General features: G+C 34.4%; 51 protein-coding genes and 5 pseudogenes (1 of these 56 running past the window's edge). 40 read left to right on the top strand and 16 right to left on the bottom strand.

The genetic code is table 11. The annotated features are described in order from the left end of the window. Positions 1-1,557: the 3' portion of an alpha-galactosidase gene (locus ECA1_RS13220; protein WP_002343072.1), read on the top strand. The gene continues 627 nt to the left of window position 1, outside the view; 1,557 of the gene's 2,184 nt are visible here — the last part of the coding sequence; the start codon falls outside the window, past its left edge; it ends in the stop codon at positions 1,555-1,557. Positions 1,558-1,622: 65 nt separating this feature from the next. Here the strand turns inward: ECA1_RS13220 and ECA1_RS13215 are convergent, their stop codons facing one another. After that, positions 1,623-2,303: an IS6-like element ISS1N family transposase gene (locus ECA1_RS13215; RefSeq protein ID WP_060792731.1), complete on the bottom strand. Its 681-nt coding sequence runs from the start codon at positions 2,301-2,303 to the stop codon at positions 1,623-1,625. Positions 2,304-2,353: 50 nt separating this feature from the next. On the opposite strand from ECA1_RS13215, the gene ECA1_RS13210 reads away from it, so the two are divergent. The 9 genes and pseudogenes from ECA1_RS13210 to ECA1_RS13170 all read left to right on the top strand — a co-directional run bounded on the left by ECA1_RS13210 (position 2,354) and on the right by ECA1_RS13170 (position 12,964). After that, positions 2,354-2,656: a hypothetical protein gene (locus ECA1_RS13210; protein ID WP_060792730.1), complete on the top strand. Its 303-nt coding sequence runs from the start codon at positions 2,354-2,356 to the stop codon at positions 2,654-2,656. A 445-nt stretch (positions 2,657-3,101) separates the two neighbouring features. Continuing rightward, positions 3,102-3,499, top strand: a pseudogene (locus ECA1_RS13205) (recombinase family protein); the annotation flags it as partial. Continuing rightward, positions 3,465-4,703: pseudogene (locus ECA1_RS13200) on the top strand (DNA topoisomerase); the annotation flags it as partial. The pseudogenes ECA1_RS13205 and ECA1_RS13200, both read left to right, overlap by 35 nt. A 147-nt stretch (positions 4,704-4,850) precedes the next feature. After that, on the top strand, positions 4,851-6,641 hold the full coding sequence (locus ECA1_RS13195; RefSeq protein ID WP_010731439.1) for a sigma-54-dependent Fis family transcriptional regulator: 1,791 nt from the start codon (positions 4,851-4,853) through the stop codon (positions 6,639-6,641). Positions 6,642-6,996: 355 nt separating this feature from the next. Further along, positions 6,997-8,349 carry a dihydrolipoyl dehydrogenase gene (lpdA, locus tag ECA1_RS13190; RefSeq protein WP_060792729.1) on the top strand — a complete coding sequence of 451 codons (1,353 nt, stop codon included), beginning with the start codon at positions 6,997-6,999 and terminating at the stop codon, positions 8,347-8,349. Positions 8,350-8,365: 16 nt separating this feature from the next. Further along, complete coding sequence (locus tag ECA1_RS13185) at positions 8,366-9,334, top strand: thiamine pyrophosphate-dependent dehydrogenase E1 component subunit alpha (RefSeq protein WP_010731441.1); 969 nt, start codon at positions 8,366-8,368, stop codon at positions 9,332-9,334. 24 nt (positions 9,335-9,358) lie between these two features. Continuing rightward, positions 9,359-10,390, top strand: coding sequence for an alpha-ketoacid dehydrogenase subunit beta (locus ECA1_RS13180; RefSeq protein WP_002405048.1), 1,032 nt, complete (start codon positions 9,359-9,361; stop codon positions 10,388-10,390). A gap of 17 nt (positions 10,391-10,407) precedes the next feature. Further along, a complete protein-coding gene (locus ECA1_RS13175) occupies positions 10,408-11,613 on the top strand; it encodes a dihydrolipoamide acetyltransferase family protein (protein ID WP_060792728.1) in 1,206 nt (401 codons plus the stop codon). Between the two features lie 301 nt (positions 11,614-11,914). Beyond that, on the top strand, positions 11,915-12,964 hold the full coding sequence (locus ECA1_RS13170; RefSeq protein WP_025188186.1) for a 2,3-butanediol dehydrogenase: 1,050 nt from the start codon (positions 11,915-11,917) through the stop codon (positions 12,962-12,964). Between the two features lie 265 nt (positions 12,965-13,229). Here the strand turns inward: ECA1_RS13170 and ECA1_RS13165 are convergent, their stop codons facing one another. Further along, a complete protein-coding gene (locus tag ECA1_RS13165) occupies positions 13,230-14,525 on the bottom strand; it encodes an ISL3-like element ISEfa5 family transposase (protein WP_002326809.1) in 1,296 nt (431 codons plus the stop codon). Between the two features lie 194 nt (positions 14,526-14,719). On the opposite strand from ECA1_RS13165, the gene ECA1_RS13160 reads away from it, so the two are divergent. The 7 genes from ECA1_RS13160 (at position 14,720) to ECA1_RS13135 (ending at position 22,132) form a co-directional block, all read left to right on the top strand. Beyond that, a complete protein-coding gene (locus ECA1_RS13160) occupies positions 14,720-15,403 on the top strand; it encodes an IS6-like element IS1216 family transposase (RefSeq protein WP_002329884.1) in 684 nt (227 codons plus the stop codon). 379 nt (positions 15,404-15,782) lie between these two features. After that, a complete protein-coding gene (locus ECA1_RS17490; protein WP_155642947.1) occupies positions 15,783-15,950 on the top strand; it encodes a hypothetical protein in 168 nt (55 codons plus the stop codon). Between the two features lie 91 nt (positions 15,951-16,041). Beyond that, entirely contained in the window at positions 16,042-16,377 is a 336-nt protein-coding gene (locus tag ECA1_RS13155) for a hypothetical protein (protein ID WP_236596034.1), read from the top strand. After that, positions 16,374-16,943 (top strand): hypothetical protein, encoded by a 570-nt coding sequence (locus ECA1_RS13150; protein ID WP_060792727.1) that lies wholly within the window; start codon positions 16,374-16,376, stop codon positions 16,941-16,943. The genes ECA1_RS13155 and ECA1_RS13150 overlap by 4 nt, the downstream gene beginning before the upstream one ends. 6 nt (positions 16,944-16,949) lie before the next feature. Further along, the gene (locus tag ECA1_RS13145; RefSeq protein ID WP_060792726.1) at positions 16,950-18,698 is read left to right on the top strand and encodes a BglG family transcription antiterminator; all 1,749 of its coding nucleotides are present in this window, start codon (positions 16,950-16,952) and stop codon (positions 18,696-18,698) included. A 176-nt stretch (positions 18,699-18,874) separates the two neighbouring features. Further along, positions 18,875-20,647: a beta-glucoside-specific PTS transporter subunit IIABC gene (locus ECA1_RS13140; RefSeq protein ID WP_060792725.1), complete on the top strand. Its 1,773-nt coding sequence runs from the start codon at positions 18,875-18,877 to the stop codon at positions 20,645-20,647. 27 nt (positions 20,648-20,674) lie between these two features. Continuing rightward, positions 20,675-22,132: a glycoside hydrolase family 1 protein gene (locus ECA1_RS13135; RefSeq protein ID WP_060792724.1), complete on the top strand. Its 1,458-nt coding sequence runs from the start codon at positions 20,675-20,677 to the stop codon at positions 22,130-22,132. A gap of 216 nt (positions 22,133-22,348) precedes the next feature. On the opposite strand, the gene ECA1_RS13130 is transcribed toward ECA1_RS13135, so the two are convergent. Further along, positions 22,349-22,837 (bottom strand): Rrf2 family transcriptional regulator, encoded by a 489-nt coding sequence (locus ECA1_RS13130; protein ID WP_060792723.1) that lies wholly within the window; start codon positions 22,835-22,837, stop codon positions 22,349-22,351. Between the two features lie 115 nt (positions 22,838-22,952). On the opposite strand from ECA1_RS13130, the gene ECA1_RS13125 reads away from it, so the two are divergent. The 6 genes and pseudogenes from ECA1_RS13125 to ECA1_RS13100 form a co-directional block, all read left to right on the top strand. Continuing rightward, positions 22,953-23,798 carry an SDR family oxidoreductase gene (locus ECA1_RS13125; protein WP_060792722.1) on the top strand — a complete coding sequence of 282 codons (846 nt, stop codon included), beginning with the start codon at positions 22,953-22,955 and terminating at the stop codon, positions 23,796-23,798. 60 nt (positions 23,799-23,858) lie between these two features. Next, entirely contained in the window at positions 23,859-24,668 is an 810-nt protein-coding gene (locus ECA1_RS13120; RefSeq protein ID WP_060792721.1) for a protein-ADP-ribose hydrolase, read from the top strand. Continuing rightward, a complete protein-coding gene (locus ECA1_RS13115) occupies positions 24,622-25,467 on the top strand; it encodes an SIR2 family NAD-dependent protein deacylase (protein ID WP_081091748.1) in 846 nt (281 codons plus the stop codon). Before ECA1_RS13120 ends, ECA1_RS13115 begins: the two co-directional genes overlap by 47 nt. Before the next feature lie 10 nt (positions 25,468-25,477). Beyond that, positions 25,478-25,927: a pyridoxamine 5'-phosphate oxidase family protein gene (locus ECA1_RS13110; RefSeq protein ID WP_060792719.1), complete on the top strand. Its 450-nt coding sequence runs from the start codon at positions 25,478-25,480 to the stop codon at positions 25,925-25,927. A 24-nt stretch (positions 25,928-25,951) separates the two neighbouring features. Then, positions 25,952-26,530 (top strand): NUDIX domain-containing protein, encoded by a 579-nt coding sequence (locus ECA1_RS13105; protein WP_060792718.1) that lies wholly within the window; start codon positions 25,952-25,954, stop codon positions 26,528-26,530. Between the two features lie 194 nt (positions 26,531-26,724). Continuing rightward, positions 26,725-27,363: pseudogene (locus ECA1_RS13100) on the top strand (glycoside hydrolase family 1 protein); the annotation flags it as partial. A gap of 76 nt (positions 27,364-27,439) precedes the next feature. Here ECA1_RS13100 and ECA1_RS13095 read toward each other — a convergent pair. After that, positions 27,440-27,799 (bottom strand): winged helix-turn-helix transcriptional regulator, encoded by a 360-nt coding sequence (locus ECA1_RS13095; RefSeq protein WP_060792717.1) that lies wholly within the window; start codon positions 27,797-27,799, stop codon positions 27,440-27,442. 107 nt (positions 27,800-27,906) lie between these two features. Here ECA1_RS13095 and ECA1_RS13090 point away from each other — a divergent pair, with 107 nt between their 5' ends. Then, positions 27,907-28,422 (top strand): NAD(P)H-dependent oxidoreductase, encoded by a 516-nt coding sequence (locus ECA1_RS13090; RefSeq protein ID WP_060792716.1) that lies wholly within the window; start codon positions 27,907-27,909, stop codon positions 28,420-28,422. 91 nt (positions 28,423-28,513) lie between these two features. Further along, the gene (locus ECA1_RS13085; RefSeq protein WP_060792715.1) at positions 28,514-29,101 is read left to right on the top strand and encodes a DUF1349 domain-containing protein; all 588 of its coding nucleotides are present in this window, start codon (positions 28,514-28,516) and stop codon (positions 29,099-29,101) included. A 255-nt stretch (positions 29,102-29,356) separates the two neighbouring features. Here ECA1_RS13085 and ECA1_RS13080 read toward each other — a convergent pair whose 3' ends face one another. Then, positions 29,357-30,601, bottom strand: a complete 1,245-nt coding sequence (locus tag ECA1_RS13080) for an MFS transporter (RefSeq protein ID WP_060792714.1) — start codon at positions 30,599-30,601, stop codon at positions 29,357-29,359. A gap of 51 nt (positions 30,602-30,652) precedes the next feature. Further along, positions 30,653-31,252, bottom strand: a complete 600-nt coding sequence (locus tag ECA1_RS13075) for a DUF1349 domain-containing protein (RefSeq protein ID WP_060792713.1) — start codon at positions 31,250-31,252, stop codon at positions 30,653-30,655. Positions 31,253-31,374: 122 nt separating this feature from the next. Between ECA1_RS13075 and ECA1_RS13070 the strand changes: the two genes are divergently transcribed. The 5 genes from ECA1_RS13070 (at position 31,375) to ECA1_RS13050 (ending at position 38,225) form a co-directional block, all read left to right on the top strand. Continuing rightward, on the top strand, positions 31,375-32,292 hold the full coding sequence (locus ECA1_RS13070) for an AraC family transcriptional regulator (RefSeq protein ID WP_010722388.1): 918 nt from the start codon (positions 31,375-31,377) through the stop codon (positions 32,290-32,292). 1,244 nt (positions 32,293-33,536) lie between these two features. Further along, positions 33,537-34,136: a tyrosine-type recombinase/integrase gene (locus tag ECA1_RS13065; RefSeq protein ID WP_060792712.1), complete on the top strand. Its 600-nt coding sequence runs from the start codon at positions 33,537-33,539 to the stop codon at positions 34,134-34,136. Between the two features lie 48 nt (positions 34,137-34,184). Further along, on the top strand, positions 34,185-34,877 hold the full coding sequence (locus ECA1_RS13060) for a Fic family protein (RefSeq protein WP_060792711.1): 693 nt from the start codon (positions 34,185-34,187) through the stop codon (positions 34,875-34,877). Between the two features lie 28 nt (positions 34,878-34,905). After that, positions 34,906-36,663, top strand: a complete 1,758-nt coding sequence (locus ECA1_RS13055; RefSeq protein ID WP_060792710.1) for an ATP-dependent nuclease — start codon at positions 34,906-34,908, stop codon at positions 36,661-36,663. Next, positions 36,660-38,225 carry a UvrD-helicase domain-containing protein gene (locus ECA1_RS13050; protein WP_060792709.1) on the top strand — a complete coding sequence of 522 codons (1,566 nt, stop codon included), beginning with the start codon at positions 36,660-36,662 and terminating at the stop codon, positions 38,223-38,225. Before ECA1_RS13055 ends, ECA1_RS13050 begins: the two co-directional genes overlap by 4 nt. Before the next feature lie 280 nt (positions 38,226-38,505). On the opposite strand, the gene ECA1_RS13045 is transcribed toward ECA1_RS13050, so the two are convergent. The 3 genes from ECA1_RS13045 to ECA1_RS13035 form a co-directional block, all read right to left on the bottom strand. Then, positions 38,506-39,120 carry a recombinase family protein gene (locus ECA1_RS13045; protein ID WP_002345745.1) on the bottom strand — a complete coding sequence of 205 codons (615 nt, stop codon included), beginning with the start codon at positions 39,118-39,120 and terminating at the stop codon, positions 38,506-38,508. 268 nt (positions 39,121-39,388) lie between these two features. Next, positions 39,389-39,985, bottom strand: coding sequence for a DUF3885 domain-containing protein (locus ECA1_RS13040; RefSeq protein WP_060792708.1), 597 nt, complete (start codon positions 39,983-39,985; stop codon positions 39,389-39,391). A 37-nt stretch (positions 39,986-40,022) separates the two neighbouring features. After that, on the bottom strand, positions 40,023-40,877 hold the full coding sequence (locus ECA1_RS13035) for a hypothetical protein (protein WP_060792707.1): 855 nt from the start codon (positions 40,875-40,877) through the stop codon (positions 40,023-40,025). 724 nt (positions 40,878-41,601) lie between these two features. On the opposite strand from ECA1_RS13035, the gene ECA1_RS13030 reads away from it, so the two are divergent. The 5 genes from ECA1_RS13030 (at position 41,602) to ECA1_RS13010 (ending at position 45,301) form a co-directional block, all read left to right on the top strand. Then, a complete protein-coding gene (locus ECA1_RS13030; protein WP_060792706.1) occupies positions 41,602-41,886 on the top strand; it encodes a hypothetical protein in 285 nt (94 codons plus the stop codon). A 296-nt stretch (positions 41,887-42,182) separates the two neighbouring features. Next, entirely contained in the window at positions 42,183-43,475 is a 1,293-nt protein-coding gene (locus tag ECA1_RS13025; RefSeq protein ID WP_060792705.1) for a putative phage abortive infection protein, read from the top strand. A gap of 6 nt (positions 43,476-43,481) precedes the next feature. Further along, a complete protein-coding gene (locus tag ECA1_RS13020) occupies positions 43,482-44,603 on the top strand; it encodes a hypothetical protein (protein ID WP_060792704.1) in 1,122 nt (373 codons plus the stop codon). An 83-nt stretch (positions 44,604-44,686) separates the two neighbouring features. Further along, a complete protein-coding gene (locus tag ECA1_RS13015) occupies positions 44,687-45,025 on the top strand; it encodes a hypothetical protein (RefSeq protein ID WP_060792703.1) in 339 nt (112 codons plus the stop codon). 54 nt (positions 45,026-45,079) lie between these two features. Then, complete coding sequence (locus ECA1_RS13010) at positions 45,080-45,301, top strand: hypothetical protein (RefSeq protein ID WP_060792702.1); 222 nt, start codon at positions 45,080-45,082, stop codon at positions 45,299-45,301. A 14-nt stretch (positions 45,302-45,315) separates the two neighbouring features. Here ECA1_RS13010 and ECA1_RS13005 read toward each other — a convergent pair. From ECA1_RS13005 to ECA1_RS12985, 5 genes and pseudogenes are all read right to left on the bottom strand, one after another. Then, positions 45,316-45,906 (bottom strand): annotated as a pseudogene (locus ECA1_RS13005) (SOS response-associated peptidase). 91 nt (positions 45,907-45,997) lie between these two features. Continuing rightward, positions 45,998-46,504 (bottom strand): annotated as a pseudogene (locus ECA1_RS13000) (hypothetical protein). Then, positions 46,488-47,867: a Y-family DNA polymerase gene (locus ECA1_RS12995; RefSeq protein ID WP_115224871.1), complete on the bottom strand. Its 1,380-nt coding sequence runs from the start codon at positions 47,865-47,867 to the stop codon at positions 46,488-46,490. The pseudogene ECA1_RS13000 and the gene ECA1_RS12995 overlap by 17 nt, the downstream one beginning before the upstream one ends. Positions 47,868-48,213: 346 nt before the next feature. Beyond that, positions 48,214-48,585 carry a hypothetical protein gene (locus ECA1_RS12990; RefSeq protein WP_016612373.1) on the bottom strand — a complete coding sequence of 124 codons (372 nt, stop codon included), beginning with the start codon at positions 48,583-48,585 and terminating at the stop codon, positions 48,214-48,216. Position 48,586: 1 nt separating this feature from the next. Beyond that, complete coding sequence (locus tag ECA1_RS12985; RefSeq protein WP_029485251.1) at positions 48,587-49,498, bottom strand: ParA family protein; 912 nt, start codon at positions 49,496-49,498, stop codon at positions 48,587-48,589. Positions 49,499-50,050: 552 nt separating this feature from the next. Between ECA1_RS12985 and ECA1_RS12980 the strand changes: the two genes are divergently transcribed. The 4 genes from ECA1_RS12980 (at position 50,051) to ECA1_RS12960 (ending at position 54,024) form a co-directional block, all read left to right on the top strand. After that, positions 50,051-51,550 carry a primase C-terminal domain-containing protein gene (locus ECA1_RS12980; RefSeq protein ID WP_060792701.1) on the top strand — a complete coding sequence of 500 codons (1,500 nt, stop codon included), beginning with the start codon at positions 50,051-50,053 and terminating at the stop codon, positions 51,548-51,550. Between the two features lie 137 nt (positions 51,551-51,687). Then, on the top strand, positions 51,688-51,975 hold the full coding sequence (locus ECA1_RS12975) for a hypothetical protein (protein ID WP_060792700.1): 288 nt from the start codon (positions 51,688-51,690) through the stop codon (positions 51,973-51,975). A 3-nt stretch (positions 51,976-51,978) separates the two neighbouring features. Beyond that, on the top strand, positions 51,979-52,293 hold the full coding sequence (locus ECA1_RS12970) for a hypothetical protein (RefSeq protein WP_060792699.1): 315 nt from the start codon (positions 51,979-51,981) through the stop codon (positions 52,291-52,293). 1,296 nt (positions 52,294-53,589) lie between these two features. Next, positions 53,590-54,024, top strand: a complete 435-nt coding sequence (locus tag ECA1_RS12960; protein WP_002337532.1) for a hypothetical protein — start codon at positions 53,590-53,592, stop codon at positions 54,022-54,024. A gap of 1,236 nt (positions 54,025-55,260) precedes the next feature. On the opposite strand, the gene ECA1_RS17485 is transcribed toward ECA1_RS12960, so the two are convergent. After that, positions 55,261-55,347: a type I toxin-antitoxin system Fst family toxin gene (locus tag ECA1_RS17485; RefSeq protein ID WP_115224856.1), complete on the bottom strand. Its 87-nt coding sequence runs from the start codon at positions 55,345-55,347 to the stop codon at positions 55,261-55,263. A 121-nt stretch (positions 55,348-55,468) separates the two neighbouring features. On the opposite strand from ECA1_RS17485, the gene ECA1_RS12955 reads away from it, so the two are divergent. Next, positions 55,469-55,702 (top strand): hypothetical protein, encoded by a 234-nt coding sequence (locus ECA1_RS12955; protein WP_060792698.1) that lies wholly within the window; start codon positions 55,469-55,471, stop codon positions 55,700-55,702. A gap of 529 nt (positions 55,703-56,231) precedes the next feature. Here ECA1_RS12955 and ECA1_RS12950 read toward each other — a convergent pair. After that, positions 56,232-57,188: a S41 family peptidase gene (locus ECA1_RS12950; protein WP_060792697.1), complete on the bottom strand. Its 957-nt coding sequence runs from the start codon at positions 57,186-57,188 to the stop codon at positions 56,232-56,234. Positions 57,189-57,671: the final 483 nt, after the last annotated feature.

The following is a 57,671-nucleotide window of genomic DNA, read 5'->3' as shown; positions in this document are numbered from 1 at the left end:
ATTCATACAGGGATAAAAGTATTAGATAGTAAACGCGGATCAAGCAGCCATCAACAAAATCCGTTTGTTGCTTTAGTAGATGCCAAAACAGATGAATTTCAAGGAGAGGCATATGGATTTAATTTAGTTTATAGCGGTAATCACGAAACGGTGATTCAAAAAGATCCATTTGACCAAACACGGGTCATTATGGGAATTAATTCATTTAATTTTGGTTGGCAACTAAAAACTGGCGACTCATTTCAAACGCCAGAAGTCGTGATGGTTTATAGTAATGAAGGTCTGAATACGTTATCACAGACGTATCATGAATTGTATAATCACCGTTTAATTCGTGGAAACTATCGTTTACAAGAACGTCCCACGTTAATCAACAACTGGGAAGCAACGTATTTTGATTTTAACGAAGAAAAAATCATGAATATTGTCGATGATGCGAAGAACTTGGGCATTGAAATGTTTGTTTTAGATGATGGTTGGTTTGGCGGTCGTGAAAATGACTTCACTTCATTAGGTGATTGGGTTGAAACAGAAGGCAAACTTGCTTGTGGTTTGGAAAATTTAGCCAAGCAAGTGCATGATAACGGGATGAAATTTGGGATTTGGTTTGAACCGGAAATGATTTCTGAAGATAGTGAACTATTTCGAGCACATCCAGATTGGGCATTGGGTATTCCAGGTCGTGACCGCTCAATTAGTCGAAATCAATATGTTCTTGATTTTTCAAGACAAGATGTTCGTGATAATATCTATCAACAAATGACGGCGATTTTTGATCGTGTACCGATTGATTATGTGAAGTGGGATATGAATCGAAATATGACAGAAGTCTATTCTGTCTTGTTGGACTCAACGATGCAAGGTGAAGTGGCTCATCGTTATATGTTAGGGTTATATGAATTTTTAGAAAAGTTAACAACGAATTATCCAACTATTTTATTTGAAAGTTGTTCGGGTGGAGGCGGTCGTTTTGATGCAGGTTTCTTGTATTACATGCCACAAACTTGGACGAGCGACAATACCGATGCCGTGGCTCGTCTGAAAATTCAATATGGAACCAGCTTAGTGTATCCAATTTCAAGTATGGGTGCGCATGTTTCAGCAGTCCCAAATCATCAAACAGGAAGAGAAACGAGTTTAACTATTCGTGGCAATGCTGCGATGGCTGGTGTTTTTGGTTATGAGCTAGATCTAACGCAATTAACTTCTGAAGAAAAAGCAGAAATTAAAGAACAAGTTGCCTTTTATAAAAAGCATCGCCAACTTTTGCAATATGGAACTTTTTATCGCTTGGAAAGTCCGTTTGAAGGCAATGATACTGCATGGATGTTTGTCTCAAAAGACCAAACAGAAGCCATGGTCTTTTATTTCCGAGTATTAGCAGAAGCTGCGCATCCATTAGTCACATTGAAATTAGCAGGATTAGCAGAAGAAGCAACTTATCAAATGGAAGATGTAACATTTGCTGGCGATGAATTGATGAATCTCGGTTTTTATATTGACTCAGAACTACATGGTGATTATGCGACACAACGCTTTTATTTGAAACAGATATAGTAGCTTGAATTGGTTCTGTTGCGAAGTTTGAAAATCAAACGCGCCCTCTCTGAACTCCAAATATCTTAGGCTGTTATTCCCATTAATACCTTGATTTCAGTAGACACCGAAAAGCCGAAGAGCGTTCCATTTCTTCGGTTCTTTTTATATATTCCTCGAATGGTCTCCATGCCCTTAATCGTGGAAGAGGCTGTACGGAGACTTTGATAAAATTTATTCCGTCGTTTAATAGGTCGATGGTCTTGTTCTATTAAATTGTTAAGATACTTCACAGTTCGGTGCTCTGTCTTAGTATATAAACCCACACTCTGTAACTTTCTAAAGGCGGAGCCAAGAGAAGGTGCTTTATCGGTCACAATTGCTTTCGGCTCACCAAACTGTTTATGGAGTCGTTTTAAGAAAGCATAGGCTGCTTGCGTATCCCGTTTCTTTCGTAACCAGATATCTAAGGTTAAGCCGTCCGCATCAATTGCACGATAAAGATAATGCCAACGTCCCTTAATTTTGATATAGGTTTCGTCCATTTTCCATGAATAGAAGGATTGTCTATTTTTCTTCTTCCAAGGATAATAGAGGACTTTGCTGTACTCTTGCACCCAACGATAAATCGTAGTATGACAAACATTTATTCCACGATCATATAACAATTCCTGAACTTCACGATAGCTTAGATTGTAACGCAGGTAGTAACCAACAGCGACAATAATGACGTCTTTTTTGAATTGTTTGCCTTTAAAATGATTCATTACTCTGTCCTCTCTGTTTTTTTTCTCAATTTTACACTAAAATAGATTTTTTGGAAAACTTTGCAACAGAACCTTTTATAATTATAGTTTGGTTCATCTTTGAATTAGTTGCTAATATCGCCGATATATATGCAAGTGATAAAATAAACAGTAGTCTCTTTACAGAGATAGGGAAAAGACTTTCCAAATTTAGAATTATGATTGCAATAGGTAATGTTTTAGGGCAATTTATAGTAAGTCGTATTTGGGATCAATTCGGAATGAGTATGAGTTTTTATTTTTCAAGTATTATTTTAATTCTATTATCTTTTGTTATTTTGCTAAAAAATGAAAAGCATTTTGAGAAAAACTGAAATAAAAACTTGCCCCCTGCTGAAAAAGCGAAGGGGGTTTTTTATTTTATTTTGTGGCAATAAATTTGCCACAAACAGCACTTAAAAAATGAGCGAAAACGGGCGAAGTCCAAGCGATATTTTTTTACTCGGAAATCGAAGATTGACGAACGATCTTGACCTTGCTTTTAGCCGTCACTTGTGAATTTCAAAAATTCGCCTTGTGAAGGCTTATTTGTTGCACGATACAACTTGTGAAATCCGGCTGGTTCACAATCTATACCTGTCATTTTTCTAGATAAATGGCATAAATTTTCAGCGCTAAGTGACAAAAGCAACTAATTTTTCATGATAGATTTTTAAATATCTCAATCTATCTCCAAAATTAGTTGCTTTTGTAGCTATAGTTGACTATGAATATGACACATAATTAGAAAAAACTGTGCCAATTAAATATAAAAATGACAAATTGATGAATCAAATTCAAATTAAGGGGGCAACCCTGGAAGTCTTAAATTTACCCTCAATGAATGGTATTGAAGATGAAAATTTAAGGCGTTTGATTAATAGCCTTGTCATTGAATTGTACAAGTATCAAGCAGAATCAGAACGAAAAAAAATTAAGGAACGTCAGGCACAGGAAATCGAAATTGCTAAGAAAAAAGGCAAATTCAAAGGTCGGCAACTGAAATTTAAAAAAATGATCCACGTTTAAAGCATGCTTTCGATTTGTTTTTGAATGGTTTATCTGATAAAGAAGTTGAAGAACAAACTGGAATCAATCGCCGAACGTTTAGAAGGTATCGAGCAAGATATAACGTGACAGTAGATCAAAGAAAAAACAAAGAAAAGAGGGATAGTTAATGAGTACGGTTATTTTGAGATCAAAGACCCACTATTTACAGATGAAACGTTTATCACCTTTGGTTTTGGGCATTTAGTGGAATTAGCAGAACCAGGTCATTATGACGAAAAGTGGCAAAATTGGAAACTTGAATCTTTGCCGATTTTTCCTGATCGATACGATTTTGAAGTTGCAAAAGATAAGGGAAAGCAGTTTAAAATTGTTGCAGAACTTCTCAAAAAGGCAAATACAATTATTGTTGCAACAGATAGCGACAGAGAAGGTGAAAATATCGCCTGGTCGATTATCCATAAAGCAAATGCCTTTTCAAAAGATAAAACATTTAAAAGACTATGGATCAATAGCTTAGAAAAAGATGTGATCCGAAGCGGTTTTCAAAATTTGCAACCAGGAATGAATTACTATCCCTTTTATCAAGAAGCGCAAACACGCCAAATTGCCGATTGGTTGATCGGCATGAACGCAAGCCCTTTGTATACGTTAAATTTACAACAGAAAGGCGTACAAGGTACATTTTCACTAGGACGTGTTCAAACGCCCACCTTATACCTTATTTTTCAGCGCCAGGAAGCCATAGAGAATTTTAAAAAAGAACCTTTTTTCGAGGTGGAAGCTAGTATAAAAGTAAACCAAGGGTCATTTAAGGGCGTTCTAAGCCCCACACAGCGTTTTAAAACCCAAGAGGAGCTTTTAGCTTTTGTTTCTTCTAAACAAGCTAAAATAGGCAATCAAGAGGGGATAATTGCTGATGTTCAAACCAAAGAGAAAAAAACGAATAGTCCGAGTCTGTTTTCTTTAAGTAGTTTGCAATCAAAAGTCAATCAGCTTTATAAAGCGACAGCGAGCCAAACTTTAAAAGCTATGCAAGGACTGTATGAAGCAAAATTATTGAGTTATCCAAGAACAGATACACCATTTATTACAGAGAACGAATTTGCTTATTTAAAAGCGGATTTTGGCAAATATAGCGGTTTTTTAGGACTTGATCTTGAAATGGTTCAAACAGAGCCTAGAAAGCGTTATGTGGACGGTAGTAAGGTACAGGAACACCACGCCATTATCCCAACAAAACAAGTACCTACCGAATCTGCATTAGCGAAAATGGACGATTTGCAACGAAAAATTTATGCTTTAGTCGTTAAAACGACCGTTGCCATGTTTTTACCTGATTACTTGTATGAAGAAACCAAGATACAAACGAAGGGGGAAAAACAGACTTTAGACTGAAATAAAAAAAAAAAAGCTTAGTGAATCCATCTCGATTGACAGAATTTAAGGGCAGATAGACTTCCTTTTTTTATTTCACAATCTTGTTGTATAATAGTGTAAAGGATTAAAGGAGATGATTAGATGGAAAAACAAATTTGGAAGCAGTTTGTACAAGGAGAAACGAGAGTCCTAACGCAGCTTCCATCAAAAATAGCTAATTCATGGCAATTCTGTTTACAAAACCATGTGGATCCTTTTTTAGTCAAACCACCAAAAATTTTAACTGCAAGTGACTTAACAACGAAGCAGCAAGAGAATCAAGAACTCATCCAACTTGTTAAAGCGGAATTAAGTAGCATTGAAAAACAGTTTCACTTAACAAATCAACTATTTATTCTAACCGATAATGAAGCAAATATCATTTGGCGAACGGGAAATTATCAAGCAAGAGATTTTGCCAATGAGATTGCCTTTCGTGAAGGAAGTAATTGGTCAGAGTTAGAAGTCGGTACGAATGCTATCGGTCTGGCCTTGCGATCAAAAGAAGATGAGTGTCTTGCTTTGGAAGAACATTACTCGGCAGCATCAAGAAAATGGAGTTGTGCGGCATCACCAATTCTTGATGAAAACAATGAAATTCTCGGAGTCCTAGATATATCAACGTATCAAAACTCGACGGCGAAGGATTCATTTTTACTATTGACGATGCTGACGCAAAAAATATCCAATCAGCTGATGAAACGGCACATTCAACGACGAAATGACTTATTAGAGTACGCAAAGTCTTTTTTAGAAGAAGTTCTTTTTTGTGATGCGCATTTTCGCATTATTCAAGTACCGCCTAGTATGGCAGATCAGTTTCATATAGGGCAGGATATGCGTAAAATCATTAGTCCAGCAATGATTTATGATCAAGAAAGTATTATGCGTAATCGCCAACTAATCGGTTACAAATACAAATTGTATCAAGTGAAAAATGAAAAGGGTAACACACCGACCTATCCAGGTGTAGCTTCTAGAAGTAAGAGTTACCAACAGTTTTTGAATCAGGTTATTAAGGTCTCTACAACGAGTGTGCCAATTCATATTTTTGGCGAGTCAGGTAGTGGAAAGGAAATAATATCGCAGACCATTCACCAAAATAGTCCACAAAAAAATGGCCCTTTGATTGCTATTAATTGTGGGGCTATTAGTGAGAATTTATTGGAAAGTGAGCTTTTTGGCTATGCACCAGGCGCGTTTACTGGCGCCAATGCGAAAGGGTTTGAAGGAAAATTATCACAAGCCAATGGCGGCAGCTTATTTTTAGATGAGATTGATAGTATGCCGGAAAAGATGCAACAATCTTTGCTTCGTGTATTAGAAGACAAGATGGTGACCCCTATTAGTGGAAAACCGGTCATGACTGATTTTCGCTTAATTACGGCAAGTAACAAGGATTTACGGAAGTTGGCCCTAGAAGGCAAGTTCCGAGAAGATCTATTTTATCGCTTATTTGTATGTACGGTCCGCATTCCGCCTCTTAGAGAACGCTTAGAGGATATTGCTCCACTGGTTGACCGATTTATGGTGAGCAATCATTGGGAAATTGATTGGAAGTGGAAGATTGAAAAAGTTGCCAAAGGATATCCTTGGTACGGTAACATCCGGGAGTTCAATAATTTTCTATCGCGAGTGGCGATATTTTACTCTGATTCAGAACCGTCAGAGGATGAATTGAACGCCTTAATTCAAACAGGTAGCATTTACCTAAATCAGGGTTCAACCAATTCCTACGAACCTATCTTTACTAGCAAAATAAAATCAGAAAAACATCGGATTGAAGAAGCGTTAGAAGCGAGCCATTTCAATATGACAAAAACAGCAGAAACATTAAATATCTCACGAGCAACACTGTATCGCAAACTAAAAAAATACGAGTTGTCTTGGTAAATTTTTGTGAAAAAAAGCAAATTGAGAAGAAATTTGTTTTTTTAGCAAAAAAATAGTTTGAAGCAAAAAAAAAAAGAGAAGGAAACTTCTCTTTTTTTTGTGTCTCAGAAACTCGCTAATGAGACAAACTGTATCACATCTTTGTTGCGATTGTGTCTCAAAAAGGTAAGCGATTCCAAAGTGTGTGTTTCAAGATTAAAAATATGGCCGGAGTGATTTGTTGTATAACATCGTAAATCAGTCGTATAGCAAGGATTTGTGAAAGGAGAGATGTTCTCTCTTGTTTCACAAAAAAGTTGGCATGCAACTTGCTTATTACTAGACTGAAAGCGTAATCAATAAGGAGGGACAATTCATGACAAACTATGACTTAATTGTCATTGGCGCTGGACCGGGCGGCTATGTTGCGGCGATTAAAGCTGCACAACTCGGCAAAAAAGTAGCTGTGGTCGAAAAGAATAAAATAGGAGGTACCTGTCTAAATGTGGGCTGTATACCTTCGAAAAGCTATCTGCAACATGCGCATTGGCTCTTATCATTGGAAGAAGGAAAAAAACATGGTGTAGATACTACGCTCAATGCCATAGACTTTTCAAAAATGGTCGATCGAAAAAATGGCGTCGTTCAAACACTGCAATCGGGCATTCAGCATTTGTTTTCGAGTAATAAAATTGATTACATCGAAGGTGAGGCTGCGTTAGTTTCTAAGACGTGCGTCGAGGTAGCTGAGAAAGCATTGCATGCTGAAAAGATTTTATTGGCGACAGGGGGAAAACCTTTTGTGCCACCGATTAATGGGATTGAACACGCACATTATAATACGACCGATACGTTCTTTTCTATGGCTGAATTACCGAAAAAACTTGTCGTTATCGGTGGTGGGATTATTGCAGTGGAGTTGGCATTTGCAATGAAACCATTGGGCGTAGACGTAACGTTATTAGAGGTAGCCAAAGATATTTTACTAACGGAAGATCCAGAAGCGCGCAAAATCATCAAAAAGAAATTGTCAAAAATGGGCATTGCCATTACGACTTCTGCAAAAATTGACCAAGTAACCGATAAGGAAGTCATCGTAGCTGGGAAAGCTGTGGCATATGATCGCTTACTCGTAGCTGCTGGGCGAAAACCAGATTTGACTTTAGCGAGTCAACTGGAGATTGAATTGGATGAAGCAAGCCGTTTCGTTCGCGTAAACAATACGTATCAGACCAGTATTCCAAGTATCTATGCAATAGGCGATGTCATCGGAGGTTATCAATTGGCACATGTTGCCAGTCAAGAAGGGATACGCGCTGTCGAGGCGATGTTTGGTAATGAGAGATTCCCAGTGGATAAAACATCTGTCCCACGTTGTCTTTACACTAGTCCTGAAGTAGCAAGTTTTGGACTATCTGAAGAAGAAGCGAAAGCCCAATATCAAGATGTAGTTGTGAAGATGATGCCTTTTTCAGGAAATGGGAAAGCCATTGCAGCGATGGAAACAGATGGATTTGTCAAAATAATTAGTGAAAAACACTACCATCAAATTCTAGGAGCGGTAATTGTCGGAAGCCATGCAACAGAGATGATTCATACGATTTTAGCTGTAAAAGAAGCAGAAGGAACAATTGATGAGCTTGATGAAATGATTTTTGCCCATCCGACGCTTTCTGAAGTGATTGGTGAGACGAGCAATTCATTATTTGGACGAGCAATTCATGGTTAATAAGGAGGAAAAGAAAATGACAAAAATGACAAAAGATCAAGCAAAATGGATCCTAAAAACAATGTACGATATCCGTAATTTTGAAAACCAAGTGCATGATATTTTTACGACAGGTGAAATTCCAGGATTCGTTCACTTATATGCTGGCGAAGAAGCAATTGCAACAGGCGTCTGTGCGAATTTGACAGATGATGATTATATTACAAGTACGCACCGTGGTCATGGACATTGTATCGCAAAAGGTTGCGACTTAGATGGCATGATGGCTGAAATTTATGGGAAAGAAACAGGCTTAAATAAAGGAAAAGGTGGCTCGATGCATATCGCCGACGTCGGTAAAGGAATGCTTGGGGCTAACGGTATGGTCGGTGGCGGCTTCCCAATCGCTGTCGGAGCGGGCTTACGAAATAAATATCTAAAAACAAAAGATGTTGCGGTATGTTTCTTTGGTGATGGCGCTGCGAATGAAGGGACGTTCCATGAAGGAATTAATATGGCGTCGATTTGGAAATTACCGGTCATTTTTGTTAACGAAAATAACTCATTTGCGGAAGCAACACCGCAATGGTATTCATCCGGTTCTAAAACAATCGCCGAACGTGCAGCAGCATATGGCATTCCCGGTGTAAGAGTGGATGGCGATGACTTGTTTGCAGTCTATGAAGCTACTGGGGAAGCAATCGAGCGTGCACGAAAAGGCGAAGGGCCAACACTGGTTGAATGTGTAACGTATCGTAATTACGGGCACTTTGAAGGTGACGAACAAAAATACAAAAATATAGATGGTGAAGAAAAAAATCGCCAAGACCGCGATTGTATTCCAGAATTTATCGAAAAAGCAATTGCGAAAAAATTATTAACGAAAAAAGAAGCAGAAGAAATTGCTGAAAAATCAACTACTGATATTGCGCATGCCATTAAATTTGCTGAAGAAAGTCCAGTTCCACGCCCAGAAGCATTGTATGAAGATGTATTCGCAGACTAAGCAGAGAAAAAGGAGAGAAGAAACATGACTAGAAAAATTACTTTTATGAAAGCTATTAACGAAGCATTAGAACAATCAATGGAGCGTGACGATCGAGTAATCTTACTTGGTGAAGATATTGCCGGAGGAGCAAAGGTTCCTCACTTAGAAGAGTCAAATGAAGATGCTTGGGGTGGCGTGTTTGGTGTCACAAAAGGTCTGATGCCTAAATTCGGTCGCGAACGTGTGATTGATACACCAATCTCAGAAATGGGCTACATGGGAGCGGCAGTTGGTGCTGCTGCTACAGGATTACGTCCAGTCCCAGAATTGATGTTTAATGATTTTATTGGTTTTTGTTTTGACACAATCTTAGCTCAAGGCTCTAAAATGCGCTATATGTTTGGAGGAAAAGCGAAAATTCCGATGACTGTCCGTACGTGCCATGGTGCAGGCGCAAGTGCCGCTGCTCAACACTCAGGATCATATTATGGCATTTTTGGCTCTATTCCAGCGGTCAAAGTAGTTGTCCCTTCTAACCCTTATGATGCTAAAGGATTACTAACGGCTGCTATCGAAGATGACAACATTGTTATTTTCTCTGAAGATAAGACTCTTTATGGCTTAAAAGGTGAAGTGCCAGAAGAGTACTATACTGTTGAAATCGGAAAAGCAAAAGTAAAACAAGAAGGAACGGATTTGACCATTGTGACTATCGGAAAAATGTTATACGTTGCTCTTGAAGTGGCAGATAAATTAGCGAAAGATGGCATCTCTGTAGAAGTAATCGACTTGGTTACTGTAGCACCGTGGGATCAAGAAACGATTATTCAGTCAGTGAAGAAGACAGGTCGTTTAATCGTGATTGACGAAGCCAATCCCCATAATAATACTGCGACAGATATTGCATCTATCGTCGGAGACAAAGCATTTGATTATCTAGATGGACCAATTAAATGTGTCTGTGCACCAAATACACCCGTACCATTTGCTACAAACTTAGAACAATTATACTTACCAAATGCAGACCGTGTATTAGAAACTGCAAATGAATTAATCGCGGACTTAAAGAAATAAGAGGAGGTGGATAGTGAATGGCAACAGAAATTACAATGCCTAAATTAGGGCTTACAATGACAGAAGGAACCGTCGACAATTGGGCGAAAAAAGAAGGCGATGCCGTTAGTAAAGGTGAAGTTGTATGTACAATTAGTTCTGAAAAACTAAGCTACGACATTGAATCGTCAGTAGATGGAACATTGATTAAAATTTTGGTAGCAGAAGGCGATGATGCGGAATGTACTGCGCCAATCGGCTATATCGGAGAGCCAGGTGAACAAGTAAGCGGGGAGGCTTCACCAGCTGAACCTACTTCTGCTCCAGTAGAGGAAAATAAGGCAACAAGTGAGGAACCAAAAGCACAAGCGGCACCCGAAAGAAAAGCAGGTGAACGTATCTTTATTACACCATTAGCACGCAAATTAGCTGCTGAAAAAGGATTTGATATTGCCCAAATTAATGGCTCAGGTGGCAATGGTCGAATTACTCGACGCGATGTACAGCGTCAACAACCAAGTGTGGAGACTACTATTGCAGCCGCATCTTCAACCGTCGGAGCTGGCTTAAAAGGTATGCGTAAGACAATCGCTGAACGTATGATGCATAGCTTACAATCTACAGCACAAGTAACCATCCAACAAAAAGCAGATATTACGAATTTATTAGCATTCAAGAAAGAATTGCAATCTAAATCGAGTGTTCCATTGAAGGATGGTCAATTAAGTATTACGACCTTGCTTTCAAAAGCAGTCATCTTGGCTTTGAAAGAAACACCAGATATGAATGCCTGGTATCAAGATGGTTCTTATGAAAAACAAGAGGCAGTTCATCTTGGAATGGCCGTTGCCGTTGCAGATGGCCTAGTTGTACCAGTCCTTGAAGACGCTGATCGCATGACGCTTACTGAATTAGGTAAGACCTTAAATAGTCGGATTACCGAAGCTCGTGATGGGTCGTTAGCTGGCAAGCATTATTCAGGTTCGACCTTTACGATCAGTAATCTTGGCAAGAGTGGAGCAGAGTACTTCACACCAATCATCAATACACCAGAAATTGGTATCTTAGGTGTTGGGTCAATGCAAAGCCAATTAGCATTTGATGAAAATCGCGAAGTAGTTGAGTTGAAGAAATTACCATTAAGCTTGACATTCGATCATCAAATCTTAGACGGTTCACCAGCTGCAGAATTTTTAGGCCGCATCATTTTCTACTTGGAAAATCCGTATAGTTTAGTATTCTAAAAGGTTTATTCGTATTTAAGGTCGTGTGTCAGAAGTTCTACTATAAGTGAAAAGACAGAAAAATCAAAAGTTGGAAAGGCAACTTCTGGTTTTTCTGTCTTTTCCATTCGAAGCATACGATACATCGTGATACGTTTTGTAACATGATGTTTCATAAAACTTTCCGATTTGTTACAGTGTTTCTAAGAAAGTACGATTTTATCAACTGTTTTAATTTTGGCACGCTTTTTGCTCATTATCTAAGTGCTTCACATGTTTTGAAGGAAACGTGATGAATGAATGATGCATGGAGGAACGTCAAATGAAAGCAGCAGTATGGTATGGACAAAAAGATGTCCGTGTAGAAGATGTCGAAGTAAAGGCGTGTGAACCAGATGAAGTTCGAGTAAAAGTAGCATTTACTGGGATTTGTGGTTCAGACTTACATGAATTTTTAGAAGGACCAATTTTTATTCCCGTTGATCAACCAGATCCATTTGCAAAAGGTCAAGCGCCTTTAACGATGGGGCATGAATTTTCTGGAACGATTGAAGAAGTTGGTTCACAAGTGAAGGATGTAAAAGTTGGCGATCGTGTAGCTATTTTTCCTACGATGTCAAATGAAGCAAAAGTTGAAGAAGTTGATTTGTATGATGGCTATAACTTTATTGGCTTGGCAAGAGATGGCGGCTTCGCTGAATATTGTACCGTTCCAGAACATTACGTGTACAAATTGCCAGATGAAATGTCTTTTGAAGAAGGAGCTTTAGTTGAACCAACAGCGGTTGCTGTACAAGCGTGTAAAGAAGGCGGCGTAAAATTTGGTGACAAAGTTGCTATTTTTGGAGCCGGCCCAATCGGATGTTTAGTGGCTGCTGCTGCCAAGGCTGCTGGTGCGGTGGATATTATCGTTTGTGATTTGTCAGAAGAACGTTTAGAAAAAGCCAAAGAATTAGGTGCGACAGTCACATTGAATTCAGGAAAAGTAAATGTTGTTGAGGAAATCCGTGCGATGACAAACGGTGGGGTCGATGTTGCTTTTGAAGTTGCGGGCGTTGAAGTAACAGTCAAACAAGCGATAGATGTTACGAAAGCACGCGGCATGATGGTCATTGTGTCTATTTTTGCTCATGAAATATCTTGGCACCCAATGCAATTGATTAACTCTGGTGTGAAAATCACTTCGACCATTGCCTATACCCGTACGACATTTGCCCAAACAATTCAAGCGATTGCAAGTGGTCAATTAGCTGTTGATCCAGTGATTACAAGAAAAATTGAATTAGAAGAAATTGTGGAAGAAGGCTTTGGTCTTTTGACTAGAGACAAATCACAATCGAAAATCTTAGTAGACATTCAAAAAGGTCGCTAATTAAAAATTAGGCCGCATAATGGCGATTATGTGGCCACCCTACCACAAAGATTGAAGCTGAAAAGCTCCAAGTAAAAGGTCCTGAAAATTCGAAAGTTGTTGTTCAAACTTTTGGATTTTCGGGACTTTTTGCTTGGAACTAATTTTGGGTCGCCGTGACGATTTTAAAAGACAGATTTTTTTGGCTCTTTGTCAATAAGGACTGATGGGTTGTACAAAATCAAATCTGGGTCAGAATGAACCTCATTCTGGCTCAGATTTTTTGTTATCTTACTTTGATTAATTGATTGATCAAAAAGATTCTAATTCTCATGTTCTCAAATGATTTAAATCCGTAGGATACTCGTTTCATTGTCTTTATATGGGTATTCTTCGCTTCTATTTTTCCATTGGTGTAAGGATAGATCATCGCGTTGGTGATGCCTTCTTCATAGGTCAGAAGGTTTTGGAGCTTTTCCCGAAAGCCGTCATCTAACGTTTCGGGAAGTTCTGCCAATAAGGAGAAAAATAAGTCAGGGTCTTTGTCTCGAAAGGCTTCAACTAATTCATGAAAATAGGGATACGCCTCCTTCAGGGACGTAGAAAAGCCAAGCAATCGATCAATCATCATCGCTTCCGTAAGAAATGGGTATTTTGGTGCTCGAAAACTTTTCCATGTTTTGTATTCATAATGGTTGATGTTTGCACGATTTTTTAGCAAAAAGCGCCAGTTCTTTTTCAGTTTTTCTGCCTGACTTTTCTGTCCTACTTTACGAAGTTCATTCATTTCACGGATACGCAACTCATTAAAGGCTTGATTCATGTGTTTGATAATATGAAACCGATCAATCACTACTTTCGCATTTGGCAGAATACGTTTGGTAAGCTGGAAGTAGGCGGCGTTCATGTCTGTGACTAAAAATTTTACTTCTTCAGGATTAGTGCAGCCTAAGAAATAGCTTGTTAATCGAGGCAATTTACGCGTAGGCAAGACATCAATTAATTGTCCTGTTTCGCCATCTGCGCAAATAAAGCTCATTTTATCTTCTATGGAAGCGTGCGAACGAAATTCATCAACCATCAATACTCTGGGGAGAATCCTCTTAGATTGCTTTGGTAAGTAGCTTTTAAACTCTTTCAACGTACGAATAACGGTGGTCAAAGATACCTGACAATTTTTCGCAATAAAAGATAAAGATACTTTTTCAGTCAGTAAAGAAGCAATTTTATATCTGACATGATTCGCGATTGAATGTCTGGGTTGAACAAAATAACTTTGAGCCGTCCAATGGGTTCGACAGTTTTTACAGGTATAGCGCTGCTTTTTTAAGCGCATAACCAAAGGCATGTGATTGTATTGTTCAAAGCGGACAATCGTTTCCTTCTTCCCATTTTTCACTACAATTACTTTCCCGTTTCCATCTACCACAGTAGAACCACAATTTCTACAGGTATGGGGAGCAGGTGAGAAAACAGCATCGACGATCAACGTCTTTTTCTTCTGAAAGGTCTCGTAAGAGACCTCTGTAATCATCAAATCTTTCTCTATTAATCGCAGCATTTTTTTGATAGAATCATTCATATAGCATATCGTCCTCTCAGTTGTTTATTTTGTCGTGATTTAATCATACTAGAGAACGATATGTTTTTTAATACCTAAAATAAAAATGGGGCTGAAGAATCAATTCTGATTCATCAGTCCGGTTCTGTTGCAAAGTTTTAAATCTACTATCAAATAAGGTAGAATAATAGAAAAAGATAGCAGGAGGAATGACGATGAATCATTTTAAAGGAAAGCAATTTCAGCAGGATGTGATTATTGTAGCCGTGGGCTACTATCTTCGTTATAACCTTAGCTATCGTGAAGTTCAAGAAATCTTATATGATCGTGGCATTAACGTTTCTCATACGACGATTTATCGTTGGGTGCAAGAATATGGCAAACTACTCTATCAAATTTGGAAAAAGAAAAATAAAAAATCCTTTTATTCATGGAAAATGGATGAAACGTACATCAAAATTAAAGGAAAATGGCATTATTTGTATCGAGCCATCGATGCAGATGGTTTAACCTTGGATATTTGGTTACGTAAAAAACGGGACACACAAGCAGCCTATGCTTTTCTTAAGCGGTTAGTGAAGCAGTTTGATGAACCGAAGGTTGTAGTCACAGATAAAGCCCCCTCTATTACAAGTGCCTTTAAGAAACTAAAAGAATACGGCGGCTTTTATCAAGGGACAGAACATCGTACCATTAAATACCTGAATAATTTGATTGAACAAGACCATCGTCCAGTAAAGAGACGCAATAAATTCTATCGAAGTTTACGCACTGCCTCTACCACGATTAAAGGCATGGAAGCCATTCGAGGATTATATAAGAAAACCCGAAAAGAAGGAACTCTCTTCGGGTTTTCGGTCTGTACTGAAATCAAGGTATTATTGGGAATCCCAGCTTAAATCATAGATACCGTAAGGGATTTTATTCTTTATTTAAAACTTTGCAACAGAACCGCTTTGTTTTTATGTTCATAATCTCGAAAAAAATTAACTGTTCATTTAAAATTCAGAATTATTAGTATTAGGGAAAATCTTGGATGGGGTCAGAAACTTAAAGGTTTTTGACTTTTTTTTATTCCTTGTCAATTAGCTCTTTCATTAGCCCAATAAATTAGGTCAGAAAGTTTTTTTAAGGGTGCAAAGAGGACGGTCTTTTTAGTATAAAGAAAAAAAATACTCAAATGTAGTCTTTAAATGGTATTCATATGTAGTAAAATATATATAATTATGTGAACTTAAAAATTTAAGGGGGAAATATAATGGAAGAAAAAAATGGTATTTGGCAGATGGTGAGCAAGCATTAGACGATTTCGGTTTTGATAGTGTAGATGAACTATTAGCACATTATAATATTGATGGAAACCCTCAAAAAGTAGAGTTGGTGTTATTTGATAGTGATGATAAAGTACTGGATCATGATTACTACAATACAAAGGATGTCTTTTAAAGATTATATCGATCAAAAAGGCTCCGAGTTGATCAAGTGAGGACTATTGATCTACCTCGGAACCAAAATGAAAATATGAAAGGAAGATAATATGCCTAAAATAAAAACAGAAAAATTAGTATTGATTACTAAGCGATGCTTGTTCTATCATTCAGTTGATATAAACTTAGTCGGCTCTGTACTAAGCGAGTACCATAACCACGCTGTTGTTATAACTGAACACTTTGTTTGGGAAGATCCCTTTGATGATGGAGGATTCTGGTGTCCTTCCGGTAGTAAATACGAAACATATCCTGATCATGCGAACATGAACGATCGTGAAACACAAGAATTAATAGAGTTTTTCGAAGCGTATAATATCAAGTATCAAGTTGACGGTCAAATTTTAGAAGAACTAGAAGAGTTGTATTTGGGGGCGAATAGATGACGTATCCCGTATATCGTTTTATTCAAGAAGATTTAAAAATGACCGTGTACAGATTTGCTGAGGAAAGCTTAATCAATCAAAGAACACTATCCTCTTGGAAACAACGTGATCGGTCGATCTCTAGTTTGCCAATTCAGTTAATTGATGAATTGGCATATATTTCCGGTTTTTCTATATCGGATATTCGCAGTAAGTTGTTCGTATATGAATTAGAAGATTTTGGATCAAAAATTTTACCCTTTGAGGCAGCAAAACACATGATCGACGAAGAAAAAAATACTAAATATAATCAATTTACTGAGGCGGGAGAAAAATTTGGTCGGAATCTAAAACAGAATGGCCCTAAAGCCAAAGAAAGTATTAAGAAGTTGAATCGATATAATCCAAAAACAAAAGATGCTCCACTAGACGAATTTTTAGAACAGTATTTAAAAATTTGTTCAGCTTATCAAATACCAGCGTTCAGTGAATTTACGACGATAAGTAATGATGAAGAAAAATATGGACTGATTAATCAGTTTTTGATAGCAGCTTGGAATGCAACGTTTGATGAAAAAGAAGGATGATAATCAATGGACCTTACTGAAAGGCAAATTCAGATAATTACTCATTTAAGGAACTATCAAGATTGGATTTCTAGCGAGAAAATCGCAAATCTTATACAAACAAATAAACGAACCGTACAGATTGAATTAAAAGAACTGATGGAAAATTTAGAGATTGATATAATCACTAACAAACAACTCGGTTATAAACTTGAAAATTTAACAGAGGGGATGAAAAAAAAACTCTCTAATCATGTAGGCGTTCAAAAGGTTTATGCTTCTATGAATGAAAGAGCCAGCAATTTAATTATTTTTCTTCTGTTTCAATCAGATTATGTTAGCATGCAGAAATTAGCAGATGTATTTTTTCTTTCAAAAACTGCGATTTCACTTGAGATCAGAACTATACAGAGATGGCTGTATCGCAGACCGCATCTTGAATTGGATATCTCTGGTTATAAAGGTGTTAAAATTATTTCTACAGAGGATTCAAAACGTATATTTGCGTCTCTGGTAAGCAATGAATTGAGAATACAAAGTGCCTTTCTTCCTCAAAATATAGTTCAAAGATTTAATTATCTTTATCCAAAAATAAAAAAGTTACTACAAAATTTCCTGTTGGAAAAACAGTACATTGTTTCAGGTGAAGATTTTTATCGTTTTGGAAGGTATATTACATTTATTATAATCAGAAGTGAGATTGGATTTAATATAGATTGTTCTGATAAAATAAAATGCAATGAACAGGATAAGCTAGAAAAATTTGTTCAACTAATAGAAAAAGAGACTGGATACCGATTTAGCAGTGAAGAGAAATATTTTTTAGTTAAACATTTTCTTGAACTCAATCAATTAGATTATGATATGTCGAACAATCAGGATTTATATAGTAAATTAGCTCAGTTTGAAACCAAAATAGCAATTACACTTGGGATTCCCAAAGAAACTATAAATTTTAGAACAGATTCAATAGTTAATCATATAAAAACAATGCTAAATAGAATCGAATCAGGGAATAATATTCTTAATCATTTTGCTTCTAAAACTCTCCATGAATTTCCATTAGAGGCATATCTAATACGTAAAATTTTTCCGGAAGTTTTCGAAGTTTTACCCAATTTAGCAGAAAGTTCTTATTTAGTCTTATACTTAGGAGATGCCCTTAGAAAATATAAAAGAAATGTAAAGGTCCTTCTATTAACAAATCACTCAACAAGTATGATCAATTCAACACACTATAAAATAAATGAAATGCTCAATTTTTGTACCAGTACAATCCAGACGGAACCGCTCTACCAATTTGAAACACATCCAGAGACATTTTATGAATATGATATACATTTGTCTACTGAACAAGAAATACTTTTTCGGATGGAAGACTTTGTCTATTTACCTAGTTTAATGAGTAAAGAAGAGCAGAAAGAACTTGCTACTAGAATGCAGAAACTTCTTTGGAAAAAGGAAAATCAGCTTAAAATTGATCTATTGAAAAAATACTTTCCTAATGAGAACAAGTTTGTTATGGAAGATAAAAGTATAGAGCCAATTTTCACTTTTATAAAAGACCCAGTTAATACGTCTTTCCCTATTAATGATAATACACTTTTCGTCTGCAACTTGTTTTCTGGAGAGAAAACTTTTATAAAACAATATGAGTTAAAGCATAGGTTGAAAATCGATCATAGAGATATCAAAAGAATTATTTTTGCTCAGTATAATGATGAGTTTGAGAATATATTTACCTTCTTTCAAACAATCGCTGAGTACATTTTTTAAAAATTAAGAATCGTAGGTCTTTAAATAAAGACTTACGATTTTTTTTTCGTTAAATAAAATTATCTAGTATTAATGAATTTATTTGAATGGCTGTTTCTCCATTTTTACCATATATTTGGGTTGTAAGATATCTTGCAACAATGATTAGTTTTTAACAAATTTAAGGAGGAAACAAAATGGATTATCGTTCATTAGCGAAAAAAATTATCGCGAATATTGGTGGATATGAAAACGTATCCAATGTTTATCACTGCGCTACTCGTTTAAGATTTACATTAAAAGATAATTCTATAGCAAATAAAAAAGCAGTCGAAAAATTAGATGGCGTCATTACAGTGGTTGAATCAGGTGGAATGTTTCAAGTTGTAATAGGTAATTCTGTAAACGAAGTTTATGCAGCTTTAGGTGAGTTTATGGAGACTGATTCTCATGGTACAACTAAGAATGATACTAAGAAAGACAATATATTCAACTCATTTATCAATATGATTGCTGGTGTCTTTGCACCAACATTGGGTGTTTTATCCGGTACAGGATTGATAAAAGGTTTTTTGGCATTATTAACTACGTTGGATGTTATCTCCGTAGAGTCTGGAACCTATCTTGTTTTAAATGCAGCGGCAGATTCTTTCTTCTATTTCTTGCCTATCTTCCTTGCTTATACAGCAGCAAAAAAATTCAAAACTGATAGTTTTACCGCAATGGCAATTGCTGGAGCATTAGTTTATCCAACAGTCATTCAAGCTTTTACAGATGGAATGACTGTCAATTTCATGGGGATTCCTCTAATTCTAGCAAGATATACGAGTACAGTTATTCCTATAATTATTGCAGTCTGGGTACTGTCTTACGTCGAAAAATTCTTTAAGAAAATTCTACACGAAAGTATTAAAAATTTATTGACGCCATTCTTTTGTATTTTGATTCTAGTACCGCTAACATTAATTGTAGTTGGTCCTATTTCAGATTATGCAAGCCAAATGATTGCTAACGGATACACTGCAGTTTACTCTTTGAGTCCATTAATCTCTGGAGCTGTGATCGGGGGGCTTTGGCAAGTGTTAGTGATGTTTGGTCTCCATTGGGGGATGGTTCCAATCATGACGAATAATCTGGCTTATTATGGACGGGATACTGTGGGTCCTGCTTGCTTCATGGCAGTTGCCGCACAAGCTGGTGCAGTATTGGGAGTTCTCCTCAAAACGAAGAATGTGAAAATGAAAAGTCTATCTTTATCTGCTTTTATCAGTGCCTTATTTGGAATCACAGAGCCTGCTGTCTATGGAATAACTTTAAAATACAAACGTCCATTTATTATTGCCTGTTCAGTTGGCGGAGTATTTGGAGCAATTGTAGGAGCTGTTGGTGCAGGAGCAATTGCTATCGGACCTCGAAGTATCTTGACTTTCCCTATCTATATTGGAAAAGGTTTTCCCATTTTGGTAGCAAGTTATTTCTTAGCAATTGTTGTTTCTTGTGGATTAACATATATGTTCGGATACAAAGATGAAGAAGAAAAAGAAACAATTTCTCAAAATAGACTTTCTTTAACTAAGCCAGTAAACGGACAAATTATTGATTTAAACTCTGTGAAAGATGAGACATTTTCTAGTGGTGCATTAGGAAATGGGTTTGCCGTTATCCCTTCAGAAGGGGTTGTGACTAGTCCGATAAAAGGAAAAATAACTACTGTATTCCCAACTAAGCATGCGCTTGGAATTTTAAGTGATGAAGGGGCTGAGGTTCTGATTCATATTGGTATTGATACAGTAAATTTGAACGGAAAATATTTTGAAACGCTGGTTCAAGTAGGTGACCGAGTGGATATTGGTGAAGATCTAGTTCGATTTAATAATGATAATATGAAAAAAGAAGGATACGATACTACAGTGATAATTGTGGTGACAAATAGCGCCGAATTTAAAGATATAAGTCTACCAGCGATGTAAATAAAAGCGATAATTAGTGGAGGTAATATGATGACATTTCCAAAGAATTTCATGTGGGGCGGAGCTACAGCAGCAAATCAAGTTGAAGGGGCCTTCGATGTCGAAGGTAAAGGACTATCTGTTTCCGATGTATATACTTTCGATAGCACAAAGCCAAAAGAAACATGGACAGATCAATGGTTAATGATGACTCATGAGCAAGTAGAAAAAGCACAAGATCCCGACAGTAAGGAATACTATCCAAAAAGACATGGAACTGATTTTTATTATCACTATAAAGAGGATATTAAACTTTTTTCAGAAATGGGTTTTAAATGCTATCGAATGTCTATTGCTTGGACAAGAATTTTTCCGAATGGTGATGAAACGGAGCCGAATGAAGCCGGATTAGCTTTTTATGATAAAGTTTTCGATGAGCTGATAAAATATGGCATTGAACCGATTGTCTCCCTATCACATTATGAGATGCCGTTACATCTAGTTACTCATTATGAAGGTTGGACTGATCGAAAAGTAATTGACTTCTTTATTCGCTTCGCTACGACGGTGTTTAATAGATATAAAGAAAAAGTAAAATATTGGATGACCTTTAACGAGATTAATTGTGTAAAGCATCATCCATATGTGAGCATTGGTATTATTGAGGAGAATCATCCAAACTTGGAGCAAGCAAAATATCAAGGAGCCCACCATCAATTCGTGGCGAGTGCTTTAGCAACAAAGTTATGTCACGAGATTATTCCAGGTTCTCAAGTTGGATGTATGATCAGCTATCAATTACTGGTACCATATAGTTGTAATCCTGACGATGTTCAGAAAACAGTAGAAGATCAAAGGACTTCACTTTTCTTCAGCGATGTGCAAGCCAGAGGTTATTATCCTGCCTATACAAAACGATTATTTGAAGAAAAAGGTGTTAAATTAAATGTGGAAACAGGTGATGAGGAAATATTAAAAATGTATCCTGTCGATTATGTTTCGTTCAGCTATTATATGTCTAGTGCCATAAGCGCACATCCCGAAAATCTCGAGGGAGCAGTTGGGAACCTAATTACTGGGGGGATTAAGAATCCGTACTTGGAAAGTAGCGAGTGGGGGTGGCAGATTGATCCTAAAGGTTTACGTATCGCATTAAATCAGTTGTATGACCGTTATCAAAAGCCTTTATTTATTGCTGAAAATGGTTTAGGCGCAATAGATACATTGGAAGATGATGGTACAATCAATGATGATTATCGTATTGATTACTTAAGAAAGCATATCATTCAAATGAAAGAAGCTATCAAAGATGGCGTCGAGTTATTTGGCTATACATCTTGGGGATGTATTGATATTGTCAGTGCGTCGACCTCTCAAGTTTCTAAGAGGTATGGTTTCATATATGTTGATCAGGATGATGATGGCAATGGAACAAAGAAACGATTTAAAAAGAAATCATTTAATTGGTATAAGAATGTTATTAAGTCAAATGGAGAAATATTGTAGGTCTAGGTTTTTAAAGTATTAACAGATACTATTCTAAAGATTGAAGTTTTGTTTATTTTATAAAGTACATTGTGTTTTTTGATTGACGGAAAGCTTAAATTGAACCTCTTACTTGTTAGGTACTATAAAGGTTGTTATGGATAGTCGAACTCAATAGATATTTTAACAAATGGAAGTTAGCTTAAAATTAAAAGTCCCAATTGAGATATCAGCATCTCAATTGGGACTTTTAGGTTTTATTAAAAATGGATTAAGAAAGGATTTATTTTCCGGTCGTTTGCTTTCCTCTAAACTTGCAATATTTGTTAACAGAGAGAACAGACTGATTTTCGCCATTTTTTCTTCGACAGTTACTTGCAACTCATTATACGCACCATCTAGTACTTCTTGTATATTTGCACCAACAATGCAATCTGGATTCGTCTTAGGATCGACTTGAATGAGATTTGCGTTTCCATGAATACTTTTATATATATCAAGTAGACTAATATCTTTTGGGTCTTTTGCTAAATAGGGCTTTGGTTTCCCAGTAGTTGTTCGAATCAGTCCAGTTTTTTTTAAGTTTGCCATTATTTTTCTGACATTTGCAGCATTAGTTTCTACACTTTGAGCAATCATCTCACTTGAGAGCATATTAGTATCTTTATAGATGACGATATAACACATAATATGAATTGCATCACTGAGTTGAATAGAATATTTCAAGAGAATTCAGTCCTTTTTAGATTTTCTTCTTGACTTATCTTAACATACTATTTATTATATAGGTGTAACTTATATTTGTACAGCTAAATGTACGAACTAAAAAGGAGTGTTTTATATGACATATTTAGTAACAGGAGCTACTGGTGGTTTTGGAGGATATGCACTTGAATTCTTGAAAGATTTAGTTTCTAAAGACCAGATCTATGCTTTGGTACGATCTGAAGAAAAAGCAGCTGCACTAAAAGAGAAAGGCTACAATGTAAGAGTAGGGGATTATTCTGATATCAATTCGTTGAGCAACGCTTTTGACGGCATTGACCGCTTGCTTTTTGTGTCTGGCGCACCAGGCAATCGTCAAGAAGAACATGCTAATGTGGTTAAGGCAGCCAAAGACGCTGGTGTTCAGTACATTGCTTATACAAGTTTTGCTGATGCAGATCACTCAACAAGTGCATTAGCTGCTGATCACATCTTTACTGAAAAACAAATCAAAGAAGCGGGAATTGCGCATACATTTTTACGTAATAACTGGTATTTAGAAAATGAAATGCCGATTATTGGCGGTGCTTTAGCTAGTGGGAAATTCGTGTACGCAGCTAAAGAAGGCAAAACCGGCTGGGCTTTGAAGCGCGAATATGCTGAGGTTGCTGCAAAAGCACTAGCAGGAACAGAATACCCTGAAATCCTTGAATTATCGGGCAGCCCTATTACTTATGCTGAATTAGCAGCAGCTTTAAAAGAAGCAACAGGGAAGGAAATCGAAGTAGTTTCATCTGATGATCAAACCTTTGTAGATAGTTTGACAGCAGGCGGTTTACCACAACCTGTTGCAGAAATGTTCTTGTCTTTCCAACATGATATTAAAAATAATCAATTAGATGTGACATCTAGTGACTTTGAACAAGCTTTGGGTAAACCTTTGACGAGTCGCGTAGAAGCAATCAAAGAGTTGTTAAATTAGTCTTGCTATTTCCCGATTATCGAAAATAATCGGGAAATTTTTATAAAGAAGGTGTTGACGATGAACCATAGCGAAAAGAGGAAATGGCTGATTAACTATTTATTAGAGGAAAACAGTCACTTAAGTAAAATAGTAGATGCTAGCTCGGATGATCCGAAAGAACAAAATGATTTATTGCGATGCTTATTAAATATAAGAGAAGCGCGACCTATTCATAAGGACTTTATTGACATTCAAAATCAATTTCTTTTAGAAGAAAGAGCTGAAAATCAGATTTTTTCACTAAACGATGCGCAACGGTATACAAAAAATCTTTATCTCTGGCAAGGAGATATCACGAGGTTGGAAGTAGATGCCATCGTAAACGCTGCAAACGCACAGCTACTAGGATGTTTTGTTCCATTACACAGGTGCATCGACAATGCGATCCACTCTGCAGCAGGTATTCAATTAAGACTAGCATGCAAAGAAATCATGGATGCACAAGGGCATTTGGAAGAAACCGGCTATGCAAAAATCACCGATGGCTATAACTTGCCTGCAAAAAAAGTGATACATACTGTTGGGCCAATCATAAAAGATACCGTAACTAAAGAACACGTATCCTTATTGGCTGACTGTTATCGTCGCGTCTTGTTGCTTTGCGAAGAGTATCAATTGAAGAGCGTCGCTTTTTGTTGTATCTCAACAGGAGAATTTCGTTTTCCCAATGAGTTAGCTGCAGAGATCGCTATCAAAACAACGCAAGAATATGTAACGCGTGTTCATTCACCTATAAAAATTATTTTCAATGTGTTTAAAGACATTGATAAGGAGTTGTACCATGAAAAACTACAACAATTATCAGGAAGTTTATCAAAAGATAAATGAAGCAGAGGCAATCGTTATCGGTGCTGGATCAGGCCTTTCTGCTGCTGCCGGGTTAACCTATTCTGGTGAACGGTTCAAAAGATATTTCAGAGACTTTATTGATCATTATCATCTAACCGATATGTATTCTGCCGGATTTTATCCCTTCGATTCATTAGAGACGTATTGGGGTTATTGGAGTAAACATGTTTTTCATAATCGATATCAGCCTGAGGCTTTGCCGCTATATAAAGAGCTTCTATCTTTGGTAGAAGAAAAAAATTACTTTGTCATTACTACTAATGTAGATCACCAGTTCCAAAAGACGGGCTTTGATAAGAGACGATTATTTTATACACAAGGTGATTATGGGTTATTTCAATGTTCACGTGCCTGCCATAACAAGACTTACGAGAATGAATCATTGATTATGCAAATGGTCCATCAGCAGAGTCAGTTCAAAATTCCAAAGCACCTCATACCATATTGCCCCAAATGTGGACAACCGATGCGGGTCAATTTACGGATAGATCAATTTTTTGTACAAGATGATGGTTGGGAAAGCGCAGCTAACCGATACAAAGAATTTCTAGGAAATTATTTAGGTACTAAAATCGTTTTTTGGGAGATCGGCATTGGTAACAACACGCCTTCCATTATAAAATATCCATTCCAAGAAATGACGAGGGCAACGAATCAGTCGACCTATATCGTCTGTAACCTACAAGCACAACGCATACCAGATGAACTCATGGATAAAACGATTATTCTACAAGGAAATATAGTTGAAACGATCAGAGAAATCGATCATTTTAGATAGGAGCGCATTCATGGACCATTCAAAAATGAAGACAGAAGATTATTTGAATTATTTAAAAAATGAGATTCATTCTACCGTGTTCGCCACAGTAGACGAAAACGGAAATCCGGTCACCAGAGTAATCGATATTATGTTGGTGAAAGAAACGAAGCTGTATTTTTTGACTGCAATATCCAAGCCGTTTTATAAACAGCTAAAAATGAACCCGGTCGTTTCCATCACAGGTATAGAAGGAGAAACATCAATGGAATCGTTTTCTATTACCTTACAAGGGAGAGTAAATGAAATAGGCTCTACCTATTTAGATGAAATTTTCGAGAAAAATCCTTACATGGCAAAAATATATCCCTCTGTAGAAGACCGAAATGTTTTACGAGTCTTTGAAATTTATAAAGGCGTTATGTCAATCTTTGATTTAAGCAAAAAGCCTTTCTATCAAAACGTTAAATCTTTCGGATAACTCAAAGCAAAAGGAGACAATCACATGGCAAATAAAGTATCAGAAGAGGAAATGAACGAAGAAGAGTGGTTAAGCTGGTATAAGAAGCAGGAATTACCACAATATCCAAAGCCAGCATTTACTGTTGACGATTTGATATTCAATGTCACGTCGGATGCAGTATACATTTTACTTGTCAAAAGAAAAAATCATCCTTTCAAAGGACGGTTCGCTTTGCCAGGTGGCTTCGTTAACGAAGGAGAAAATATCATTAAGGCCGCTATCAGAGAGTTAACGGAAGAAACGGGCGTGGAAGTGCAGGAAGTTTCTTTATTAGGTGTATATGGAGATAAAAATCGGGATCCCCGTGGATGGACCGTTTCTGCTGTCTATATAACTGTTCTACAGCAGATGAAGACTCTTTATGCAGGAGATGATGCTTCTGAGGCTTTTTGGTATAGGTTTGATAAGGATAAATTACTCTATCAAGACGTTACGTCAAAAGAACGATCCTCCACTGAAAACTGGGAATCTCTTTTTGCTTTTGATCATACGCAAATCATCCATGATGGATTTAAGTGGTTGAATGACGAACTAAGGTTACAGACCATCTCAATCAAGTAGTAACTGATAAAATATATGACGATGCAAATCGAATCACTAAGGTTCAAGAGCGCGGGGGAACCATCAGTTATCAGTACAAAGACAAGCCAACAAAAGATAATAAAGGAAAGACAGATAAAGTAGCCGATGTCACCATAAATAAGGGAGCGTATTCGAGCAAAGTTAGCTATGAGTACAAAACGACACAAATAAATAACATGTTTTGTTCAGATGTACAAGTTCGCGGATACTATCCAGGATAAAGTTTGCGATATCTGAAGGATAATAATATATCATTAAAAACAAAGCCGGAAGATGACCAAATTTTAAAAGAGGGGACTGTTGATTTCTATTCGTTTAGTTACTATATGTCTCTATTAGTAAGTAGTAATCCTCAGGGTGAGTTAGTTGGTGGAAATATTATGGGGGGAATCAAAAATCCTTACCTGGAAACAACTGATTGGGGATGGCAAGTAGATCCTAAAGGTTTGTGCTATACATTGAATGAGATCTACGATAGATATCAGATTCCACTGATGATTGTTGAAAATGGTCTGGGGGCAGTTGATAACATTGAAAAAGATGGATCGATTCAGGATGATTATCGAATTGATTACATTAGGGATCATATTGTGCAAATGAAAGAAGCAATTAAAGATGGGGTAGATTTGATGGGATACACCGCATGGGGGTGTATCGATCTTGTAAGTGTATCTTCTGGTGAAATGGAGAAGCGTTACGGATTTGTTTACGTTGATAAAGATAACGAAGGGAATGGAACACTAATGCGTAAGAAAAAGAAAAGCTTCTATTGGTATAAACGTGTCATTCAATCTAATGGGGAAGAATTATAGAGCTCTGAAATTATATTGAATTTTGAATAATCAAACATAATTTCTATATAAGGAACATAAAGATTTCGTACAAATCTCAATTATTTGAGATTTGTACGAAATCATTTTTATTTATCTCTCCCCAGGAACACATTTGATCTAAGATAGGAATTAACGTACTTCCTTTTTCAGAAAGACTATACTCTACTTTAGGAGGTATTTGAGGGTATTCATTTCTTATCACTATCCCGTTTTCCTCTAACTCTTTTAGGGCATTCGTTAGGGACTTAAAGGAAATAGAGCCAATGCATCTTTTTAGTTCATTATATCTCAAAATCTCCTTTTCAAAAAGCCAATATAATATTATAATTTTGTGTTTTCCACCTATAATTGACAATGTGTAGCCAAATCCCGTATTATCAATTTTTTCATTAGTTTTACTACAACCTATTGACATGTTTACTCTCCTTTAAGATAGTATCTTACATATATTTGCGTACTATACCTGATGATGATTATATCATATACTTATTGTGAATTAAATATTTGTAAGGTGGTAAAAAAATGAAAACATTAGTCGTGATAGCACATCAGAATCTTGAAGAATCAAAAGTAAATGCAAGATGGATTGAAGAACTTAAAAAATATCCAGATGAATTTACAATTCATAATTTAGGTAATAGCTATGAATTTGATGTGGTTAAGGAACAAGAAATGATAAAAAGCCATGATAAACTAGTTTTACAGTTTCCGATTTATTGGTTTAATTGTCCACCCAATATGAAAAAATGGTTGGATGATGTATTTGTTGAGGGATGGGCTTATGGCAAAAATAATCAGATGAAAAATCATAAAGTATCCTTACTAGTATCAGCTGGTATTAAAGAAAAAAATTATTCGAAAAATGGTAGGTATAAATATGCTTTGAGTGAGATTTTAGTACCGTTTGAAGTTTCTTTTTCATATATGGAAGCAAACTATCAAGGATTTTTTGCAAGTTATGGTGCGGAGTATGATTTAACTACAAATGATATTGAAAATAATCTTCCCCAGATGCTTGATTTTATCCGCAGTATATAAAGGCAAGTCAAATGGACCAACTTAGAATAATAAAAACAATTTATTTTTCTAGAAATTTCTAGACAATCATTATATATGGAGGTTATGTACGATGGATTTCAAATGGTTGAATGAGAGTAGTTTCAGAGAATCAGATGGAAAAATCGAAATTTTAGCAACGAGAAATAGTGATTTTTTTAATAATAATGGCGTAATAGGAGAACAGGGTATTACACCTAAATCTCTTAATAATGCACCATTCTATTACACAGAAATATCTGGAGATTTTATTTTGAAGGTCAAAGTTTCACTAGAATTCAAAAGTACTTATGATTCTTCATCCATTATGATTATGCAAGATCTCAATCATTGGGCTAAAGCTTGTTTCGAACTCACCGACTTCAATAGACGTGCTGTAGTGAGTGTAGTCACAAATGAATACTCTGACGATGCTAACGGTTGTAATATCGATCAAAATTTTGTTTGGTTGCAAGCAACTCGAGTGGGTCAATCGTTTGCTTTTCATTATTCATTAGATGGTAAAATATTTTATATGATGAGATTCTTTAATTTACCAGTTAAAGAAAATATAAAGGTTGGTCTCTTGGCACAATCACCTATGGGTGAGGGTGGAATTAGAACATACGAGTCTTTGTCGATAGAAAGAAAGACCGTGAAAAATATCAGAATGGGTGTATAGAATAATATTTTTTCTATGGATTCAGACTCTCCAATAGAAACATATGGAGTCATGTAGTCATACATGTTGAGGTGGTTTGCTGTTAAGCTTATGCTATTTCACTATAAATTACTTCTATTTAATGATTTCTTTTTGTTCGACAAGTATAATGTTTTTTTTACACTAAAAATACCGATTTCCAGATCTATGATTAAAGTCTGGAAATCGGCTTTTTTTTATACTCAGAAATTTTAGGGAAAATTAAGATAAATTACATCAGTTGTGCAGCATTTCTTTTTCCTTAAAGGACCTTAGAATAATGATGCTTATTACAATAATGACAGGAAAAATTATTGCTGAAAATAATCCAACTTTTAAACCTAGCTGGGTCATATTGTTACCTGGAAGTATAGCATGGACAAAACTAGAGTTTGAATTTATGACCATATTGGATACAACCCCTACCATACTGGGTCCGATAGCACATCCTATATCTCCACCTAAAGCTAGAATGCCGAACATTGTGTTCCCGCCATAAGGATTTAAACTAGATGCCAAACTTATTGATGCAGGCCATAATATAGCAATAGATAGCCCTGTTAATGCACAACCTAACAAAGAGATATAGGGTATAGGAGAAAGTGTAACTAATAAATAGCTAAAAATACAAAGTAGTCCTGAACATGCTATTAGTAAACGTAAATCATATTTTTTTGCTTTTTTTCCGTATATCACCCTTGTTATTCCCATTAATAAAGCAAATGCAAAAGGACCTAATAAGTCTCCTGTTGTTTTAGATGTTCCTAATCCAACTTCAGCAAAGAATGAAGACCATTTAGACATTGCTTGCTCTGCAGCTCCAGAACAAATCATCAAAATAATAAGTATCCAAAATGATTTTTTTAGCAAAAGAACTTTTGCAGGTACTTGTTTATCTTTATCAACTAAAGTGCGTAACGGAACTTTTAGAAACAAGAAAAGATTGATTAAAGGCACAATTCCGCTAATTATTGGTAACCATCCCCAATGATTTTGCCCAAAAATATAAAAGTATATTGTTGAAAAGAGTACGATACCTACGTAACCCCAACAATAAAAGGAATGAAGTATACCCATTGAACCAGATTTTTCGTCTCCCGGCAACGCCTCAACAATTGGACTTACAACAACCTCCTGAAAACCACCGCCTATAGCATTTAAGATTGTAGCAAATAATAAACCTGTAAATGGATCAATATAGTAAGGTAGTACTCCTAAACTGATCAATCCAAATAAGCAAAAAATATTGGCAATCGTCATAGATATTCTGTAACCAAAACGGTCAACAATCCTTGCCGCTAGAATGTCAATCGCAATTTGTATGAAAAATCCCAGCGTAATTAAAAAAGTAATATTTTCCAAAGTAATTCCCAAATGAGATTGGAAGATTACAAAAAGTAGTGGGGGTAAGTTGCTTACTATAGCTTGACAAATGTAGCCGCTAAAGCATGCGTATAATGTATGTTTATAACTTAGTTTCATTTTTTCTCCTGATTTTAATTTTTCATTGGTTTATATACAAATTAGATATTTTTATGATTTCCACTCATTATCATTCTCCCATTGGCATTCTAAGATACTCATATTAGTAAATAAGGCCTTATAGGATCCATCAGTAGGACTTCCGGCATAAATCCCAAACGATACTTTTCTTGATACATTCCACATATGAAAGATTCGCATTTGCTTCCAGTTTATACCATCCTCACTATGTTCAATTCTAAAATCACTTTCTCTTCTAGAAAGTCTATACCACATAGTATCAATTTCCGATGAAATATCAGTTGTAGCCCAATCCGAAAATCCGTTATTTGTGACTACACTTCCTAATCGTTGAATGTTTCTATCTTCATATTCGATAGAAGCTTTAATCCAATTATTCTTATCTAGATACATTGCTAAGCCACATTGATCAAATCTGTTACTACTGTCGAATTTTGTTTTTACAACAAAAGAGAAAAAAAGGTTTTCAGTTGTTACTTGCAGAACAGGTGCGGTATCAGTTTGAAAACCATAATATGTTTTAGACCATAAATCAGTTCCTGGATCCGTTGTAATTTCTACTCTATCGTTTTCTATTTTGAAGTTTGCGGGTTTTCGTATCCAAGTGGGATTACTTTTTAAAAAATCCATTTCATTAAATACTCCTTTACATATTTAAATTTTTTCTATTGAATTATATCGTTTTTCTCAACCATTAACATCGTACTAAAAAGGAAAAGTATGTTAAAATATCACAATCGAGGTGATTTTTAATGAAGAGTCTATGTAATGCGAGTACAGATGATAGTTTAAAAGAAGATATAGTTCATGGAGAAAAAAAATTTCCAATAGCTTATTATAAAGATATATTTTCTGAATTTAAAAATGGTTTAATAGATTGGCACTGGCATCGTGAAGTTGAGTTTGTTAGTGTGTCTGAAGGGTTTATATTTTGTTTGATCGGTCAAGAAAGAATTAAAATTAATCAAGGAGAGGGAATATTCATAAATAGTGGAATTATCCATCGATATGAAAATGGAAAAGATGGCATGATGGAAAACATAGTGTTTTCTCCTGAGCTTGTTGCACAAGAAGGCTCGCTTATTTATGAAAAAAATATTTACCCTCTAATTTCGTTTGGTCCAGATTATCTATTACTATCTTCGGAAACTTTTTGGAAGAAGTCAGTTTTAGAAGATTTATCAAATATTTATAGTGTGCAAGCTTTCTTGGAAAAAAGTTCTTCCCCAATTAATACTTTACTATTGCTTACAAATATTTTAAAAACTTTAATAGAAAATATACCCACTGAAATTTTAGAAGAATCAAAGGCTCATAATGGTAAATGTTTACAATCAACAAGATTACATCTGATGTTACAATTTATACATGATAATTATCATAGAAATATAGGATTAGGTGATATCGCAGCTGTTTCAAGTATGAGTAAAAGTAACGCTTTAAAAACTTTTAAACAAGGAATTGGGCAATCTCCCGTATCTTATTTGATAGAACACAGATTGATGCAGGCTTCATTAGAACTAAAAACGACGAGTAAACCGATAACTCGGATTTCTGAGTTATCAGGTTTCTCAAATAGCTCATACTTTTGTAGGAAATTTAGAGAATATTTTGGTACTTCACCATCTGCTTACAGAAAAAAAAGTACGCATAATATCCCTTCGTTTTAAATTAATTTACTTTAGTTGTCATTGGTTCTGTAAGAAATTTATGACTTTAAGATTGTTAAAAATACGTCATTGACAATCAGAAATGAGATTTTTTCAAGTTTGCCGATATCTCATTTAGAACCCTTTTTAACTTGATAGTAAAAGGCGAAAAATTGAAGAGATAAACATTTTTACTTTCTATGAAAGATATGAATAACAAAAATTTTCAGCAATTTAACCACCCATTTTCTCATTATTTCTAGTTTATCAGGTACTTAAAATACCTCTCACACGTATGAAGAAACTGAGTGGATATTTGAAATGACACTACAGAATATAAATGTACTTTTTAGACATCTTTTCGACAATCGGAGGATTTTGTTTAGGAATGAAGCAATCTGGCTATAGCTGTATTTGATATGGTGAGATCGATGGTCATGTTAATTTTTCCTTTAACTGTTTGGCGTAGTGTCGATTGACAGCATAGATTTGCCCATTCTTTGTTTGGACTTCTAATCAAACGTTCACTGGCCGTTTTTAAAACTGACTATTTCAGAAAGATTTAGAATTGTTGAATTTTGGTATGTATTGCTGCTCATAGAAAATAACTTATTTTACTAAGGAGAAACTTATTTTTTTAAAATAGTAGGCACACATTAGATTAAAAAAAACAAAACGGACAACAGGGTATACCTTCGTGGTCCTTTTCAATATTTGTTATATTGTTAAGTTTTTGAAAGGTTAATAAAGTTTGGCTACAGGTTATTCAAATTAATCCAAATCTTTAAATTTCTAAATATATTTTTGATGAATAAAACTGGTTCTCCTTTGAGAGAGCATTATCTAAGAATTACGTGCTCTAAGAAAAAAGCAAAGGGGAAAGGAAACCCAAGGTAAAAAGAAAATGATTCAAAGATCAAAGTGTTTATTCTTGAGTATAGAGAGGAAAGTAGAAATATTATTATCAATCAGAATAGGGTTACTCAAAATAAGAACCTATCCTTTGTTGAAACTAAAAATTATTATTTAATAATTTTATCCTTCCGAAATTTTATATATACTATTATCATATATAAATAATTGATAAATTCATCTCGAGCAAATGTGACACAATCTGATTCTGTCACATTCATTAAAATCGCTCCATCCTTAGAGGCTCTAAGAGGAAATCACTTTTCTTTTAGAGCCTTTTTTTTATAGTATGTTTAAATGAGACTTATTATCTGTTATAATCGTATTAAGTAACATTTGAGAGGTGGCTAAAAATGAAGAGCGTGGAACCGATTCGCGACAAAAAAAAGATCGATGCCATGAAAGCAATTTTGGCTTCCGGAAAATATGGGCAACGAAATTTAGTGCTTTTTTCGATTGGGATCAATACAGCCTATCGAATTTCCGATTTAAGACAGTTGAAATTAAGTGATGTGTTAGAAATTTCCCGTGGGCGGGTGATTGTCAAAGAACGTCTGGCCATGAAGGAACAAAAAACGGCCAAACACAATTCGGTCTTCATTTCGAACAAATTGCGAAAAGTGATTCTCGATTATGTTCAATCCGAATTTCCTGAGCAACTGCAAGTACATGACTTCAGCAATTATTTGTTTCCAAGTCGAAAAGGAGCAGATACGCCTTTGACCCGACAAAGCCTTTGGCGGATCATTCATGAAGCTGGAACGGCGGTTGGGTTGAAAGAAATTGGTCCCCATTCGATGCGCAAGACCTTTGGCTATTTTTTGTACAAGCAAGGAACCAAAACAGAGATCATTCAGTCGCTGCTCAACCATTCTTCGCAACGGGAGACCTTACGCTATATTGGGATCACCCAGGAAGACAAAGATACAGCAGTAAAGAGTTTGGATTTATGACAGAATAACGCCCTATATAATAGAAGGAAAAATTTAAGAGGTGAGAAAATGAACGAAGAAAAGCAGCCTAACTTTCCTGATAAATATCACTTATCTCGCAAAGAGTCTGTGTATTTATTGAAGAAAAACATTGTGGAACTGGTGTATAATGCGGGGAAATTTGAAGGGTTAAATACAACGTTGTTACAAACAGAAGAGATTATTAAGTATAATCGGGCCAATAACGTGGCTGTAGATGATGTCCTGACCGTCGTTAACTTAAAAAGAGGCTTTGAAATGCTTTTAAATGACGTACAGGAGCCCCTGTTAGAGACAAGTAAGCGAATTAATCGGATAGTTGCAGCGGAGGATGCCCTTTTTCCTGGTGAAATACGAACCGGTGGAGTAGAAGTATCGACTATTCAAGGAAGATATGTGCCACCAATATTAACTGAAGAGGAGGTAAAGAATCAATATGATGAGATACTAAATCAAGACATATCAGAGACGGAAAAAGCCTTGCGACTGTTTCTATTTATTTCGAAAAATCAAATATTTTGGGACGGTAATAAAAGAACTGCATTGTTGAGTGCCAACAAAATTATGTTTAGCCAAGGATTAGGCTTATTATCAATACCAAGTAATTTATTTGATCAATTTAATAAACTTTTATCAGTGTATTACAATAGTGAAGATTTAAATGAAAAAAAAGAACTTTTATCTTTTCTATATGAAAACTGTATATTTGGTATAAACTATTAAATTCAAATGACATCGAGGAGGAAATAACTTGACGAAAATAAATTGTATTAAAATTAAAGGTTTCCGAAGTTTTGAAGATGCTACAATAAATGTAGCGAAAAAATCATTAATAATAGGTGCAAATGATGTAGGAAATACTAATTTGATATACGCGTTACGGCTTCTTTTCGATAAAAAGATTAGTGAAAGCGATTTAGAATTATTTGATAGTGACTACTGCATCCGTTCTTCTACTAATCAAATTTCTATTGAAGTACACTTAGAAAACATTATAGAAGATTGTTTAGTCTCAACTTTTAAAGGTCTAATAAAAGAAGATAAAATGATAATTAAGTTTTTTAAGGAAAAGGGGAAACCATACGTAATTTATTGTGGCTTTAATAGTGAGACTATGACAGCCTTCGAAAATAGATTTTACATTAGACGCTTATTTATGGAATGTGTCGATACTAATCGTGACTTAAATAAATTTATTAAAAAAGAAAAAAGTACTCTTTTAGTCAATGCAAAAAAATCGAGGAAAGAAGAGCAAATAGAAAAAGATAATGTTCTTGAAAAAAGATTACAAGCAAAATTATCTCGAATAAATAAATCAATTGAGGAATTAAGTTATATTGAAAAAGCATTGGATGTTGTGAATGATGAACTCAAAGAGATATCTACTCATCATAGTAAAGGTGCTTTAGGATTTACAGTTCCGGAAACTGATATGTCTAAAATTTTATCCGATGTAAGTTTATCATTTAAGGAAGACGGACAGAAAATAGGAGTTGGAGGAGATGGGAAGAATAATCAGATTTTTTTAGCTACTTGGGTTTCCAAGCAAGCACTAAATGATAACTCAGATGAATATGTATGTTTCTATGCGATTGAAGAACCAGAATCTCATTTACATCCTCATCAGCAACGTAAACTGTCCTCTTACATTATGGATAAGTTTGATTCTCAAATATTTCTTACTTCGCATTCCCCATTCATAGGAACAGATTTTATACCTAAAGATATTATAAAATTAAAGAAAAATGATGGGAAAACTACAGCTGCTTCTAATGGAGCAAGCGAAAAAATTTCTGTGGGTTTTGATGAATTCAACTATAGATTGGATTTAATTACATCAGATTTATTTTTCGTTGACGGAATGATCCTCGTTGAAGGGCCTTCGGAAAAGATATTCTATCAAGCGTTATGTAATGATTTAGATATTGATTTAGATTTTTATAACTTTTCCATAATATCTACAGCTGGAGTAGGATTTGCACCTTTTATCAAAATGTGTCAGTTATTAGAGATACCATTTAGTCTTAGGACGGATAATGATATCTTTAATAAAAAAAGAGACGGTAAATCGTATCACTATTGCTCAGGAGTAAATAGATTGCATAAGTTATTTAGAGATAAAGTAATTAATGATGAAAGAGCAATTACTGATTATAATGAAATCGATCTTGAGTGGGTTGTAGAGTCTCAGGAGGAACCAAAAATTGTTCCAGCATCTAAAAGCCAGAAAATTGCCGAATTAAAAGATATTTTTGAAAGTAAAGGATTATTTTTGGCAGATACAGATTTAGAAGAAGATTTAGTTTGTCAACTCGCCTTAAGTGAAGGCTGGGATAAAAATTGCCGAAAAACGTTAATAAAAAAGTTGAAAGAAAAAAAAGCTACTAATATGTACGATTTTGTGAGAAGGGAAATTTCTTTTACTTCTCTAAAAGACAAAGATATTTTTAAACCTATCTCTTATCTTTTTAAAGAAGTTTATGGATTAGAGTGGGAGAATCAAGAATGAAAAAGCCAACAACAGAACAAATTAGAGTAATTAATAGTGATAACAATTGTGTAGTCACTGCTTGTCCAGGAAGTGGTAAAACGTTCACAATTGTAGAAAAGATTAAACGACATAGTAAAGATTTGAAAAACTATGAGGGATTAGTTGCAATATCATTCACTAATAAAGCAGCAGAAGAAATAAAAAGTCGATTAAAAGGGGAAAATAAAAGAAACTTATTTATTGGAACTATTGATAAGTTTTGTCTCAATGAGATTATATTTCCATTTTCAAAGTTTATTGTTGAGAAAAATATCGAAGATTTTGAATTGGTTGGACATAGCGATAATAAAAATAAAGATGACGATTATTATACACAGCAATTAGAAGTTGGTAAGATAAGTCTAAATGATATTGCCGATATATCTTATTTTATTTTAATTAAAGTTCCTGAATGCGTGAATTATTTAAAGGCTAAATATAAAATGATATTTGTAGATGAATATCAAGATTGCAAAAAAAACCAACATTTAATATGGAGGTTTCTTTCACAACAAGGAATAAAGTTAGTCGCAGTCGGAGATGTCGATCAATCAATATATAGTAGTTTTACGGATGCTAATCCTGAATTTTTAAGAGAGTTGATCAGTGATAATAGTTTTACCTCTTTTGAATTGACTATAAATCATCGATCACATCAAACTATTGTTGATTATGCTATGCGATTTAAAAATGCTAAGCATCTACCTCAAGCGAATGAGGATTTAAGGATAACCAAAGTGAATATTAGAGGAAACGAGAAAAACATAGTTGAGTGCTTAGAAAGTAATATTTCTGACATTAAAAATAAATATAGGGTTGAAAAGATGTCAAATATGGCTATCTTTTGTCGTACCAATGAAATGGTTAGTAGAGTAGCCCAATTTTTGAAAATTCCTAGTAAAGATTATAGTTTAGTAGCATTTAAAAAAGAAGATGACTTTAGTAGATTTTGTACGCAGCTACTAACTAGATTTTTTCTATATAGGAAAAAGGAAACTACAAAAAAAGAGTGTGTAGAAGAATTAATAAACTCACATCGTAATCAAGAATTATACAAAGAAATGAGAAAAAAAGTTGATTTGCTATTTTCTAAAAAACCAGAAGAGCTATTTTTTGAAGTTAATTTAATTTGTTCGATTTATTCTGCAGCAAAAAACAGGTTAGTTACTGATCAAAATAAAAATGAATTGATTCATGTATTAAAAGATAAATTTTTATTAGATACTTTTAAACCTGCGGAAAAAAATGAAATTCAAGTTATGAATTACCATAAATCCAAAGGGCTAGAATTTGATGTGGTTTTCTTAATGGATTGTTACAGATATATAATACCCCAAGAGTATAATAATAAATATAAAGAATTAGAAACAGATGAAAATTTGCATTATGTTGGTTTGACACGTGGTAAAAAAGCAGTATATTTTCTAATTGGAACTGAGAGATATAGAATTCGACAACTGGATTATAAACCTGCGAGTGATTCTATATTTTTATCACGAAATGGCTTAGCTAACTTAAGAAACTATGAAAATTGGATATAAGCGAAAATAATATTAAAATCGTTGCAACAATTTTTATTCCTATTAGTGTTTTGCAACGATTTTAATAGTAATTTTAAAAAACATATTAGTTTACATAAGATATATTATACAAAGTTATCGGTGATAAATAGCTTTAAATCAGCATGATTATTGTGTTGATTATATTTATGTCAACTAATTTCTCGTTATCATAAATATAATCAACTTAGCTAGATGAATTTTACTTGATTGGCTATCTTGATAACAAAGCTATTCATAATTACGTGATTTAAAAAAGAAATCATACAATTAGTTGATCCATTTCTTTTTTTATTCGGTAAACTGTTTGCCTAGTCACATTATAGTCTTTTGCAATCTTTGAGATAGCAACTCCATTCTCCAGATCCTGAACGATGCTTTTATAAACAAGGCGTCGCTGAGGATCTTTTGTTTCTGCACTGTATAACTTAGGACGACCTTTATAGACGCCGTTTGCTTTAGCAATCTTAATTCCTTGTGCCTGGCGTCGTTTAGATTCAGTACGCTCTTGTTCGGCAATCATGGCTAAGATTTGAATGATTAAGTCTTTGATGAATTTATCCAGGAGAGGATTTCCGATTGCTTCAGCCATGATTGGTAAACTGGTGATAATAAGTCGCACATTCTTCTTCTTTAGATAATTAACTGAATCGATAATTTCGTCATAATTTCGTCCAAGTCGATCAATGGCTTCTACAATAAAAATATCTTGCTCTCTGACAAAATCTAAAGCTTCCTGAAAAATTGGCCGATGACTGATAGTTGCTCCAGATTGCTTTTCTATAAAAATTTTTTCAGCGCCAAACTTTTCCATTTCTTCAATTTGGCGTTGTTCATTTTGATCGATGGATGAAACTCGAATATAAGCAATTTTCAAATTTATTTCCTACTTTTCTTAAGCATTTAAAATACACCCTAATCATACGTCAGAACGCTAGATTTTTCAACATAATATCAATGTGTATTTAGGGTACACTTTAAATTTACAACAGTTGAGTGAGAAAGACAAAGACGACAACTAAGCAAGTTGGTATCCAACTCACATGCTAGCAGTCACAACTAGCATAAAAAAGGCGCTCCCTTCCGTTGTGGTTGGGGAGTGCCTTTGTGCTATAGTACTATAAGTTTTCTATCGTTTGTCTCTCTTAGATACCGTCAATATTACTGTAAAATAAATCTATTTCATTTTTGTCATACTCTAAAATCCAATCATTAAATCTATCATACAGTTTTTTTTGACTTTGAATATTATTAGACCAAATGTCACATCCCCTATCGTCATAGATATTAACAATAGTATTTGTCTTTGAATTATATAGAAATAGATTGTCATTTACTCTCAATTTTCCAACTTCATTGAAATCTCTGTAGCACAAGCCATCAATAATTTTTGCAGTTCTTACATTGTTTCTCTGTGTATTGATGACTAAAATAGTCGCTTGATTTTCATAATATGAATCAAAAGCAGAAGTAGTAAAACTATCGACGATTTGATAGTTGGCTTTGTAGAGGTACTTACGTATCAAGCCAGCTCTTGAGAATTTAGAAGCTGGAATAATTATTTGTAGTTCTTTCTCGTCAGAAAACACCTCATTAAGCAATGCTTTAGCCCGATTCTTTGCTGCTTCGATTCTCTTCTGAAAGTTCTCTTCTGATTCAGGTGCCAGTTCAAATCTTAGATTACCTTTCAGCTTGTAAGTATTATATGAAGACAAAAATATGCTCCTTATATTGGGATTCATAAAAGTTCTCCTCTCAACCTCTTTAAAGATATGAAGGCTATTTTGATATAATCTTTCCATTTCCATCTGTTGAAGCTTTTCTTTTCCCTGATTTATCTCTGATTTTCCATTCTTTCCCCGCATGGCCTGACATATCTTTTTCTTTAGTATAGCCAGTTTTTGGATCTCTCCAAGCAGGAGGTGCCCCCTTACGATGAACTTTTTGATTCATATTTTTTAATTTCACACGACCGGTTCCGTCTAAAAGGCTCTTAGGAATGCCATATGTGTAGCTAGTGTATTCTTGCTTAGTTACTGATTTACTATAATTGTATTGTACTTTTTTTTTCGTTTTTGGCCTAGGTTTCGAATTTACATGACTTCGAATTTTATTATAAGCCCAATGTCCACTTTTTATAATGGCTTTTCCTAAAATGTATGTTCCAACAGTCACACCTACAGCAGCTGTTGCTACGACAGCAATTTGACCAACTCCTGGAACCCCATATACCCAAACTGAAGCCCATCCTACAGCTGGAATAAAAAATGCTCTGCTTTGTCCACTATTTGAAGTAGAATCAGCTAAAATACCTATGCTTAAATCAGTAGGTTCCTCTATACTTTCTAGTAAATGGTCAAATTCCTCAGGAGTATAGAAATTCCCATTGATATAAACGCCTTCTTCTGTAAACTCTATTTCAGTTCCATCATCAATTTGTTCCGAGACAAAAGCAGTTAATGCTTCTTCATTTAGGTTTTCGTCAATGGGGTCAGGTAACGTTTCATCTACTTGATTTGAACTTTCTTGACTAACTATTTTTTGATCTGTTGCGGCTACAACTGATTCACCTGTTCCAACAATAATCGACCACGGCAATAATACTGCTAAAAATACTCTAACTGCTTTTCTCAAATTTAATCTCCTCCCACTATAATACAATAGTTGTATAGTGTAACTATACGCATGTTTAATTATAGTTACAACTTACAAAAATGAAAGGAGGGTAAAAAAATGTCCAATCCTATTATAGAGTTTATTGTTTGCGTAACATTTACTTGTTTTGGCTAATAAACATGATCGTATCTGTATTTTTCTTTTATTCAAATCAAAAGAAGTTTCAACTGAATATACTCTAAAAGAAGAAACTTTCAGACCTAAATAATTGAGCTGCTGAAAGATCTATGAAATGAGGAATTAAAAAAGGGGTCAAAAACTTAAAAGTTTTTGATCTTGTTTTCTACAAATATGATTCTCTAACCAATACATAGTTAAAGAGGTATCATACTATAAAGAATAGAATACCGCACGTTTTGCTTTTTAAAGAATCAATTCTGCTTTAACATTTCTGTATTTATCCATAAAAATTACTTTCGATGAAACAGAATGCAGTAAACTTTGATATGAAGGAAATTTCTCCACATAGACAAATTTTATGACAAGTTTTTTAACGTAATTTTAAAACTACTAGCATGACAATAAACTGAATTCGAGCGATTGGTCTATTTATTAAGGCGTATAATTAAAGTAGAATGACGCGTTCAAATAAAAAAATAACTAATTAATTTATTACTGGATTTTGCTTGAACATTGCCGTAAAATAAATTTTATAAAAATTATTAGTAAAAGGAGGTATTTGATGAAGTTGAATGATGTTATGTATAGACGACAGTATAAAATAGTTTTATCTTCTGATATTTCAAGCTTGGATTTGTCTTCTTTAAACAGTTTTGGAATCTGGAGTAATCCGAAGGATAAACATTATATTTTGACATTGGAAAAACATGATGACCCTTACAATGATCCTGTAGTGTTTGAAGAGAAGTTTAAAGAATTTACAGGATTAGGTTCGAAGGATTTTAACTTAGAAACAAAAAATGGACCACTTACTTTACAAGGTGCTGTTGATTCAAGCTGGTTTTGAGAGCGTAAAATTCTTTTAGTGAATAGAATACAATTAATATGTATAATATCGGAGGAATTTTTATGAAAGAAATCGAAGAAATATTTCAATAAATGGACAAGAAAGACATAATGAGTACTACAGGTGGAGCTAAAAGAAAAATTCCTGGATGGATAAAACTTGTAGATGCTATTGGCGTAACATCTAACGATGTTACCCGCAATATGGGATACTAAAAGATCTATAAAGAATATGGCTATATCATCTGATATAGTCTTTTTTAATTTTTGAAATTCTATTGGAGGAAAATAGAGTTGATGAAGACACATAGTATGAAAGAGGTTGTAAGAAAAACCAATCTTTCATTACCTACATTAAAAAGAAAAAAAACAAACCAAGGAAGAAGGACTCTTATAATGGTTAAAATAATTAGGAAGGTTTGGAAAAACAGAATCTTTAAAACCCTATTCTTCATTTTAATTTTTTGGGGTCTCGTTATTTTTTTAAAATTTTTGGCTATACAAATGTATACGCTATTTACAATTATTGATTCAAGTAAGAGCAGTAGTGCCGATGGTTTTCTCGGTTTTTGGGGAGGATTCCTTGGATCGATCTTTAGTGGTATCATAGCTCTGGCCATTGTAAGAATACAGATACGAGAAGAAAGACAAAACCGAAAAGAAGAAAATAATGATAGTACTTTTTATTATCTATATTCGTTGTTAGAAAATAGAAAATTGGATCTTATGAAAATGGCAGCCTTTCAGGGGTTGAAAGAAGAAATATATAATCAATTAATTTATCAACTTCAGAATACAGCTGTAGAAATAGCTCGAAAACCAGAAAACATAAAATTAGTTAATGAATTTAGTACAGATTTGATTGAAATATTAGAAGAGAAAATGGAAAGAATCATTAACGACTTAGATTCCAAGGAAATTCAAGATCAATTTAGATACTACAAGGATGCTCTTGTGTTTGATAATACCGAATGGGATTTTAAGTATATGGATAGCTTTGAAAAATTCCAGAGAGAAAAAAACTATATTGATAAAATTAAAAAAGCTAAAGAATATGCCGAAAATAAATCTACAATTGATTTTTACTCAGTAAAAGATGTTATCGAATGCTATGGTTATCTTGAAAGTGCTAGTGGCGCTTATAATAAAAATAAACCTGCATATAGTGATTTTTATGGTTCTCTTTTAGCTGTTAAATTGAAGAAAATCAACATTCTTGATGAACAAAAAAGAAAATCAGCAGTGGAAGCAGCATTTAAGAAGAAGTTCAATTCTGTAGGCCAATACTATAAAATAGTAACAACTATCATTCAATTTCTAGAGACTAGCAATTTGAAAAAAGAAAAATTCCACTTCTTTGTTAATACTTTAAGGGCGGATATGTTTTTGATAGAAGAAATTTTACTTTATTACTATATTGAATATACTTCTAACGGATCATGTTGCAAGAAAATTTTGCAAGGGTCGGGCATTTTTAAGGACTTGAAGATAATTAATTACGAAGAAAATCCAAGTAGTATCAAGTTTTACTTTTCAAAAGATATGGAGAAAATTGTAGCATATAATGAACCAAGGAAAGGATATAGGTGATAAAAAATGATTAGGGATGTTGAATTAAGAACTTTCGATACAGTAGATGGCTACATCCGTAAGACGTTTGTTCCAAGTGATTTAAAAGTGAAAAGAAAAGATCTCATAAAATATGCAATACTGGTAGGAGAATTTTCTAATTTCTCCGTAACTGAAGAAGGAAAAATATTTTATAAAAGTTTAGTGGATATGGTTTTTATCGACTCAAATAATAAATTTGTTGCTGGTGACTCATATAAGAACGCTGAAACAACAGTCAAAACGAGTATTGGATTTTTAATAGGTATGATATCAGCAAAATGCGTAGCGGATAAGGTTTTTAAGATTGCTTACTTGCATCATTTAAAGGATCCAAGAATCAAGGAATACAAAAGTCAGTTACATCCTGATTTTTTTGGAATTGATCATGATGGGAATGCATATATCATAGAAGCCAAAGCGACACATAATAAAAGAGTTGATAATTCTATAGTAATTAAAGGTAAAAAGCAAACTCAAAGTGTTAAAAAAGTATGGTATGAACTTGATAATGGTAATATACAACCTTACAATGACTTTAAAAGACACGTTGTAGCTACTTCTTTTGAAAACAATGAATATATAATAAGCAATATAGATCCGGATGAAAAGAATGGCAAAAAAGAAATTTATATGAATGAAAACTTAAATATTTTCAATTATTATAAAAATATTTACAACTATTTAGTCAGCAAATCAAATAATTCTTTGGGCAAAGAAAAAATTAAAATTGATCAATTGGAATTTGTAGTATTAAATAGCGAGGTAGGAAAGTTTGGTATTGAAGCGAAAATATTTTCAATACTTGAAGATTATCATAATGTATTTTCCGAGTGTAATTCTCCTGAGAATAAATGGCTATTTGATGAAGAGGAGTTATTATTTTTGAAAGATAACAGTCTATCAAAAATGGAAACTAGCAAATCTAATAAATTTAAGGATAATAAAATAAGTAAAGAAGTTGATAAACAGAAAATTGAAAAAAAATTAAAATCAATTTCCGGATTATCGGCCAAAATTACAAATCTTGAAAATCATAGGCGATTTAAAAAATTTATTGATGGCAATGGGGATATTTCACTTGGGTATGATGGTATTATATATATATAATACTAAATAATTTTACTACAAATGTATATCTTAAATAAAAAATATTTTTAACTAGACTCTATTATGGCGGTGATAAATTAGTTTTGAAAGACAAAAAAATGTTCTATAAATTATTGTATTTAACTGCTACTGAAGAATGGATGAGCCAGCCAGAAATCGTAGAAAGTGTCCAAAAAATTGGGAAGGAAATTGCGTGTAAAGAGCGTTCTCGTCGCAATTTTTCTAACACAAAAGGCGTAAAAGTAACTGATTATGCTGATAATGTCCGAATGTATTCGTCTGTAACTGAATGTATGAAGTATGAAAAGCTATGCAGATCTTCTATTACTGGTCATATAAAAAGAAAATCTCAAGCCAAAGATGGTAGAAGATTTTTTGTAATAGAAGATGGCAATTTGCTTTCTCAACATGATGATGTGTGAGTCAGTAATTAGTTTCAAATTGAGATATTCGTACTTTAGCTGGGAGGTTTTTAAGTGGACGAAGAAAAAATTTTTGAAAAACGCTGGCAATTAGCTTCAACGGAACAAAAATCAAGATATAACAATTTGATATCCTCCTACCCTACTATCGACTGGACGTTTAAGGAAAAGAAGTACTTACTTTGGTTGTGTCAGCTCGATATCGATACGTTTGAAACGTTTGAAATGATCCTGAGTAAAGTTAAACAAAACAATAACAAAAGAGCGAATCTATAAAAGATCCGCTCTTTTTATTTTGCTACTTCAGTACGAGTTAATTCTGGCATATCAGCTATAAGATAGTTACGTGCGAAATCCAAATCTTTGATCCAATCTTTTATACGATCTCTTTGAATAATAAGCGGCATACGATCATGTATCGGGGCTACTGAATTATTAGGTTTTGTCGTCATAATAATCGATTCTGTTTCAAAACCCGCACCTGTTTTATGCACACGATAAAATCCTCCCAAATAAAAAACGTCATTATCCCCTGCAGTAAACAGTAGTTTTCGTTTTTCGGAATCCCACTCATAGAATCCAGAAACTGGTATGACGCAGCGAGTTTCTCTGAAGGCTTTAGAAAAAGTCTTCTTTTCTTCCACTGTTTCTGAGCGTGCATTTATCATAAGTTGACCTGGTTTAAATCCTTGGAAACCCCAATGAGTGATTCCTGATACTACCCTTGAGTCCTGATTAAGTCCTAGTGTTACTATATAATTAGTTGGAAATATTTCATTAAAACCAACACGAATATGGTTACCTGTAGCATTTTAAACAACGTGATCATAGTAGCTTTTTAGTTCATCTGAAGATAAATCAAAAAAATATCTTCCACACATATTCTCCCTCTCCTTTTCTGATCTGTTTAAAAAACGTGTGTCAGAGAGCCATTCTAAGGCAATTTAAAAGTCAAATGATGGACAATGATCTTCAATCGTCGTCTGCAAAGTCCTGATAATACTCATTTTTGATTAACTCAATATCTTTTTCTATTTTACTCTCTTTTTTCTTTTGTTTGTTGCGAGAAGATTTTCCGTCCTGAAAATAGTCAACTTTGAACCATTTTTCCTCCTTTTTTATAGATACGTGCCGAACGTCTGTCCAATAGGTCGCTTGTTCATTCAATATAAAATAGTCTTCATATGCTTCACCTAGAAATTGTCCTTCTACAGGATCCAAAAATCGCCCAAATTAGTCTTTAGTGTTTAACTGCAGCGTTATAGGTTTATGATAAAGAAAAGACTCTGAAAGTATTGTGTCGATCTCCTCACGATTCATTAACTCCAAACCAACAACTTCTTTCGTAGCCCAGGCTTCATTTTCTAAAACGCCTTTCATCAAATCATCCATGGCGTAAGCCGTTGCCCACTTCAGTCCAAATGGCCGGTCTCTGTATTGATTATAGTCCGTAAATGTTTTCTTAGTACGCTTTACCATGACTTTCAGCACCTTCAAGTCCAGACATACCACCTGCATGTCCTCCGACAAGACTGCTGCGAGCGATCGCACGTCCACCTTCCATTATGCTATTTGCATGAACGATCGATTTAAACCCGAATTTTTTGCGTATAGTATCTACCACATAATCGATTTTTAAGTCTTTTACTTGCTCGTCCGGATCTTCAAAGAGATCAAGCTGCAAAGCATTAGAATAGACGAGCTTTGAACAGTTAACTCCCACATTTCGAATGTCCTGGTATTTGTAATGACGATCAAATATCTGTAGTAAGTAGTTTGCTATTTGTTTGCTTCTATTGGTTGCTGGTACCTTCATTTGCTGGTGAAACCCTCGACTTACTGATCGATCGACATAACCCATTGAAAAGCCGATCCATAAAGAAATTACCTCAGCTTTCGCTCCTGTACGGCGTAACCTAGTTGCTACTTGGTCGGCCATTTCTTTGATTACAATTTCTATTTCTTTTCGACGTGTATAGTCCCGATTTAAGACCTGACTGTTCCCTATCGACTTAGATTTTACTTTGTATTTCTGACCTAAGAATGATCGATCGATGCCCCAGCTGTGTGCATACAGTTGAGTACCTAAGACACCAAAATTTTGCTTCAGCTGATAGTAATTTGCGTGTGCCAGGTCATGCATAGTAAATATGCCCATTCGGTTCAGTCTGATTGCTGTCCGACGTCCTATACCCCACACGTCTGTAATGTTTTCTACAGACCAAAGCTTTTGCTGTACGTCTTCATAACGCCATTCTGCTTTCATATCTGAATTTTTTTTACTTTCGAGGTCTAGTGCGAACTTGGCCAAGAGCGGATTGTCACCAATCCCAATCGTTGTGAAAATTCCAGTTTGCCGATAAACGTCAGTTTGAATGATTCTCGCCAGCTCTCTTGCGTCCTTTGCACTGAACAGTTTTAATGAGTCTGTGACGTCCACAAACCTCTCATCTATGCTGTATACTGCATGATTTTGTTCGTCAGCGTATTTCTTGTAAATATTGTTAATCTCTATATTCTTTCTCATATACAGTGTCGTTCTCGGTGGTGCGATCACGAGGTCTTCCGGATACGGAAAAGGAAGATCCCGTGATCGACTGACATTAGAAATTCCATAGGCTTTTTTTGCGGCCGGACTCGATGCCAGAATCAACCCACTTCCTCGCTGAGAAGGATCGTCTGAAGGATAGGACATGACCACTAACTTTGTCTTTAAAGGATTTAGTCCTCTTTCTACGCATTCTACGGATGCATAAAATGACTTACAGTCGATACAAAGAATATCTCGGGAAGGTTCTTTAGTATAGTCAAACCTTGGATTTACGCCAAATTGCATAACCATGATAAATCCCCTTTTCTAAAAAAAAAGATACGTTTTATATACACATTAGAACACACATTCGCTTTTTTTTTTAGTCAAGATAATTAAACTTCTATATACTAAATATATTCAATATATTTAGTATATTAGATATATTAAACTCTTTCATAAGTGAAATTTTATGATTTAGTGTTTACTGATTATATTTATAAATTATAAAATATAGAATATAAATTATAAAATAAAATTTTCAAAAATCTATTATAGTGTTTAATTAATTGATTATAAAGGCAAAATTGTATTTTACAAATTATATTTTATAAATTGCATTTTATAAAATATAATTTGTAAATAAAAAAAAGAAGATCTAAATCTTCTTCCTTTTTTCTTTCTTATATATCCGTTCTCTTTCCTGATCTTTCTTACGCTCTAATATTCGGTTGTAGGTTGTTTTTTGATTGTGATCGAAACGTGCAGTTCTTTCGTGAATTAATTCTTCGAGTAGTTCATAGGTATAATCATTATCAGTAGTATCAAGCAAAGCAGTAAATTCGCACCAGACTATGGCTGGTATACCAAGCGACTTGTTGTTTATCTTTAATACGTCTTCTTCAGGGTGAATATTTTCTAGTAAATCTGTGTTGTCAGAAGTAAATGCTGATTTCGGTTTAGGGATCTCTTTATAAGAATTATCAGGTTTTTGCTTTGAAAAGAAACCTGGTTTTGCATTATCTGTCATGTTAGTTTTCTCCTTCGAATAATTTTATTCTATGAATGAAATCTTTTGCTAAAGGTACAAAAACTTCTTCGTAAGCAAGTTTGTCCCAATAAGTGTCAGTATTTAAACCTGTCCTCGGTGTTGTTTGCACTCGCTTAACATGGGGTAAAATATTATCAAAAAGGTTTTGATCACCAAACTTTTCGATAGCATCGTTGACAACTTGGCGATCTATACTACCTTTACTCAACTGATTTGGAAGTATTCCAACTATTTCAGTTTTACAATCAAATTTTTCAACAAGAGGAGTGACTTCTTCTGATATATAATCTTCAACGCCATCTAAGCTGTCGGATTGTGTTTGAAAAGCCATAATAATATAGTCAGAAGCGTAAGCAGCATTCCTAGTGAAATCAGACATAGTAGGTGGGGTATCGATGAGAACAAAATCGTAATCCGGCTTGACTGGTTCAAGTAAATCTTTCAAGACTGAAATTCTGTTTTTTTCGACCTCGATATAATCAGCGTCTATTCCTTCTATAGCGTCCCCATAAAGCTTAGTTAAATATTTTGGAAAGTTTTTAAAATCTATATGTGATGGAATGCAATCCAAGTTTTCAATTATTGGAAGAACTAATTGTTTTAAATCTCGTTCAACGATTCCAGCTAGCATAGTTTTTTCAATAATGAAAATGTCATCGTCTTTAGAGTGATAATTTTTAGTCAACAACATTGTCTTTGTAGTATTTGATTGCGGATCGGCATCCACTACCAACACTTTAAATCCCATATTAGCAAGTACATAGCTCAAGTATCTTATAATAGTAGTTTTACCTACTCCACCCTTGGAATTTGCTACAGTAATAGTTAATGGTCTTCTGACGACATTTCTATATTCAAAAACAATTTTCAAGTTTTCTTGCGATAATTCCATTAAACAAACCTCCCGTTTATAAAATATAAAATATAAATTGCAAAATATAATATATATATCTGTCTAAGAACATTATACCAGAAAGAAATATGTTGTCAATTATATTTTATAAATTATATTTTATAAAATATAATTTATAATCAAATCACTTGATAATCTTTACAAATGTTTAAAAATAGGGTAACTTTGTAGTATAAAAAAAAGGTTTACAGCATTAAAAAAAAGTTTACACTTTAAAAGAAAATTACATAAAAAAAAAGAGACGGATAAAAAAGTGAAATTGGCCTCACTATTCTATCTGAATCACATAAAAAGCCTATGTGTTCTCGCTCGTCTCAGAAGTTATGTAAGTGGCTGACAACCACTTATGTAATTTTGATAAGTTTTTCGGACTGACAATCCGAACTTACAGACTTATTCTACCATTTTTTGACGAGCAACTCAATATATACACGCTTATTTTGTCATTCATTTAAGACTTCTAAGCTATTGGGAGAACACAAATCTTTAAGATTATTTGTGTTCTCTTTTAGTTTGGGAAGGAATAAAGTCATGGCAGCTTCTTTGGATGTCGTATATTCGACGGTATTACAAAATGGTATCCGTAAATTCAAATATAAAAACAGCCACCTAAAACCGGTCTCTTTTAGTGATCAGTCGGGGAAGGGGGCTATTTTTGCGTACCGCTCAAAGGAACACATGATCGAGGGGATTGGACTAGTGATCACTTCAGAAGAAGGGGTGATCGAAAACAATAATCGATTCACTCATTGGACACCAAATGTATTTCGCTATGGAACGTATGCTGATGAAGCCAGAATGTTTACAAAAGGTCATTCTGAGGACAATTTGCGTCAAATCAATACTTTCTTTGTTGATTTTGACACATTGGATCCAAACTTTGACTATGGAGAAATTATCTTGGCCAGTCACGAGATCGGCTTTATGCCGACAATGATTCTACGTACACCGCATGGATTTCAAGCTTTCTATGTACTAGACAAGCCTGCATACGTGACGAAGAAATCAAATTTTAAAGTGATCAATGTGGCCAAAATGATCTCAAAAAATCTAAGAAACAAATTTTCAAATGATTATCGGTTTCCAGTTGATGTAAATGCCAATCATTTTGGGATCACACGTATGCCTTCTGAAGAGAATGTTTTATTCTTTGAACCACAGTATCGTTATAGTTTTGAAGAATGGATCGACTGGTCAATGAGAGAAGATGCGGACAAAAAAGCGGAGATCAAAAACGTTTTTGTATTACCATCTACTCAAGAATTTCGTCAAGTCGATGAACCCTGGTTCCAGCTGTTGCTAAAAAGTCAAAAAATACAAGGTGAAAAGGGCGTATATGGTCGAAATAATGTCATATTCACCTTGTCTTTGGCATACTTTTCGTCAGGATACGAAGTAGAAGCATGTGAATTGACGATGTTAGAATTCAATGACCGCTTGGCTAACCCTTTATCTGATCGAGAATTAACCAGAATCATTCGTTCCGCTTACTCCGGAAAATATCAAGCAGCGCACAGAGAAAAAATTGTCCTATTATGCCAAGAGTGGGTCGATGCCAATCTTTCTGAAGAGCAACTATTCAACAAAAAACGAGGTTGGTGGAAATTCAAGAAAGAAAGAGCTATTCGCAAGTATTCACATAGTCATGAATGGGCAGAAGATCTACTGTCCTATTTGAATGAGCAATCCTATGAAGAACAACCATACATTATTTCTACAAAAAAAGAGTTAACTGAACGTTTAAAGATCCCAAAACGTTCCCTGGACAAAGTACTGAAGCAGTTAAAAGAAGAGAACAAAATTCATATTCGTGTTCGTGCTGGTCGTAATGGAGGTATTATGCTAGCTTCGATACATGGATTGATGCGCTCCGTTATCCGGCTAAAAAAAGAAAGCCAGGGGGCTTATTTCGCTGCGATCTCAGAAGCTTTTGGAAAAGAATACACGTTTATCCAGACAGCACTGAAACGCTTGATAGAACCCAATAAGATCGGCGTGCAAACAGATTTGTTCATGATCGATACAGGTTGAAATTAAAAGGTGCAAATTGCCTATTACATTATATCTATGATACGTTCCTTCTTTTTCTTCCGCCTTGCTTGCTGGTCTTAAGAAAGAGTAGTACTATTATTGCAAACGTAATAATATGGTGGGAGGTTTTTCTGACTATGAGTATCAATACCTTTGTATATCCCTACCCGATCAATGTGTTTATTATTTCGCGGTTAGGTCTTACAGTAGAGCAATTTTGTGAGTTACATGGATATAAGCAGAGTACAGTAGCAAGCTGGGTAACAAGAAACCGCAAAGTAAAGACGTTACCTTGTGATTTTTTGTATTGTCTTAGTCTTTCTTCAGGCTGGTCAATGGATGATGTTTATCGTCATTTATTGGTGTTGGAGGAGAGATTTTTAAAGAGTATTGATCCTAAAAAGAAGAAGGAACAGGTGGATTGATTAATGATTGAGGAGGAGGTATCTGCTCTTAATAGAATCAAAGAATGGTCTGTTCTTTTGAAGATTTATTATGGTATTCTGTTCTTTTCATTTGTTACAGTAGGCTTAGTTTCTCTTTTGTTGACTCTTTTATCGTTATGGACGAATATGATGTTATTTTTATATTTACTTTTACTGTTTTTCTTAGGATTAGGGGGAGTAGGTACTGCCATTCTTGATGATTATAAGTGGTCATTGTTTAGTGGAATTTGTAGGAGAATGAAAAAAAGTGCAACTGTTGAGTCTTATGAATGTTGGAAGAAGGAATTGAAGGTATAGATATATGTATCTATAAAAGCTGAGTAAAGAATACTAGGCTTTCTCTTATGTTTTTAAAATGTTTACAGGTGGAATATGAGTATTATTTGGACAGGTAGTATTTTTGTCAGAAAAATGGTGTAAATCTTTATGTAGACCTTTATCAAAAGATTTAAGTGTAATAAATTGTGTTATTTAGAAACGTTTTAATTCAATTTAATGAATTTATTTTATTTTTCAGAGTAGATCTATAGTAAATTCTTAAAGGATTGCGGCCGCATTTTTAGTTTTCAAGAAACCATGTGAGTTACTCTGGCGATTAATTTATCTAATATAATTAAAAGTGTCTTTAACGTTGAAGTTGATCCATTTTCAAAATGTATTACTATTTTATGTATAGTTGTTACAGTATATCTCTTAGTTTTTAATTATAGCGATTTACTTGACGAATATAATGTGTATGAATAATCATTAAAATTTAAATTATAATATCGGTTAACATAAAAAAAGTTCCAAAATGATTTTCTCAAAGGAAGGATAAAAATTGTTGATCAAAATGCTACCACTTTTAATACTCATAGGGTTTTATATTTTTATTAGTATTAAGATAAGAAATGCGAATGATATTAGCAAAACGACTAAATATGTTTTCTACTTTTTTATTGTTTTGGGAGGGGGAATCCTCCTTTATATTGCATTTGTTTTCTTATTTTTTGGTATAAATTTTTGAGGATGGAGGAGATGTAATAGTTATGAAGAAGACACTTGTTTTCTTTAAAATACATTTATAATACTAGTATCTAATCCAGCAAATTTGACAGTGGATAAATTAATATCTAGCGATTATGAACTATCTCAATTTATAATAGATTCGTTAGAGAAGAAGAATCTATGTGTTGTCAGTGATTGAAATCAGGATATATATTTGGTTCTAAAAAATGATCTTGTTAACCAAGATCGAGATTTATTAATACAATAGGTGAGGCGTTAAATAGAAGTAAAGAAGAGAATAAACTTCACTATACTAATAATTTAGACTATCTAGAATATCATATGGAAAACAATATGGACTAGGGAATAAATAAGATAAATCCTATTGATCATTTAGATAAAGCTCGTAAAATGCATGACGGTTGTTACAAATAGAGGGGGATAATACAATATGAAGATTTATTTAAAGTATTTAGCACAACCAAAACCCACTAACATTATGTGCACCGTTGTTTCTGAATATTTTAATTGCTTATATTTATTATACTTAAGAAGTAGCAAAATATACGACTAAAAAAATAAACAGACTGAAAGAAGTGAAAACAAATGACAAAGGAACGGCTGCAAATTTATATTGATCCTGAACATAGAGAAGCATTAGAAGAATTAAAAGAACTGTTAGCAGTGGAAGATTCGGCAACGGATAGTGCCTTAATTCGCTATATTATTTTGGAATTGTATCGATTAAAGACAAAAGAAAATATCCAAATGCGGGCACTTTTAAACCGTTTGGATGAACTTTTAATTTATTCAACTAGTTTTGCAGAAACGATGGACGTCGATATTTTTGATCTCGAAAATTCTGAAAAATACAAAGAAGTAAAGGCACAACAAAGAGGAAAATGGGCAAATAGTCGGCGAAAAAAAGCAAAAAATAAATCACAAAAAAGACCCGTTAATAATCAAAAAGAGAAAGCAAAAGAAGAAAAACTAAATTCAGAATCGCTCACTTACAATGATCTGATTGCGAAGTATTTGTAAAAATTTGTCTTTCAAAAAGGACGATCGGTGGTGGTACCTAGAGACTACTTTTCGCAAAAATGACTACTTGAGTAGTCTCTGAACAACTCCCTGACAACTGCTAAAAACTATGCTGTGGTATCACATTCATTTTCTTCAAAACGCAATAGGCACAGCCTATCTTGCCACTTTCAACATGAGAGTGGTGCGTTTACCTTATGCTCTTTCGCTTTTTAATAAATATTTGAGCTTGGTTAGTTTCTATTTAAAGGTAATTCACTATGCTGATTACACTGAAATTTTTTCAAATTTAAAATTATAGTATTACTGAAAATGGGAAAAATGACAATAGATATGATACAAAATTATGTTGCAATAAAATTTTCCTTGTATTAAAATTTTATTGACAAAAACCAAAAAAGAAAATAAGGCGAGATAAAAAATATGAAGAAGAAAATAGCTGTTTTGTTTGAAATTACAGCTAATATTTCTGGTAACTATTTAGTAACTGGAAGGAAACTAAGCTAATGACTCTTATACCATTTGTTTTTTTTGATATTTTTGTAATTGTTTTATGTTTCTTGTTTTTTAAAATGTATCAGAATGAAAAGCTGTTATTCTGGAAAATCTTGTTTGTAATTAGTTTGATTACCTTTATCATTTTAATTTTGCCGCAAGTAATTTATTTTTTTCTATAAAAAAGTTGAAACCTGAAAACTGTTAACGTTGCAAATCGTTATATTGTTTCAAAGAAAAAATGCTTGCTATGGCTAAAAAGAGAAATGGCGTACAGCGTTTGCTGTGCAGACGCTGTAGGATCTTTGCGCTAGCAAAAAATCCTTGTAGCCTTTCTGGTGTCACTTCAGCTTGCTGTGCGAGCTGAAGTGACCGTGAACCCCCATTTACTAATAGGGGGGTTAGGAAACAACTTCCTACATGTAACGAGATCAGTAAAACGTTAGTGCTGCATGGGATTGGTCAATTTTAAGGTAGGTCACATTTTCGACCATAGAAAGTTGAAAATGTGACCTATCTTTTCGATATCAATTTTCAAATAATTTCAGAACGAAAAAATGACTGGTACTGATTGCTGCATTTTGATTTTTTCCAAATTTCTTGCTATAATAAATGTGCGAAGCGATATTAAAGAACAAGCATGTTTACACCAAAAAGCCCTCCTACTGCGAATAGGAGGGCTTTTTTTGCGCTGTTGCGACTCCAGCGTTGGGGCCAGAAGGCAACTGCTTCGACTATCGGTTAATCGTCTAACCAGCGATCAACTAGTAAGAGTACTAGACCCACGAATAGTGGAGCGATAATCAGCGATATTAAAGTTTCCAGCATATTTACACCCCCTCACGGGGCAGTTGCCATTAACGAGTATAACATGAACAATTCAAGTGATCAGTTGTTTCTTTATTTTCTATTGCCTTTATAATAATCCATAAAAAGAGGAGTTGATCTTGTGCACGGTGCAGAGGATTCTCGGCTAACCTATGAACTTTCCCGCTACTTGACCAATACAGAATGGGATCGAATCGAGCGAACCAAAAAAATTTATGAAAGGATCGAGAGTGAGGAAGAACTGAACCGACTCAGTAAATCCACAAAAATCCCTTTCGACCATTTACTGCTGATCATGCAAGGTGAGATCATAGCGGACGACTATACACTAAAATTACTAGAAGAAAACATGTAGTTTTCTTACTGCATGTTCCTCTACTTTGATTGCTGCATTCAATCGGTTTCGCTTGGCAAAGCGAATTCATGTATACTAAAAGAAAAAAGCAACTGAGGTGACAACCTTTTGACAACAGATAGACAACCAAAACAAATGTTGACAGTAAAAGAACTTGCTGAATTTTTTGGTATCAGCAGACAAGCTAGGTCGTCCCGATTTGCTTGAAGCGTTCGAAGTTCCTGACACAGCAGCTGCACGTATACTAAGACTAAAAACTGATAGACCAACATTAAGAAAAGAGAATATATTATAGAAAATATAACTTTAAGGTGGAATAGTTATGGATAAATTCTTTTCAAAATATGATTATTTTTTATATTTTATTGTCGCTATTTTAAGTTTAATCGCATTTCTAGCAAGACATAGTACAACTTGGTTAGTGTTATTTTTCGGGTGGTTAAGTATTGGATTTACTCATGTTGCAAGAAAAAAGCACAAGTAGCAAAGTAAAAAAAAACTTGCAAAGATTTTTCTTTGCAAGTTTTTTTTACTTTAATTGAGATCTTATCCATTCTATTGCAGAACTTTTGCTATTATTTGTTCGAACATCTGGATTAATAGGAACATTTTTATAAATTTTATTTGTTCTGTCTTTTACAAAAGCAGAAGTTATTTGTAATGTCGATCCATCGTATAAATAGACAGATTGATTGGCAGAAGTGTAACCTGCTGAATCAGACCCAAAAAATTTAACATTAGGGATCCCCTTAAAGCACAAAGCGGTTAATTCGCCAGAACTCCCTGTATTACTGTCTATTAATATGGCAATCGGCACTTTTTTTATTTTTTTGTTATCACTTATTTTTATTGTTGAGATGTTACTGTTTAATTCGCCACTTTTAAGAGTTACAGGCTCTAAATCGTTGTTTTTATCTACATAACTAAATAATTTACCATCTGGTAATATGGCAGATAGACCTAATATCATAGGAGCCATATCTCCTCCTGTATTTCCACATAAATCAACAATTACGGACTTATAAATTTTCTTATGCAATGCCGTTTCTAAAATAGTAGTATACTCTTCGGCTTCTTTATCACTTCCAGTAAATGCAGGAATAGTTAATACTAAAATATCATTTTCGACTTCTGCCTTGGGTTTTACATATTCTTCAATACTTTTTTTTGACATATTTTCTTCATCTTCAATAAACGAATGCTTGCCTCCTGCAACTTTAATCGCCTTTTTTAAATTAGGGATTGTTTCTGCATAATCTTTAGCATTTGATGTTTCTTGTATCGTATTTTTTTTAGTTTCTACCCATTCTTTTGAGTCAGTGAACAGCCCAAGTTCGTCCATGTTATTTAGGGCAACTTGTACATACTTCTGAGGGGATGGTGGTACTAAATATATGTTTAATTTATACCCCAAAAAATAGATAATCCCTAAAAATAAAACACATATTGTCACTACAGCTAATAAAATACGCTTCACTATTTTCATACTAAGTATTCTCCATAAATGATTTTAATATTATTAAAACATAATTTGGATGGAAAACCATGGACCTTACGACCGATTAGTGATAAAAACTATTAGCGTTCATTTTTCTCTCTAATCTCTAAATAGTTGCTTATTATATTTTTTTCATATGCATTTTTGAAAAATATTTTCTAATTGATTAGAAAGGATCTTATTGAAATTCGTTTATTAGATCGGATTCCTGTATACTAAAAGAAAAACAAACGAGGTGACACCCTTGTGACAACGGATAGATAACCAAAACAAATGTTGACAGTAAAAGAACTTGCTGAACTTTTTGGTATCAGCAGACAAGCTATGAGGAAACATGCTGACAACCTAGAGCCAACATACCTTGCCAAAAACAGCCAAGGGTATAAGACAGTTCTGTGGTCGGGAGTGTTGCACCTTGCTGACAAGCTAGGACGTGCTGAGTTGCTTGAAGCGTTCGGACTTCCTGACGCA

Source organism: Enterococcus casseliflavus NBRC 100478 (genome assembly GCF_001544095.1).
GTDB classification, from domain to species: domain Bacteria; phylum Bacillota; class Bacilli; order Lactobacillales; family Enterococcaceae; genus Enterococcus_D; species Enterococcus_D casseliflavus.
Note: the sequence above shows the minus strand (reverse complement) of the source record. Positions and strands in the feature narration are given on the sequence as shown.

What these genes read in the sequence shown, in the direction of transcription:
- ECA1_RS13050 (WP_060792709.1), top strand. Translation starts at nt 36,660, where the DNA reads ATGAAAAAGCCAACAACAGAACAAATTAGAGTAATTAATAGTGATAAC.
- ECA1_RS13080 (WP_060792714.1), bottom strand. Translation starts at nt 30,601, where the DNA reads ATGAAACTAAGTTATAAACATACATTATACGCATGCTTTAGCGGCTAC.
- ECA1_RS13195 (WP_010731439.1), top strand. Translation starts at nt 4,851, where the DNA reads ATGGAAAAACAAATTTGGAAGCAGTTTGTACAAGGAGAAACGAGAGTC.
- ECA1_RS13060 (WP_060792711.1), top strand. Translation starts at nt 34,185, where the DNA reads ATGAACGAAGAAAAGCAGCCTAACTTTCCTGATAAATATCACTTATCT.
- ECA1_RS13135 (WP_060792724.1), top strand. Translation starts at nt 20,675, where the DNA reads ATGATGACATTTCCAAAGAATTTCATGTGGGGCGGAGCTACAGCAGCA.
- ECA1_RS13110 (WP_060792719.1), top strand. Translation starts at nt 25,478, where the DNA reads ATGGACCATTCAAAAATGAAGACAGAAGATTATTTGAATTATTTAAAA.
- ECA1_RS12995 (WP_115224871.1), bottom strand. Translation starts at nt 47,867, where the DNA reads ATGGTTATGCAATTTGGCGTAAATCCAAGGTTTGACTATACTAAAGAA.
- ECA1_RS13065 (WP_060792712.1), top strand. Translation starts at nt 33,537, where the DNA reads ATGAAGAGCGTGGAACCGATTCGCGACAAAAAAAAGATCGATGCCATG.
- ECA1_RS13180 (WP_002405048.1), top strand. Translation starts at nt 9,359, where the DNA reads ATGACTAGAAAAATTACTTTTATGAAAGCTATTAACGAAGCATTAGAA.
- ECA1_RS13030 (WP_060792706.1), top strand. Translation starts at nt 41,602, where the DNA reads ATGAAGTTGAATGATGTTATGTATAGACGACAGTATAAAATAGTTTTA.
- ECA1_RS13095 (WP_060792717.1), bottom strand. Translation starts at nt 27,799, where the DNA reads ATGTCAATAGGTTGTAGTAAAACTAATGAAAAAATTGATAATACGGGA.
- ECA1_RS13025 (WP_060792705.1), top strand. Translation starts at nt 42,183, where the DNA reads ATGAAGACACATAGTATGAAAGAGGTTGTAAGAAAAACCAATCTTTCA.
- ECA1_RS12970 (WP_060792699.1), top strand. Translation starts at nt 51,979, where the DNA reads ATGATTGAGGAGGAGGTATCTGCTCTTAATAGAATCAAAGAATGGTCT.
- ECA1_RS13155 (WP_236596034.1), top strand. Translation starts at nt 16,042, where the DNA reads ATGCCTAAAATAAAAACAGAAAAATTAGTATTGATTACTAAGCGATGC.
- ECA1_RS12950 (WP_060792697.1), bottom strand. Translation starts at nt 57,188, where the DNA reads ATGAAAATAGTGAAGCGTATTTTATTAGCTGTAGTGACAATATGTGTT.
- ECA1_RS13075 (WP_060792713.1), bottom strand. Translation starts at nt 31,252, where the DNA reads ATGGATTTTTTAAAAAGTAATCCCACTTGGATACGAAAACCCGCAAAC.
- ECA1_RS13185 (WP_010731441.1), top strand. Translation starts at nt 8,366, where the DNA reads ATGACAAAAATGACAAAAGATCAAGCAAAATGGATCCTAAAAACAATG.
- ECA1_RS13085 (WP_060792715.1), top strand. Translation starts at nt 28,514, where the DNA reads ATGGATTTCAAATGGTTGAATGAGAGTAGTTTCAGAGAATCAGATGGA.
- ECA1_RS13040 (WP_060792708.1), bottom strand. Translation starts at nt 39,985, where the DNA reads ATGAATCCCAATATAAGGAGCATATTTTTGTCTTCATATAATACTTAC.
- ECA1_RS13165 (WP_002326809.1), bottom strand. Translation starts at nt 14,525, where the DNA reads ATGAATGATTCTATCAAAAAAATGCTGCGATTAATAGAGAAAGATTTG.
- ECA1_RS13090 (WP_060792716.1), top strand. Translation starts at nt 27,907, where the DNA reads ATGAAAACATTAGTCGTGATAGCACATCAGAATCTTGAAGAATCAAAA.
- ECA1_RS13145 (WP_060792726.1), top strand. Translation starts at nt 16,950, where the DNA reads ATGGACCTTACTGAAAGGCAAATTCAGATAATTACTCATTTAAGGAAC.
- ECA1_RS12985 (WP_029485251.1), bottom strand. Translation starts at nt 49,498, where the DNA reads ATGGAATTATCGCAAGAAAACTTGAAAATTGTTTTTGAATATAGAAAT.
- ECA1_RS17485 (WP_115224856.1), bottom strand. Translation starts at nt 55,347, where the DNA reads ATGCTGGAAACTTTAATATCGCTGATTATCGCTCCACTATTCGTGGGT.
- ECA1_RS13160 (WP_002329884.1), top strand. Translation starts at nt 14,720, where the DNA reads ATGAATCATTTTAAAGGAAAGCAATTTCAGCAGGATGTGATTATTGTA.
- lpdA (WP_060792729.1), top strand. Translation starts at nt 6,997, where the DNA reads ATGACAAACTATGACTTAATTGTCATTGGCGCTGGACCGGGCGGCTAT.
- ECA1_RS13150 (WP_060792727.1), top strand. Translation starts at nt 16,374, where the DNA reads ATGACGTATCCCGTATATCGTTTTATTCAAGAAGATTTAAAAATGACC.
- ECA1_RS12990 (WP_016612373.1), bottom strand. Translation starts at nt 48,585, where the DNA reads ATGACAGATAATGCAAAACCAGGTTTCTTTTCAAAGCAAAAACCTGAT.
- ECA1_RS13115 (WP_081091748.1), top strand. Translation starts at nt 24,622, where the DNA reads ATGAAAAACTACAACAATTATCAGGAAGTTTATCAAAAGATAAATGAA.
- ECA1_RS13170 (WP_025188186.1), top strand. Translation starts at nt 11,915, where the DNA reads ATGAAAGCAGCAGTATGGTATGGACAAAAAGATGTCCGTGTAGAAGAT.
- ECA1_RS13120 (WP_060792721.1), top strand. Translation starts at nt 23,859, where the DNA reads ATGAACCATAGCGAAAAGAGGAAATGGCTGATTAACTATTTATTAGAG.
- ECA1_RS12980 (WP_060792701.1), top strand. Translation starts at nt 50,051, where the DNA reads ATGGCAGCTTCTTTGGATGTCGTATATTCGACGGTATTACAAAATGGT.
- ECA1_RS13215 (WP_060792731.1), bottom strand. Translation starts at nt 2,303, where the DNA reads ATGAATCATTTTAAAGGCAAACAATTCAAAAAAGACGTCATTATTGTC.
- ECA1_RS13175 (WP_060792728.1), top strand. Translation starts at nt 10,408, where the DNA reads ATGGCAACAGAAATTACAATGCCTAAATTAGGGCTTACAATGACAGAA.
- ECA1_RS13020 (WP_060792704.1), top strand. Translation starts at nt 43,482, where the DNA reads ATGATTAGGGATGTTGAATTAAGAACTTTCGATACAGTAGATGGCTAC.
- ECA1_RS13105 (WP_060792718.1), top strand. Translation starts at nt 25,952, where the DNA reads ATGGCAAATAAAGTATCAGAAGAGGAAATGAACGAAGAAGAGTGGTTA.
- ECA1_RS13140 (WP_060792725.1), top strand. Translation starts at nt 18,875, where the DNA reads ATGGATTATCGTTCATTAGCGAAAAAAATTATCGCGAATATTGGTGGA.
- ECA1_RS13070 (WP_010722388.1), top strand. Translation starts at nt 31,375, where the DNA reads ATGAAGAGTCTATGTAATGCGAGTACAGATGATAGTTTAAAAGAAGAT.
- ECA1_RS12960 (WP_002337532.1), top strand. Translation starts at nt 53,590, where the DNA reads ATGACAAAGGAACGGCTGCAAATTTATATTGATCCTGAACATAGAGAA.
- ECA1_RS12975 (WP_060792700.1), top strand. Translation starts at nt 51,688, where the DNA reads ATGAGTATCAATACCTTTGTATATCCCTACCCGATCAATGTGTTTATT.
- ECA1_RS13125 (WP_060792722.1), top strand. Translation starts at nt 22,953, where the DNA reads ATGACATATTTAGTAACAGGAGCTACTGGTGGTTTTGGAGGATATGCA.